A 56,100-nucleotide genomic window follows, 5' to 3' on the forward strand; every position below is an offset into this window, starting at 1 on the left:
CGGCCTTTGCTGGCTCGGCATGCTGGGACTCGCCGACCCGATCCGCGAGGGAGCGAAGGAGCTGATCGCCCTCTTCGAAAGAGCCGGCATCAAGACCGTCATCATCACCGGCGACCAGAGCGTCACGGCGCAGGCGATCGGCAAGACGCTCGGCATCGGAACCAACGGCGGCGCGATCGTCGTTGACTCGACGCAGATCAACGGCATCGACGAAGCCGCCTTCGCCGAGCTTGCCGCGGACGCCGACATTTTCGCGCGTGCGAGCGCCGCGCAAAAGCTCAGTATCGTGCGCAGGCTGCAACGCCAGAACCAGGTCATTGCAATGGTCGGTGACGGGGTCAACGATGGTCCCGCGCTCAAAGCCGCGGACATCAGCGTGGCGATGGGGCGTCACAGCACGGATCTGGCACGCGAAGTGGCGGACGTCGTCCTGGAAGACGACGATCTCCAAACGCTGACGATCGCGATGAGTCAGGGTCGCACCATTTACAACAACATCCGCAAATCGGTGCACTTTCTCGTCTCGACGAACATGAGCGAAATCATCGTGACGCTGTCGGCTTTCGGCCTCGGTATCGGCCAGCCGCTCACGCCGATGCAGCTGCTCTGGATCAATCTTCTGAGCGACGTCTTCCCTGCCCTCGCGCTCGCCGTGGAGCCTCCCGAACCCGACGTGCTGCAAAGACCGCCGCGCGATCCCGGTGAAGCGATCGTGCAGCGCGCGGACATGCTCCGGTACGGCAAGGAAGCGCTCGCGATCAGCGGCGGGGCGCTCGCGAGTCATGCCTTCGCGGCGATGCGTCACGGTGTGGGCGCGGCGGCTGGGACCGTTTCGTTCATGACGCTCACGCTCGCTCAGCTCTTGCATGCGTATAGCTGCCGTTCGTCGACGCGCGGCGCGCTCAGCATCGTCAAGCGGCCACGCAACCGGCAACTCGATCTCGCGATCGGCGGCTCGGTGGCGCTGCAACTGCTTGCCAGTGTGACTCCGGGGTTGAATGGAATGCTCGGACTGTCGCGCATCGATGTGCTCGATGCGCTGGCCATCGCCGCCGGTGCGACGGCGCCCTATCTGCTGAACGAATCGACGAAGCCGGCGCTGGCCGTGCGCAACGGGCCGCGCGAGCCGCGTTGAGCGTTTCTTTTTGGATTACGTTAGATCAATGCCGCGACGAGCGCGATCGCGCAGCGCTCGACCAGCGCTTCGATCGTCTTGTCGACGAGCGCATCCGCGAGCGACCGGGAAGGCATTGCCCGTGCAATACCGCCCATCTGCGGCATCGTCGCCGCCGGGGCAGTCACATAGGGAATCGCTCGCGCTTCGAGCAAGCCGCACGCCTTGAGTTCGGCGAAGATCCGCTCGGCGCTGACGAACTGGGGGTCGAAACGCACGACGAGGCTGCCGGTAAGCGAGTTACCGATCGCGCTGCGCACTCCATCGAGCACGCACAGCTGCTGCGCGGCAAGGCGCGCGCGCGCGTCGTTCCGTTTGATCGCCGAAAGCTTCAGTCGAAGCCGGCCGGGCACGTGATGAACGTGATCCGCGAAATACTCTGACTCTGCCATCCTTGCAAGCGCCCCGTTACACATCCATGCCGATAGCTCGGCGTCATGCGTTATTGCAACGCGTCGATGTGACGGCTTGATTAAAGCGCGCTGATTTTCGCGGAAGGCATGCGATTTTTTCGCCCCGGGCGACGCAAGCTTTATCGCCGATTGGGATCCGCGTCGTCGCCCGCTGCTGGCGGTACGGGTACGGGCGGCAGGGGCGCAGGAGAATCAGTACGCGCGCGAGGACGAGCACGCCACGCGTCATAGGCGTACCAGAACAGCGTGACGGCGGGGGCCATGATCTGCCCCCTGACCGTTTGCAGCGTACCGAGGCCGGCAAGCGTGGCACTGAGTCTGCGCGCCTGCGCTCGCTCGCGCTCCTCGTGAGACTCGCCGGGTTTGCGGCGGGCGATCGCCGGCTCGCGGCGCATCACCGCATGGGCGCGCGCAGGCGCGCTTTCCTCCGACGAGACGCGCGGGGGCCGAAGCGAGAACAACCCATGCCGATCCGCATAGGTCGCAATCGCGTCGACTGTCGTCGTATGCCGGATCAGTATGCTGCCCGTCAGCGGACTCGCATGCACATCCGTCACGCCGTCGCATTGCGCGAGACGCCGCGACAGGTCAGAAAAGTACGCGGCGTCGCGACGCCGCGAGCGCAGTTTGATGCGCAGCCTCCCCGCAATCCGATGCGTGAGCTGCGCTTCGTCAAGAGGCACCGGGATGATCCTGTGAAGAAGAAGATGTGGCCGCTTCGCCGCCGTTCGCCCCGTGCGCCGCACCCGCCGCGGACATTCCTTCGACGATTGCGCCTTCGCGCGGATGCTCGAGTTCGGCGCGCGCCTCGGCCACGAGGTCTTCGAACACCTCGGCCATTTCCGCGGCGGCCTCTCTGCCTTTGTCGAAAAGAATGACGCCTGTCTTGATCACCGATTTCGCAAGCGGCTTCGAGACGGCGGCAACGACGGGCAATACGACCGGTGCAAGCACTACTGCACCGACGCCAACCGCGAGCCCCGCCAAGAGGTTGCCCCTGAAGAAGTCGTCCAGTCCGGCCATGACGCGCCCTCCGCAAAGAAATCCATTATAGACGTGCGGTTTCGCGCTGCCGGTGGGTGATCCACCGATTGCGAAATCACATTCAGCGACGGCTAGCGAAATCGGGCGCGGGATGAGGCGCCGGCCCGCGTTCGGGATGCAGCTTCACGAAAGTATCGAATGCGAGCCACAGAAAGACCCAGCCGGGCACGGTTTCGATCATGAGCCCGCGCCTCGCGATGGACCACGCGCCGGCGGCCACGAGCGCGAGCGGCAGCACGAGCCGCAAATTCATTGGCATGCCGATCGCGCGGCGCACATAGGCATCGAGATCGTCGATCGCTTCTGTGAAGCCCGGATGGCGGCCAGACTCCAGTCCGGCCTCGTCGACGGCCGGCGGATGCAGCGTGGACTCGACTACGACGTCGAGGTCCTCTAAGAACTGAAAGATCCCCTTCCCGTCGACTTTCGCATGATCGTAGGGAATCGTCATGCTGCCGGTCGCCGCATTGACGACGACATCGCCGATGCCGTGCTTCGACTCGAGGTATTGCTCGATGCGCTCGAGCTGCGCCTTGCTGCGCGATCGATGGTCGAACTTGACGCGCAGGCGGCCGCGCACCTGGCTGGCCACCCGCGCGTGGGAATGCGGCTTCTCGCTCGAAGGTTTCATTTGGCTGTCTGACTCGCCCGAAGGAAGAAGAACAACCGAACGCCGCGAGAAGCGTGCCAGCCTGGGGCTATCTACAGCAACTGCCAGCCCCTAATACTGCGCGACAATCGTCACGCGTCGGTTCGCGGCGCGCGCCACGGCATCGTCGCCAAGCGCGAGCGGATCGTTGTCGGCCCGCCCGATTGCGGCAAGGCGGCCCGGCTCGATCCCCCGCTCGACGAGGAAGCGCACGACGGCCCCCGCTCGCGCAGCCGAAAGCTCCCAGTTCGAGGCATATTGAGCCGTCGCGATCGGCGCGCTGTCGGTATGGCCTTCGACGAGGATGCTCCTCGGCGAGCCTTTCTTCAATACCTCAGCGACGCGCGTGAGATCGTCGAGGCCGTCGGGCAACAGTCGCGCCTCGCCGGAATTGAAAAGAACCCTCGCATTGATCGCGATTTCGATCCCCTGCGGCGTCTCCTTCACGGTCACTTCGCGCCGGTCGACGAGCGGCGCGAGCAGCGCGACGAGCCGAGCCCTGCGTGCAAGATCGGGCTGCGCGACGGATGGCGCCACGGCCACGGGCACCGCCTGAGCGGCCGCGGCTTTCATTTCGGACTCCTTCGTTTTCGCGAGCTGCAGAATGTACATTGCGAGGAAGAAGACCATCAAGGTCGTGACGAGATCGGCATAGGAAAGAAGCCAGCGCTCGGAGCGGGCTTCGTCCTCATGCTCCTGATCGCGCGGCGAAGTGCCGGGCGGCTTGCTGATCGATGAAAATTCCATGTCCTCGGACGCTCCGTTCGACTGCCGAATCGAAAGGGACCGGCAGACGCTGCACCTGTAAGTCAGCCGAGCAATTCAGCCGATCGTTCGCGGATATCTCCGGCGAGACGGGTTTCGATCGTTTGCGGCGATTCCTTGCGCGATATGGCGAGCAAGCCGTCGAAATAGAGCCTTCGGAAGCGCAGCTCCGAATCGACCTGCGCCTTGATCTTGCCGTAGAGCGGCAAGAAGATGAGATTAGCGAGACCGAGACCATAGAGCGTCGCCGTAAACGCCGCGGCAATGCCGCGTCCGAGCGAAGCGGGCTCGAGGATATGACCCGTCACGTGAATGAGGCCGAGGACGGCGCCGAGGATACCGAACGTCGGCGCGTAGCCGCCGGCCTGCTGCCAGATCTTCGCCGCGGCCATGCGATTGCGCTCGTAAGCGTCGAGCTCCCTGCGCAATGCATCTTCGAGCACCGGCGTCGGCACGCCGTTCGCCAGCAAGTCGAGGCCGCGTTTGGCGAAAGCGTCGATGCCGTTCGAATCGATCGATTCGAACGCGAGCAGACCGTTGACCTTGGCCTGATCGCCCCATTCGAGCAGCAACGCAAGATTCGCGCGATCGACCTGCTTCGGCTTCGAGAACGCGAGCGCGAGTTGCTTCACGCCATCAAAAAAACGCGCCCAGGTGTTCTGTATCATCACCGCGCCAAGTGTGCCGCCGAGCACGACGACGAGCGCCTCGGCCTGCAGCAGCGACGTGAAGTCGCCGCCTTCGAGCCAGAAGCCGGTGGCGATTGCGGCGGTACCGAAAATGGCACCGAATAACGTAAGCAGATCCATAGCCGATCTATTCCAGTTTGGTGAGGCTGTCGTGCAATCAGGCCGCGCCGGCCGTCGGGGCCGATTTGAGCGCCTTCACCGTTTCGAGGAAGCGCACCTCGATGTCGCCCACCTCGACGGGGTCGATCTTGATGTCGCGACGCATGACCCACGCAATTTCGTTCCTGCGCGTTTCCGTCATCACGGCCAACAGGCGGTCCACGACCGATTGGTCCGTCATCGAGGCGAAGAGCTTCGCGAGATCGTAGGTATCGGTCTGGCTGATGGCTTCGAAGAGCGTGCGCTGATCGACGTACGCCAGGTCCTCGAGCGACTTCACCTCGGTCACCCTGCGCGGATTGCGGCGCGAGAAGTAGGCGACGCCCTTCTCCTCGACGTAGTTGAGCACCTTGGTCTTGCGGAACGCGAACACGTCCTCCGCGATCTCGGCGTGCGAGAGCTTGTTGAGGATCACGGATTTGTCGACGCCGATCAGCGCCTCGAGATCCGTCAGATCGATCAGCTCGAGCTCGCTGTTGATCGCGATATCGAGATCCTCGTCGGCCACCTGTTGCGCACGCTCCGTGATCCGCGCCGGGTCGAATGTGACGAGCTGGCGTGCCGCGGCGCCGTCGTTCGCCGCATAGCGCGCGGCGTTGCTGCTGAAGTGCTCCGTGGTGCCCGACTGCAGCGTGATGAGATTGAGCTTTTCCATCCGCTTCAACATCGTCATGACGTGTGGGCGCGAATGCCCCGCGATGGCCCGGCATTTCTTGATGACGTCGACGAGCGGCACCGAGACTTCGTCGGACTGGCCGCGACGCGCCCAGCCATCTCCCGAGTCGGCGTTTTCCGATCCTGCCATCAACGAAAGGACATGCGCGTACGAGAGCACGCCCGGCAGGAAATCGGCATGCGTATAGGTCGCGAGCAGATCGTCGCGCTTTCGCAGTCGGCGGATCGTCGAGCGCACGATATGCCGCAACAGCGGCGAGGCGCGCTCGAGCTCCTGCTCGACCATTCCCGCCTGGATGACCGTCAGTTGGCAGAACGTCAACGCCTTCGCCGTATGCGCTTTCGGTTCGGGCGGCAGCAACGCGGCTTCGCCGAAAAACTCGCCCTTGCCGAGGGTGGCGAGCACGACCTTCTTGTCGTCGCAATTGGTCGAGATCTCGACCTTGCCGTCCGCGATCACATAGATGACCGGCTCTCCGGCGTAACCTTCGGAATAGATGACCTCACCCGGCGCGGCCGCCCGCGACCACGAAGTGCGTTGTTGGCTCACTGTCGATCCCCTGTCAAGCTTGGATGTTGTGCTTTCCCCGTATGGACCGGATAACGGCAGCTTGTCAGGAAATCTTTATCGATGTTTTCCCGTAACGAACCTCATGCCTCGGTAACAATGACCTATCTCTCGACGACCGGCGGAAGCTCGACGGCTCGTCGCGACTCGCTAAGGGGTCTTCCACAACCGGGTCAACGGACCGCCCGCACCCGTCAACGGGTCGCTTTCCGGAAAGTCGACGGCAAGCATCGCCTCGTGCTCTGCCTCGCTCAACGCCTCGCGACTGATGGCGGTGTCCTGATTGGGTGGATAGGCGCCGACCACGAGAAAATCGGAGCTCGCCTCGATCCTGCAGTGCGCTGTGCCCGCGGGCAGAACGACGACGTCGCCCGCCTCGACTTCGACTTCGCGCCCGACCGGCGGCGGGCCACCGAGAATGACACGCGCCCTGCCACGCGCGAAACCGAGCACTTCGTGCGTCGACGGGTGGAAATGATGGAAATCGTAGACACCGTCTCGCCAGTGCGGCGGCCAACCGTTCTGACTGAAGAGCTGCTCGAAGCGCGCAGCGGGATCCGAGCCGATGATGGGCACCGCGCGTCGATACACGAGCACGGGCAAACGCGGGTTGTTCGGAATCCAATCGTTCGAGGGCAACTGAAAGGCGTCAGGCTGCGGAAGCGCGGCGGTCGAATCGGTCGCCCCGAGCGTGGCGAATGCCGATAGCAATCCGCGAAGTCCGGGCCCTACGTTGAAGCATCGTTGTTCCTGCTTAGTCATCGAGGTTCTCCTTGAGCGACATCATCGATCAAGCAAACCTCGTGCGAGCGCCAGCCGTTCTTGACCGGCGCCCTCCTCACCGAGACGAACGCCTTACTGACCTCCCCCATAAAGCGCGTTCAAGCGATCCAACGTCCCGTCTTTTTGCGCGCGGAGCAGCTCTTGATACACCTCGGCCCGCGTCTTGCCCATGGGAGCACCGCTCTCCATGCCAGCAGCCGGTTGCGCGCCCACGGCGTTCTGCGTCATCACCGTGGCGTCGTTCGATGTCGTGCTTGGCGTGTCTTCGTTTCCTGCCGCCATTGCCTGCGTGGTACAAACCGCGAATGCGGCAATTGAAATTACCGTCAGCGTCTTCATGGACTTTCTCCAGCGAGATACGGGCGAGGCCCGGCACGGATCGCTCAATGCGGTGCGCGCCGGTTGCGAGTGACGCTCGTGCTCGATGCAGGAACGCCACGCCGGAGGTACCGGGAGACACGACGGTTTATTCCTGGTTTTTCGTTGATGCGGGAGCGCTAGCATCCAGACGCTGCGCCAGATGCTTTAACGCATCGGATACCGCAACGGGATACGGATCGGCAGGCTCCAGGCTTTGCAACGCAAGTGGCAGCGCCATCAATTGGCGGCGCGCGTGGTCGCGGCTGGCCGCGAGGTTCGGCTGGCCTTTGCGGCGCGCACCCGCCACCATGACCGGCTCCAGCAGCGCAATGCCGTCTCGCCTTTCGTCCGCGAGCGCGAGGCAATCGCGAGTCATCACACCGTGCCGGTCCACCTGCCGAAAGACGGCCTTGCGCGCCGGCCAGGTCGCCTTGCCCTCGGAACGCTTGCGCCGCGGCTGGTGCGCATATTCGACGAGCTTGTAGGCAAAATCCAGGTAAGGAGCATCGGCGGAGGTATTCATGCGCGTGCCCACGCCGAAGCCGTCGATCGGAGCATGGGCCGCGACGAGATCGCGCACACGGTATTCGTCCAGATTGCCGCTCGCGAAAATCGTGACGTACGGCAATCCGCCCTCGTCGAGGATGCGCCGCACGCGGCGCGCATGCTCGCCCAGATCGCCGCTATCGATCCGGACCGCCTTGATCGCGATGCCGTATCGCGCGACGCGGCGAGCGAGGTCGACTATCTTGCGCGCGGCCGCTTCGGTATCGTACGTATCGATCAGCAACGTGGTATTGGCCGGCTGAGAATGAGCGAAGTCCTCGAAGGCCTGAGTTTCGTTCGCGTGCGCCTGCACATACGAGTGCGCCATCGTGCCGTGGACCGATATTCCGAAGCGCACGCCGGCGGCAAGCGTCGCCGTTCCCGTGAAGCCCGCGAGATAGCTTGCACGCGCGGAAAGCAGCGCGGCCTCCGAGCCGTGCGCACGGCGCAGCCCAAAGTCGATGAGCTGCGCATCGGGCGCCGCGAGTACGATACGCGCGGCTTTGCTCGCCACGACCGTCTGATAGTGGATCAGGTTCATCACGCGGCTTTCGACGAGCTGGGCCTCGCGCATGGGGGCCGTGATCCGCAAAACGGGCTCGTCCGGAAAGAAGACGGTGCCTTCGCGGATCGCATCGACGTCTCCGGTGAAGTGCAGCGTCCCGAGCGAACGGAGGAACCCCGGCTTGAACCGGCCGGTTCGAGCAAGGAGCGCGAGGTCGTCTTCCGTGAACCGCAGTTTCTCGAGGTAGTCGAGCACCTGCTCGAGCCCCGCCGCCATGAGGAAGTTGCGCTGAGGCGGCAACGATCTGACGAATAACTCGAAGCTCGCCGAGTCGTTCATGCCGCCGTCGAAGTACGCCTGCAGCATCGTCAATTCGTACAGATCGGTAAGAAGCGGGCTATCGAGCGATACCTTCATGGTGGCGTCCCCCCAACGGCGTCCGTGCCGGCGGCAGGCGCAACGCGTCGAGATCCCTGTGGAAGGTGCTCGCACTTTTTGCGCCAGCCGCGCGCGGTCAGCCCGTCGACAGGTCCAAGCCATCCGCCGAAAAGCGTCAACGGGGCATACGTCAGGCCGCTACATGGCCGCTTTCCTGGGGGCGCTTCTTCCCGCTGGCGGCACGTGCGCCGCTCGGCGAGCCGCCGCGCCAGTCATCGCCGCCTTCGAGCGCCGGCGTCGACTCGAAAAGCTCGGCCACCCATTCGGCGAACACCCGGACTTTCGCGGACAGATGACGGTTGTGCGGATAGACGATCGAAATGGGCTTCGGCTTCGGATTGAAATCCGGCAAAACCTCTTGCAGCGATCCGTCGAGCAGATGCGGCAACACCATGAAGAGCGTCGGCTGAATCAACCCGAAGCCCTCCACGCCGCAAGTGACGTAGGCGTCGGAATCATTGACCATGAGGGCGCCCTTCACCCTGACTTCGACAGGCTTCCGGTCGATCATGAATACCCACGGATGGGGACGGCCGTCATGGCTCATCCGAAAATTCACGGCGCGATGGCCCTCGAGGTCGGCAATCGTCCTCGGCTCGCCGTATCGCTTCAGATACTCGGGCGATGCGCAGGTAACGCGCTTCAACGTGCCGATCCGGCGGGCGACCAGCGACGAGTCCTCGAGCGGCCCGACCCGAATCATGCAGTCGACCCCTTCCTCGATCGGATCGACGGGCCGATCCGACAGCCCCAGATCGAGCGTGATATCCGGATAGCGCTGATGAAAGATCGAGAGCGCCGGAATTACGAGCCGGCGCCCGATGGCGCCCGGCATGTGCACCCTCAGCGAACCGCTCGGCTTGCGGTTGCCCTGCTGGAAGCTGGCGTCGGCTTCCGCGATCTCCGAGAGAATCTTCATGCAGTGCTCGTAGTACGCGGCGCCGTCGGGCGTCAGCGAGAGCCGCCGCGTCGTCCGGTGCATCAGTCGCACGCCCAGCAACGCCTCGAGGTTCTGGATCGTCGTCGTCACCGTCGCGCGCGGCATGCTGAGCGTCTCAGCGGCCCGCGTAAAGCTGTTCGCGTCCACCACGCGGGTAAAAACCTCCATTGCCTGAATGCGGTCCATATGCCAGCCCTCCGGTCGCCAACGCGTCAGGATAGGACAGCCGACATGGCCGGCACAAGCCGATTCCTATTTGATTCTTGACTATTCGTATTGGCTGAACAGTGAGACTTCTTGGGGGCTGGTGAGCCGATCGACGCTCGAGAAGCGGCAATTCGATCAGCGTTATTGATAAGACGAATAATTTACGCTGATGACGCCCCTCCCTGCATAAAGTTATCCCCCTTGCACGCCGTAGATGATCGGTGATTGCAACCATCCTGGCGCGCATGCGCACGCCGCCGTATCGACAGATGACAAAACTATCGCTGAGTCAGCGCCTCTGGATCGTGACCATCGCCGTCTGGCTGGGCCTGTTGTCGCTTGGTGTATTCGACGCCTTCAAAGCCCGCTCACTGATGATCGCTGAGCGGGAAGCCTCGCTGAAGGGCGTGATCGACATCGCCACCAACGTCGCCAATGCCTACTATCAGCAAGCCCAGAACGGAACGCTGCCGCTCGAGCAGGCCAAGCGCGAAGCGTTGGCACGCATCAAGGAGATGAGATACGGCAGCAACGGCTACGTCCTCGTCGACAACTCCGAGGGGATCGTGCTCATGCATCCGGCCGTGCCCTCACAGATCGGCAAACTGACGCTCGACGCGCGGGACGGCACGGGCAAGCTCTACATCCGCGAGATCATCGATGTCGCATCGAAGGGCGAAGGCTTCGTCAACTACGTCTACGTGAAGCCCGAAACGGGAAAGCCGACGCCGAAACTGAGCTACGTTCGCCGGTTCGAACCGTGGGACTGGAACCTGATCACCGGCGTCTATAGCGACGATATCGACGCGATGTTTCGCGGCATCCTGCTGCGCGCGCTCGTGCTCATGCTCACCATCGGCGGGGCCGTCACGCTGGTGACCACCCGCATCACGCGCGGCATCCGGCGTCAGTTGGGCGGCGAGCCCGACTACGCCGCTCAGATCGCGAGCCGTGTCGCCGATGGGGACTTGACGGCTTCCGTTGCCGCGCGCACGGCGGACGATCGCAGCCTGCTCGCCGCCATGGCTCGCATGCAGCGCAATCTGTCGTCGATCGTCGGCCGCATACGCGGCAGCGCGGAAAATCTCACGACCGCCGCGCAGCAGATCGCCGCGGGCAATACCGATCTTTCGGCGCGCACGGAAGAACAAGCTGCGTCGCTCGAGCAAACGGCGGCATCGATCGAGCAATTGACCGCCACGGTCAAACAGAATGCGGAAAGCGCGGGACATGCGAACGGCCTCGCGACGAACGCGTCCGAGATCGCGGCGCGAGGCGGCGACGTCGTCGGCCGTGTCATCGATACGATGCAAGGGATTTCGTCGAGCTCGACCAAGATCGGCGACATCATCGGCGTCATCGACGGAATCGCGTTTCAGACGAACATCCTTGCATTGAACGCGGCCGTCGAAGCGGCGCGCGCCGGCGAGCAAGGCCGCGGATTCGCTGTCGTGGCCGGCGAAGTGCGCACGCTCGCCCAGCGCAGCGCTGCCGCGGCGAAGGAAATCAAGGAGCTCATCGTTGAATCGACCACGCGCGTTCAGGACGGCTCGGCACTCGTGGAGCAAGCGGGCAGTGCGATGCGCGAGATCGTCGAAGCGATCGAGCGCGTCAGAAGGATCATCGGCGAGATCGCCGCGGCCTCGACGGAGCAGAGCACAGGGATCGAGCAGGTCAATCGCGCGATCGCGCAGATCGACGAGGTGACGCAGCAGAATGCGGCGCTCGTGGAGCAGGCATCGGCCGCCGCCAGCCTCATGGCCGATCAGACGCAACAGCTGATCGCCGCCGTCGCCGTGTTTCAGACGGCCGAGCACGAAGCCGCAATGTATTAGCGCGTATCCGTGCTCGATACCTGGCGCAGTTCGTCGGCGATGATCGCGATCAGTGCATCCGTCGCCGCACCGGGCGGGCGCCGCGGATGACTGATGCGCACGATGTGGCGCACGATGCGCGGCGCGAGAATCGGATGGGCCCGCATCGTGCCTCGCTGAACCGATCGCTCGACGACGATGCGCGGCAGAATCGTCGCAAAGCGCGTGGTCTCGACGAGCTTCACGATCGCGCTGAGGACGTCGATCTCGAAGCGCGGCGCGAGCAACACATCGGCGGCTTGCGCCGCCGCATCGAGCACGCCGCGCAATCCGTGACGCTTCGTGGGCAGCACGAGATCGAGGTCCTGCAGCTGACCGAACTCGATCACCGAAGGCAGCGTCGGGCCGGCGGCGACGCCGGTTGCGAGCACCATTTCTTCGTCGAGAAGCGGCTCCGAATCGAGCGACAGACGCGCACGTGGTCGGTTGATCAGCGCGGCGTCGAGTTGGCCGCCGGTGACGAGATCGATGAACGTCGCGCTATAGCCGTCCACAACCGTCACTTCGACGTGCGGATACTGCGCGTGAAACCGCGAGAGTGCATCCGCCAACACCGTCTCGGTGACGGATGCGATGAGTCCCAGCGATACATGCCCCGTCACGATCTCGTCGCGCTGCATCAGTTGCATGCGCGCGTGCTGAAGGTCGCGCATGATCGGCAGAAACAGTCGATACATGAGCCGGCCCGCGGCAGTCGGCGTCATGCCATGCGCTCCGCGCTCGAACAAGGTCTGGTGGAGCTCGTCCTCGAGCTTGGCGATCTGCATGCTGAGCGCGGGCTGAACGATGTTGAGCCGCTTCGCGGCGCGCGTGACCGAGCCATCCTCGAAGAGCGCAATGAAGTATTGGATTTGCTTGAGGTCCATGTCGTTTCGCCGTCGGCGGAAATTGCCGCCTTTATCATCATCGTCGCTGATCGATCGATCGCCCGGTCATCAATCGTCCTCGACCGATTCAATGCTCGCGATACATATCCATGTCTGCGACGAGCCAGTGCGCCGACATCAGTGACAACACCGATATCACGCTGACTGATTTGATCGATCAGAAAACAATATTAGCCGTTATAGGTCCGACTCGCTATGCTGCGTCAAATGCCGATTGACTTGCCGCGCGACGGCCGTTCACGACGATCGGCGGCCATGGCCAGAGAGGAACCCCCTTCAATGAATTCACGAGAGTTGACGGCGCCCGCAACCGCCGGAGTCCGCGAAAGCGGCGCGGCGCCCGCACGTACGCTGCGCGACTGGCTCGCGCATCTGGACCGGACAGGTCGGCTCGCCACCATCGAGCGCACAGTCGATCTGAAGCATGAGCTCGCCGCTATCGCGAAGCGTCTCGACGGGCGGCAGGCCGCCTGTTTCATGCGCCCCGGCTCCCATTCGATCGCCGTGGTCAGCGGCTTCATGTCACGCCGGGCGTGGATCGCGGAGGCGATGGGAGTCAGTGAAGACGCCCTGCTGCGGCGCTTTTCCGATGCGGCGGCGCATCCGTTGCCATGGCGTGAAGTCGACGCGGACGAAGCCGCGTGCCAACAGATCGTGCACACCGCGGGCATCGATCTCTACGCGCTGCTGCCGATACCGACGCACAGCGAGCATGACAACGGTCCGTACATTACGGCGGGCCTCGTCATCGCGCGCAACCCGCGCACCGGTATCCAGAACGTCTCGATCAATCGCATCCAGGTCCACGGCCCCGACCGAATGGGGATCCTGATGCTGCCGCGGCATCTCCACGAGTTCTACAGCGCGGCCGAAGCCAATGGCGAACCGCTGGACGTCGCCATCGCGATCGGCGTCGATCCGCTCACGCTGCTTGCCTCGCAAGCCATCACGCCGATCGATCATGACGAGCTCGAAATCGCTGGCGCGCTGCACGGCGAGCCCCTGCCCGTCGTCAAATGCAAGACGAACGAAGTGCGTGTGCCGGCCAATGCGGAGATCGTCATCGAGGGGCGCATCCTGCCGGGCGCGCGTGAAATGGAGGGACCGTTCGGCGAGTTTCCGAAGTACTACAGCGCGCGCGAGGCGCGTGAAGTCATTGAAGTCCGCGCGCTCACGCATCGTCGCCATCCGATCTATCACACGATCGTGCCCGCCGAGATGGAGCATTTGCTGCTCGGCGCGATCCCGCGCGAAGCGACGTTGCTCGGTCATCTCCAACGCAGCCACCCGAACGTGAAGGACGTGGAGTTGTCCGTCGGCGGCGTCTGCCGCTATCACCTCTGGGTCCAGCTCGACAAGAAGCGCGAAGGGGAAGCCAAGAACGTGATCCTCTGCGCATTCGGCGCGCACTATGACATCAAGCAGGTCGTCGTCGTCGATACCGATGTCGACGTCCATGATCCGGCCGAAGTCGAATGGGCGATCGCCACGCGCTTCCAGGCCGATCGCGATCTCGTCGTCATCGAGGGCGCGCAAGGGTCCGTGCTCGATCCTTCGACGACGGTCGGCCTGCCCGACGATGCGCCGCCGCACATGCAGGGCATCAGCGCGAAGATGGGCCTCGACGCGACGCGCCCGTTGGTTTATTCCGGACACGTCTTCACGCGCGTGCGCATTCCAGGCTTCGAGACCGCGGACCTCGCGGCGCTCGTCGCGCCCGACAACGCCGCGTTCGGCACGTACATGAGCCGTGCCAATGGCTAGGCCGCGCCTCGTCGTCGGCATCACCGGCGCCAGCGGTGCGATGATCGGCGTGCGCTTGCTCGCGGCGCTGCGGCGCCTGGGCACGCACGAGACGCATCTCGTGGTTTCGCCGTCGGGCGCCGTGACGGCCGCCCAGGAACTCGGCGTCGGCCGCGCCGATCTCGACCGTCTTGCCGATGTCGTACACAACGTGCGCGACATCGGCGCGTCGATCGCGAGCGGATCGTTCGTCACCGCCGGCATGGTGATCGCTCCCTGCTCGATGAAGACGCTCGCCGCGGTCGCGCATGGCTTCGCCGACAATCTGCTCACGCGCGCGGCCGACGTGACGCTCAAGGAGCGGCGGCGCCTCGTGCTCGTCGTCCGCGAAACGCCGCTCAATCTCGCACATCTTCGCAACCTGACGCTCGCAACCGAAATGGGTGCCATCGCTATGCCGCCGGTACCCGCCTTCTACGCGCATCCGAAGACGATCGAGGACGTCGTCGACCACACGGTCGGGCGCATCCTCGATCTCTTCGGCGTCGAGCATGGCGAGATCCCGCAGCGATGGAGCGGCCTTGCCGACTCGTTCAGGAACGGCGGATCGGACGAGCCCGAGTGTTGAGTGTGTGCAAGCGGCCCGCGCCAACCGTCGCCCGCACGCGAGCAGGGCTGCCGGCGCCGCCTAATCGCGGGAGACGATCGCCTTGCCTTCCCCGTATGAAAAAAGCGTTGGAGACCCTTCACGGAGCACAAGGAAATGAATACGACCGTTGGCGGCGTTAGCAGCACCACGACACAGAGCAATCGCAGCATCGTCATTGCCGCGGCCTCTTCCTGTTTCGGCTGGGCATTGGATCTCTTCGATCTCTTCGTGCTCCTCTATGTGGCGCCCGTAGTCGGCAAGCTCTTTTTTCCTTCGGAACATCCAACGCTCTCGCTGGCCGGCGTCTATGCATCGTTCGCCGTGACGCTGCTGATGCGCCCGCTCGGTTCGGCTCTGTTCGGGTCTTATGCGGACCGCCACGGCCGCAAGCGTGCGATGAAGATCGCCGTGCTCGGCGTGGGCGTCACCACCGCGGTGTTCGGCACGTTGCCGACGGTGCACCAGGTAGGCATCGCCGCGCCGGTCATCTTCGTGCTGCTGCGACTCGTGCAGGGCGTGTTCGTCGGCGGCGTGGTGGCGTCTTCCCACACGATCGGCACCGAGTCGGTGCCGCGGCATTGGCGCGGCGCGGTCTCGGGCTTGATCGGCGGCGGCGGCGCGGGTATCGGCGGGCTCATCGCCTCGTTCGTTTTCTATGTCGCGTCCGACCTGTTTCCCGGCCCGCAGTTCGAGGTCTGGGGCTGGCGCACGATGTTTTTCGCCGGACTGCTGACCTCGCTGATCGGCGCGCTGCTATTCACGAAGCTGGAAGAGTCTCCGTTCTGGAAAGCCCAACAGGCGCACCGCGCCGCGCGACGGGCGGCAGGCGTGGCGCAGAAGTCGCCGCTGCGCGTCCTGTTTTCCCCGCCGCATCGCCGCGTGATGCTCGTCAACGTGATTCTGACCGGCACGAGCGGCGCGGGCTACTACCTCTGTTCCGGCTATATGCCGACGTTTTTCAAAGTCATCAAGCACTTGCCGAACAGCGCAACGTCGACCATCCTGATGACGACCGGACTCCTTTCGATGATCGCCGCCGTCGCGATCGGCGCACTCTCCGAGCGTTTGGGCCGCAAGACCGTCTTCATCGGCGCGGGGGTGCTGCGCCTCGCCCTGCTGCCGGTGCTCTATCTGCTGATGACGCGAACGACGAGTGTGCCCGTGCTCGCCGCCTATGCGCTGCTGCTCGCGATTCTCGGCGGCGCGACCTACGCTCCGCTACTGATCTTCCTGAACGAGCGCTTTCCCACGGCGATTCGCGCGAGCGGCACCGGTCTCTCCTGGAATATCGGCTTCGCCATCGGCGGCATGATGCCGACGGTCGTCTCGCTGTTCGCGCGCGACATGCAGCGGTTGCCCGCGACTCTGTCATGGTTCCTATTCGGCATTTCGGCGCTGTTTCTGCTCGGCGCCTTGATCGTGCCCGAAACGCGGGGCAATCTCGACATCGAAAGAGAAGCGGAAGACCAACGATGACCCTTGAAACCGAATTTCTCACAGGCGCGCGTCTGCTCGTCGATTCGTTGCGTACACAACTAACTGATACGATCTTCACGGTGCCGGGCGAGAGCTTTCTCGCGGTACTCGATGTGCTCTACGACGTGCGCGATGAAATTCGCCTCATCGTCTGCCGGCATGAGAGCGGCGCGGCCAATATGGCCGAAGCGCACGGCAAGCTCACGAATCGGCCGGGCATCTGCTTCGTCACGCGCGGCCCCGGCGCATCGAACGCGTGCATCGGCGTACACACGGCAAGGCAGGACTCGACGCCGATGATCGTTTTCGTCGGTCAAGTGTCGCGCGATGCGCTCGAGCGCGAAGCGTGGCAGGAGATCGATTACCGCCAGATGTACGGCCACGTCGCGAAGTGGGTCACGCAGATCGAGTCCGCCGCGCGAATTCCCGAGATCGTGAGCCGCGCATTCCATGTGGCGACGTCGGGACGACCTGGCCCGGTCGTCATCGCGCTGCCCGAGGATATGCTCGTCGAGCTCGTTCCCGCGGAGAATGTGCCGCCGCTACTGCCCTCTCAGTCGATCGCCATGGAGCCGGCCAGGGCGCAGATCGACGAACTGCGAACGCTGCTCGACGAGGCGCAGCGGCCGGTCGTCCTGCTCGGTGGCGGCGCATGGACTCCCGCCGCGTGCGCCGACTTGCAGGCGTTCGTCACGCGCTTCCATTTGCCCGTGGTTTGCGCGTTCCGTCGGCAGGACCTGTTCGACAATCGCGATCCGCACTATGCGGGCGAAGCCGGGCTCGGTATGGATCCGGCCCTCGCCGAACGACTGCGCGCAGCCGATCTCGTTGTTGCGATCGGACCGCGGCTCGGCGAGACGAGCACACACGGCTATGAACTGTTTTCCGTTCCGGTGCCCGCGACAAAGCTCGTCCATGTCCATCGCGACGCCGCTGAACTCGGGCGGGTCTACCGTCCGCATCTCGCGATCAATGCCGGCATGGCCGAGTTCGCGCAAGCGCTGTCACGATTGCCCGCGCCCGCCCACTCCAGGTGGAGCGATTGGACTCGCGCCGCGCACGCCGACTACGAAGCTCGGCGAACGCCGCCCGCAAGCAAAGGGGCAATCGATCTTGCGGCGATTGTGGCGCACGTCGACGAGACCCTGCCTGAGAACGCGATCGTCAGCAATGGCGCCGGCAACTATACGTTGTGGGTGCAACGCTTCTTTCGTTATCGCGGCTGGCGCACGCAGCTTGCCCCGACGAGCGGGGCGATGGGCTACGGATTGCCCGCCGCGATCGCGGCAGCATTGCACGAACCGACGCGGCCGGCGGTCTGCTTCGCGGGCGACGGTTGCTTCCTGATGACGGGTCAAGAACTCGCGACGGCGGTGCAATACGGCGCTCGCGTCATCGTGATCGTCGTGGACAACGGCATGTACGGCAGCATCCGCATGCATCAACACCGCCACTACCCGGGGCGTGTCATCGGCACCGAGCTCAAAAGCCCCGACTTCGTCGGGCTCGCGCGCGCGTATGGCGCCTATGCCGAGCAAGTCGAGCGCACTGAAGATTTTCCTTCGGCCTTCGAGCGCGCACGCGCTGCGCGGACAGCGTCTGTGCTCGTCTTGCCCACCGAACCCCACGTCCTTACGCCAAATTTAGTCATCGATGCCGGAGCGGAGGCGAACGCTCGATGAAACTCGCGCGTCATTTGTCCATCGGCGACCTCGAGCGCAGTGCGCGCCGCAGGTTGCCGGCCAGCATCTATGGTTACGTTAGCGGCGCGGCCGAAGACCAATGCGCGCTCGCGGGCAATCGTGCCGCATTCGCTCGTTGGGCACTCGTCCCGCGAATGTTGACCGGCGTTGCCGAGCGCTCGCAGGAGGTCGAACTGCTCGGCGTGCGCTATGCATCACCGATCGGCATTGCGCCAATGGGGCTTGCCGGACTGTGCGCGCATGACGGCGACCTCCAACTCGCCCGTGTCGCGCATAGCGAGCGCGTGCCCTTCGTTCTGAGCGCGGCGTCGACGGTGCCGCTCGAAGCGATCTCGAACGCCGCGCCCGGCAGCTGGTATCAGGCCTACTTGAGCGCCGATCGCGCCGCGATCGCCGCTCTACTCGCGCGCGTCGAAGCCGCGGGCTTCCCCGTACTGGTGGTGACTGTCGATGTCCCGCTCGCTTCCCTACGAGAAAACGAGCTGCGCAACGGCTTCAGCGTGCCGCTGCGCTTGAGCACTCGGCTCGTGCTCGGCGGGCTCGCCAGGCCGCGCTGGATGTGGTCCACGTTCGCGCGGACACTGGCCACGCGGGGCATCCCGCACTTCGAGAATTTCACCGCAACGCGCGGCGGACCTATCGTCACTGGGGCCACCGGCGATCACCGCAGCGGACGTGCGGCGCTCAACTGGGGCGATATCGACTGGATAAGGAAGCAGTGGAACGGCAAGCTGCTGATCAAAGGCATCCTTCATCCGGGTGATGCACGGCGCGCGAAAGAGGCCGGCGCCGATGGGGTGATCGTGTCGAACCATGGCGGCCGGCAACTCGACGGTGCGCTCGCCACGCTTGATGCGCTGCCCGAGATCGCCGCGGTTGCGGGCGACATGGCCGTCATTCTCGATGGCGGGGTGCGCCGCGGCACCGACGTGCTGAAGGCGCTCGCACTGGGTGCGCGGTTCGTTCTCGTGGGCCGGCCCGCGATGTATGGACTCGCGGTGGGCGGCGAGGCTGGCGTCCGGCATGCGCTGCGACTGCTGCGGCGGGAAATCGACGTGGATCTCGCGTTGATCGGATGCGCGCGGATCGCCAATATCGATCGGGAGTTCGTGGCGCGGATCCATCAGATGGGCTGGCCCCGCGATGAAGCATAAAGCGCTTCCGGCTACTGATCACCGCCGCCCAATTGGCCATCCAAGCGCAGACGACCTTCCTCGACCCACCCTTGGAAATCCTCGCCGGACTTATTCACATACATCACTTGGTACCACGTCTTGTATGGCTTATAGACCGTCACGACGTCGCCGGGAACAATAAAGGTACGCTTGGTCAGGCATTGAGGAGCGGGAGCCGAATAGAAATAGGCACGCCCCGATCCCGTGACTGTCGCGGAAGCCGGCGGTCTGAAATTGTCGTCCGGGCCGCTCGTCGCCGCGTTGAGTTTTTGACAGTCCAATGAACCTTCAGCATGCGCATAGGTTGTGGGGAAGCTCGCGCAGAAGACGAGAATCGCTCCTCCCCACATACTCGCCGACATCGCGATCTTTGCCACGATACGTTTCGGAGACATAGATGTCGGTTGTCTATGGCTTTGTTGTAGGACCCGAACGGGCACCTCGAGCGTTCCGAGCGTCTCAGCCGCGGCTTTCCAATGCGCGCTCGATTTTCTTGTCCGTCTTGTACTGGCTCAACGCATAAACGGACCAGATAGCGGCGGGCACCCATCCGATAACCGTGAGTTGGAGAAGAAGACAGATGATTCCAGCGAACGGACGGCCGATCGTGAAAAACTGGAACCACGGCAAAACCAAAGCGAGCAAAAGACGCATTGCGATCCCCATCTAGTGAGCGTCGTTATCGATACCGGCTAACGGCCGGGCGGCGCGCTTGCGCGCCGGTCATTGTCTCATTGTTCCCCCTTTCCTCGGGCAGCGCAAAAAAAAACGCCCGCGCGCGAATCCGCGTGCGGGCAGCATGACGCTTCCGTGATCGGGCGTCGACGCGCCTTTATTGCCGTTGACGCTGCTGCAGGTACTGCCTGACATCGCTCATCGTGACGCGCCCGCTGTGCGTCGTGTCGATCTGATCGAAGTGCTTGGCGATATAGCCGAGCCCATTCGCTTGGGCTTGCGTCTTGGTGATCGCGGCGCCGTTGCTGAGCACCGTGTTAGCGCCAAGGCGTGCGTCGAGCCGCTGCTGCGCCTGTTGGGCCAGGTCGTTGCCCGTAGTCGGCATCGTCGCCGTCGCCCGCGTTCGCGGGAAGTACGGTCCATCGACCCCGCCGCCGCGATGCGGCAGTTGGACAGGCGCAACCGATTGAAGCGTGGCCGCAGCGACACCACCGGCCAGCACGCTCAATAGCATCAAGAGAGAAAGTCTTCGCAGCATATCGATTGGTGACATGATCCGCTCTCTATAAGGGGTAGCTGAAGAAACCGGCAATCGCCGGTTACTGCGTCGAGGACTGTGCCGCCAGCGTCGGCGTGCCCGCCGGGCTTTCGTCTCTCCACGGCGGCGGCAGCATCCAAAGTCCAAGCGCACCGGGCGCTGGCTGTGCTGCATAAAAATCACGCAGGTCCGATTTCATCTTCGGGCGCGCATTGTCGTCGAGATAGATCATGTGGCCGCCGGGATAGAGCGTCACCTGCAGGTTCGGATTCAACCCTTGCACTGTCTGCAAGCGTGCGAGCTGTTTCTCAGTGTTGAAGAACGGCGTGGCGAGATCGTGGTAACCGTTCAACGCAAGCACCTGCAACTGCGGGTTGAGCTCGATCGCCGCCAGCAGATCGGGAATCGTATCGGGCAGCGGCTGGCCGTCGTGCGAAAAGTCCCAGACGTTGATGATGTTGTCGTTCAACGGCATGTAGGTCGCGTTCGGCGCCGTATAGCCGAGATACGTCGGCATCTGCGTCGCGAGAGCCGTCGTGAACGGCTGCGAAATCAGGATATCCGAAGGATCGCCATCGGCTTGCAGACGCGGATCGCTATCCGGCAGTGACACGCGTCCGTCGTAGCGGCCGATCGTCGTGCCCGGCAGCAGTTCGTTGTTGAATGGATTGATGTTGAAATAACCATTCAGCGCCTGGAACGACAAGCCCGACGACCACGTCCACGAAGCCAGCGTAGGCGCGCTCGGGAAAACCGGCGTGCCCAGGAACGTCGGTACGCCGAGTTGGCTCAGTACCCACGACTGCGCATACTTCCTGAAGTCGCGATAGTGGGTTGTCGCGAACAGCTCCGACTGGAACGCAAACAGCGCCGGGTCGACCTGAACCGGCAGCGACAGTTGGTTGAAGTAGGCCGCCACCGCCGCGTATCCGGGGTAATAGCCGCTCAACGTGTCGGTGTCGAGCTTGAGCGCATTCATGTCGATCGTGTTGCCGCTGAGGATCGCGACCGCTTCGATCGCATCGGCGAAGTAATTCAGGATTGACGACTGCAGCATGATCCCCGTCAGATGAACGCCGGCGGATTCGAGCGCGAGCGCCAGCATGTCCGTGCGCGGCGTGCCATACGATTCGCCATAGAGATACAGCGGCGAATTGCTCCGGTTGTTCGCCGCGATATAGCGACGAATGAAGTCGCGCATCACATTGACATCGGGATCGCTGCCCCAGAACTTCTGGTTCGTGTTTGGCGCAATGGCCTCCGAGAGCCCCGTGCCCGGCGGGTCGATGAAGACCATGTCGGTCGTATCGATAAGACTCTGCGCATTGTCCACGAGCGGGAAATTCGGCCAATTCGTCATCAGTGGATCAGGCGTGGCCACGCGCGTAGGGGCGAACGAGCCAAGCCGCAGCCAAATCGATGAGGAGCCGGGGCCACCGTTGTAGAAGAACGTGACCGGGCGAGCCGTCCCGTCCTTGCTCGGCGCCGTATAGGCGACGTACGACATCGTCGCTTCCGGCTTGCCGCCAAGATCGAAGGCCGTCAGATGGCCCGTTGTCGTCGTGTAGTGAATCGTCGTATTGCCCGACGTCCAAACGTGATGCATGACGGCCGCCTTCTCCGTCACTTGCGTCGGATCGAGACTGTCGCCCGCGTTCGTCGAATAGGCTATCTGATCCACGAAAGGCGCATCGGCCATCGCCTGCTGCTCAACGGCTGACTGCGCTGCCGTGGGTTGCTGCGCATTCGCGCTTGCCGCCACCGGCGAGCCGCCGTCGCCACCGCCGCACCCGGCAAGCGCAAGCGCCGCCGCCGCAATCGCACCGAGCCAGAGCCCGCCGCCATGACGACGCTCGAGGCTGGGTGCACCACTCCTATCTCGCTTCTTCATTATTCGTCCTTGGAGGTTGAGTTGCCTTGTCTCGATGACCGCCACCTTCTATACGCGTCGTTTCTTCGCGGCGCGCAATAGCAGACGACGGTCGACCTTCAGCCCTCTTCTCGACACAACCAAGAGCCTGACTATCGAACCGCATAAATGAATACTGCGTGATGCGAAACGTCTGTTAAGCGATTTTGATAAAGAATTTCGGAGGGTAATACATAGATACCGATAAGATCGGCGTTATGAAATTAGGCGGGAACGTGCGGCTTGTCAAGGCGTGGCGGCGTCGGTTCCTCGAGCGTACGCACTAGTTGTGGCGCGCTCGAGCACCCCGGGACGAAAACCTTTTCTATTGCCGGAGTTCTACGTGCTCAATCGCCCGCCCCTTGAAATAGTAAGGTATTTGTCAATAAAAAGTATAAAGGACGTTCTTTCTTTATTTAACGTAGCGAAGCAATCTATCGATAACTCGTTGAATTGTGAAAAGGATCGAGCGCGCGTCCCGCTTTGTGATGCAATCGCGGCATGAAGATTGCAAACCGGTTCGTTGCGGGTTTTATCGACGCCTCTTGCGAAGAACGCCGGACTAGTGAATGAGCTTGACGAGTCCGACGACCAGGGCAGTCATGGCGAACATCGTGCCGATGTACCACTTGATCAGTTCGGCTTTTGTCTCGGCCAGCCTTGCCGAGACACTGGCATCAAGCGCGGCCAGGTCTTGCTTCGTCGCAATCTGATCATCGATGATTTCGCGCAATGCGTGCGCCTGGCCCTTGGCCTGCTCGTGCGTAAAGCCAGCGGCCTCGAGCTTTTCAGCGTAAGCAAGCGTGTCAAAAACGATAGCCGTCATCGCGCGTCGAGGAAGGTCGTTGAAGGGATCCATGGTAGCGCGCCCAGGCTTCAAATGCAATCCCTACGTTGCATTGCGCTGCACGGTCAGCACCAGGCCTCGATACGCGTCGGCCTCCTTTGGCGGAACTGTCTGCCCCGTCTTTTCGTAGCGACCGATTTGCTGTCGCGTGAGGCCCCAACGCTCCGCGAGCTGCGTCTGCGTCAGCCCGACCTTCTTGCGCAGCGCCTGCGCGTCCTCGCCGTAAAGCACGTCGGTATCCTTCATGGGCGGCTCTTCAAATGGAACTTGCATGTTCCATTATGATACCGCACCCACGGTTCTTATCTCGAAATACGCCCGCCTCCGACAGTACTCCTCGTGACGCTGAAAAAGCAATTAGCCGCGATGTTTCACCCCTGCAAGCCGGCATGCATGATCAGGCCCAGTCCCACCACGACGACAACGGCACCAATGGCCCGTGCGATACGCTCGCCGTCCGGCGCGAGCCGTTCGCCGGTAATGGCAACCGTCACGACAGTCATCATGCGCAAGTCGATGATTCCAACGGCGAGCAAAACCGCCGTCAAGCCGAGCGAGCAATAGCGCATCCGCATCCAGGTCATCGACATCGACCAGCCGCCCGCCATCGGCATTCCGTCCATCGACGACATCGATGCGGACCAGACGACCGTGATCGCCGCGCCGATGACGAAAAGCAGCGCCGACGTGCCGAACAGGGCTCGCTGGGAGGCGAATTCCGAGGCCATGGGCCGCGGAATCGCCCGCTCCGCGGGATGGTCTTCCATCATGCTCATTTTGAACGCTGCCTCAACGCGTTTCGTACTCGTCATGGCGAACCCACCAGAGGCCGTCCGCTTCGTTGCGTCCTTTCGGCGCGCGATCGAGCCACTGGTACATGCCCCAGAGGCCGTCCAATCCTCGTGCATAAGTCGAGTAGGTGTGATAGACGACACCATCCTCGAGGATGAATGCGCTCATGCCGGGCCGGTCGCGCGTGTAGGTCGCCGCGTCGGTGCCGCATGCAGCCGCGAATTGACCGACGGGCTCGGGCGGCTGCTTCATGTCCATGACATGACCGTCGCGCGCGTAGTTGTATTCAATGCCGCCTTTGCACTGCTGCTCCTCAGTGATCGACACGTTGAAGTCGAAGTTGAATTCGCTGCCGAGCGACGACGCCCAAGGAAACGTCCAGCCCATCCGCCGCTTGTACGCCTGCAGCTTTGCGAGCGGCGCCCGCGACACCGCCATCAGCATGACGTCGTGGTTCGCGAGGTGAACGGCGAATCCGTTGAACCCATCCGCGATCGCCGAGCACGATGGGCACCCCGCTTTGTAATCGGGCCCAAACATGAAGTGGTAGACGAGTAGCTGCGATCGCCCTTTAAACAGGTCCGGCAGCGAAACATTGCCTTCCTCAGTGTCGAACCGATAGTCCTTCTCGACGCGGACCCACGGCATTGCCTGCCGCTGCCTCGCCAGTTCGTCGCTGCGTCGCGTCAGCTCCTTCTCGGCCTCGAGGAGCTTGATCCGCGCCGCGAGCCACTCGTCACGTGTGCCGGTTGCATGTGTCGTCGCCATTCGTTCCTCCTGAAGGGGTTTCGTCGTTCGGTCGGTCCCCGATTCGACATGCTCGTTGGTGAGCGTGGTGATAGATTAGGGCCGGGCGTCTGACGAGGGGGAGTGACAACTGTGGCGCGATTCGGATGGACTCGCTGATCGAGGCCGCGGCGCGCGCGCTCGCGGCCGGGGATGCGCTCGGTGCGCTGAATCGCGTCGCGCTGCGCTCAGACGCGCCCGCGCTCGCGCTTCGAGGCGTTGCCATGGCTCAGCTCGGAGATCTGGCGCGAGCAAAAGCGCTGATGCGCAGCGCGGCGCGCGCCTTCGGTCCTAAAGAAGCGTTGGCCCGCGCAAGGTGTGTCGTCGCCGAGGCCGAGATCGCGCTCGCCTCGCGCGAGCTCAACTGGCCGGCGAAGATGCTGCACGCGGCACGCGCGACGCTCGAAGCGCATGGCGATCGGCTGAACGCGGCCCACGCGCGGTACCTCGAAGTCCGGCGCCTCTTGCTGATCGGCCGCCTCGAGGATGCCGAGCGCTTGCTCGTCGGACTCGACCCCGCACCGTTCCCGCCCGCGTTGAAGGCAGCGCACGAGCTGATCGTCGCGGGCATGGCGATGCGGCGGCTCGAGGCAAAGGCCGCGCGCGCCGCGCTCACCCGCGCCCGACAGGCCGCGGCCCATTCGGGCATTCCTGCGCTGAAAGCGGAAGTCGAGAGCGCGGCTCTCCTGCTGTCGACGCCGGCGGCGCGGCTGATCGCGCACGGGCAGGCGCATCCGCTACTTCTCGAAGAAGTCGAAGCGCTGATGATGTCGGGCGCGCTCGTCGTTGACGCTTGCCGGCATATCGTCGCCTGCAACGCAGCCCCCGCGATCCATCTTGCACGGCGACCGGTGTTGTTCGCGATCGCCCGCGCCCTCGCCGAGGCGTGGCCCGAAGACGTGCCCCGAAACGCATTGATCGCCGATGCATTCCGGACGCAGCTCCCCGATGAATCGCATCGTGCGCGGCTGCGGGTGGAGATGGCACGGCTGCGCGCCACAATTCGGCCGCTAGCAGAGGTGATCGCGACAAAAAGGGGATTTGCACTGGTCCCGCAGCATGCTCGCGAGATCGTCGTGTTGGCACGGCCCGTCGACGAGAAGCACGCGGCCGTGCTCGCTTTGTTGGCGGACGGCGAATCGTGGTCGAGTTCCGCCGTGGCGCTCGCGCTCGGCGCCAGTCAGCGGACGGTGCAGCGGGCACTCGATTCGCTCGCGGAGAGCGGCAAGGTGCAATCGGTCGGCCGCGGGCGGGCCCGCCGTTGGATGACACAGCCCATGCCGGCTTTGGCGACCACGTTGTTGCTCCCCGCTCGGCTAGTCTAGTGAATGGAAAATACGTCAGGAGACATGCATGAAACGATCGGCAGCCGAAATCATCCGCGAGTACGGCCCGTTTCCCGGCGCCGACGGTGTGCACGGCGTCAGCTACGACGGCCACCATGTCTGGTTCGCGACCGGCGACAAGCTGCAGGCGTTGGACCCGTCGAGCGGGGAAACGCTACGCTCGATCGACGTCGCGTCGCGTGCGGGAACGGCGTTCGACGGGGAGCATCTCTTTCAAATCGCCGACGACCGCATCCAGAAGATCGATCGCAAGACGGGGCGTGTGATCGCCACGATTCCCGCGCCGGGCGGAGGCGGCAACTCGGGGCTCGCATGGGCGGAAGGAACGCTTTGGGTCGGGCGCTATCGCGAGCGCAAGATTCACCAGGTCGACCCCGAAACAGGCGCCGTTCTTCGCACCATCGAGTCCAACCGCTTCGTCACGGGCGTGACATGGGTCGACGGCGAGCTCTGGCACGGAACTTGGGAAGACGACGCAAGTGAGTTGCGACGAATCGACCCGCAAACGGGCGAAGTGTTCGAATCCATCGAAATGCCGGAAGGCGTCAATGTCTCGGGGCTCGAGTCCGATGGCGGCGAGCAATTCTTCTGCGGGGGCGGTGGCAGCGGCAAGTTGCGGGCGGTGCGCCGACCGAAGCGTGACGACACGGCCGGTAGCGGCGAGGACCAACCTGGCGACGCCATGCGCACCTGACCGAATCGAATGGAGTGAAGCCGCTAAAATACTCGGACGTTTTCTACCGATCGTCCCGTCGTCTTCCCGAGCAGCCCCATCGTCCCACACCCCATGCGCGACATCACGACCGAGACCGCGATCGAGCCAGACAAAGCGCACGAGCGCAAATTGACGATCACGCTATGGCTCGTCGCCACGGGGTTCTTCATGCAGACGCTCGATACCACGATCGTCAACACGGCCCTGCCCGCAATGGCGCGCAGTCTCGGCGAGTTGCCGTTGCGTATGCAATCGGTCGTCGTCGCCTACTCGCTGACGATGGCGCTGATGATCCCCGTCTCGGGCTTTCTCGCCGATCGCCTTGGCATGCGGCGCGTGTTCTTCGCCGCGATCCTCGTTTTCACCGTGGGGTCGCTCTTTTGCGCGAGCTCGCGCGCGCTTTGGCAGTTGGTCGCGTCGCGCGTGTTGCAAGGCGTCGGCGGCGCAATGCTGCTGCCTGTCGGGCGCCTCGCGATTCTGCGCACGTTTCCGCGCGAGCGATACCTGGCGGCGCTCAGCTTCGTTGCCATCCCGGGTCTCGTCGGCCCGCTGATCGGCCCGACGCTCGGCGGCTGGCTGACCGACGTCGCTTCGTGGCATTGGGTCTTTCTGATCAATGTGCCGGTCGGCGTCGTCGGCTGCGCGGCCACGGCGCTCTTCATGCTCGGCGAGCCATTGCCTTCGGCCGGCGGCTTCGACATCAAAGGCTATGCGATGCTCGCGCTGGCGATGCTTGCGCTCACGGTCGCGCTCGATGGTCTCGCGGAGCTCGGGCTCCAGCATGCCATCGTCCTGGTGCTGCTTATCTTTGCGTTCGCTTGCCTGACGGGGTACGCATTGCACGCCGCGCGCAGCGAGGAGCCGCTGTTCTCGCTCGACCTGTTTCAGATCCCGACTTTTCGGGTCGGCCTCCTCGGAAACCTCTTCGCGCGCATCGGCAGCGGGGCGATGCCGTACCTGCTGCCGCTTCTGCTCCAGGTGAGCCTCGGCTATTCGCCGTTTCACGCGGGCCTGATGATGTTGCCGGCCGCCGCTGCCGGCATGGCGTCGAAGCGCATCGTCGTCGAACTCATTACCCGGTATGGATACCGCTCCGTGCTGCTCGTCAACACGGTGATCGTCGGCCTGACGATGGCGAGCTTCGCGCTCGTCGCGCCAAACCAGCCCATTTGGGTGCATATCGTGCAGTTTGCGATCTTCGGCGGTTTCAATTCGATGCAGTTCACCGCCATGAACACGCTCACGCTGAAGGACCTCGGCACCGGCGGGGCCAGCAGCGGCAACAGCTTATTTTCGCTGGCGCAGATGCTCTCGATGAGCCTCGGCGTCACCGTGGCCGGCGCGCTGCTCGGCACCTTTACGTCGTTGTTCGGCCATCAATCGTCCAATCAAACGCTCGTGGCGTTTCATGCGACGTACGCATGCGTCGGCGTCATCACCGCGTCTTCGGCCTGGATCTTCGCGCAGCTCGCACCCGATACGCGCGGGGTCAGCGGCCACGGCGAAGCGCATATCGGAGAGGATTGAGCCGCGCGGTACGCACGTTGCTGCACAGTCCCGACATCACGAATCGACGCCTGAAGGCGTTGAGCGAACCTGAGCAAGAGGATCACCCACCTATGCGCATCGAGACATCGTTTCTTTTCGACCTCGACGGTACGCTCGTCGACAGCGTCTATCAGCATGTGCTCGCCTGGAAGGAGGCGCTCGACTCGGAGGGCATCGATCTTTCCGTCTGGCGCATTCACCGCAAGATCGGCATGAGCGGAGGTCTCTTCGTCAACCAGCTCCTGCGCGAAACGCACGATCAATTCAACGAGGATCGAGTCGAGCGTCTGCGCGTCGCCCACACTGCGGCCTATCAACGCCTCCGTAGCGACGTGAAGCCGCTGCCGGGCGCGATCTCGCTGCTCGACGCGCTGACGCGGGCAAACATTCGATGGGCGATCGCGACGAGCGGGCGGATGGAAACGGCGAAGTTCAACCTCGAAGCGCTCGGCGTCGACCCGCAAACCGCCGTCGTCGTCACGCGCGATCAAGTCAAGCACGCGAAGCCCGACCCCGATCTCTTTCTCGCGGCTGCCGATCGGTTAGGTGTGCCGATCGAGCATACGGTCGTGGTCGGTGACAGCGTCTGGGACATGCTGGCGGCGCGTCGATGCCGGGCGCTCGGCGTGGGACTGCTCTCGGGAGGCTATGGAACCGACGAGCTCGAGAAGGCGGGGGCCCTGCGCGTCTATGAAGACCCCGCCGACCTCCTCTCTCATCTCGACGAAGTCGCGGCTAGGCCATAGCGGATTGCGCTCCGCTTTCGCGAGCGAAGCACGACGTCAGCCGCCGATCAGTTTCAAGCCGGCGGGCAGCGTCTCGCCGAAAACGCGCACCGAGTCGGCGTCGTCGAGTTCGACGACCTCGCTGACCATCCGCACCCATCGCGGCGGCGCATTCGCCGCCTGCAACCGGCGTGCGACGGTCTCTCGGACTTCGAGCGGCAGGTCTCGGGCCCGGTCGCCCGTCACGCGAGCGATCTGAAGCGCGGCAAAGACGGCCGATTCGACCTTCTTCCAATCGAGCGCCAAAATCGCGTCCAGCCATCGCGTCGCGACTGCCGGCGGCACGACGCCATGCGCACTGCCATAGAACGGTCGACGCGTGCCGATCCGTCCGATCGCCCACCACTGCTGCTGATTCTCCGAGGGCTTTCGAAGTCGGTCGAGCAGCCGCTCCGCCATGTCGATCTTGCGCTCGACCGGTATTCGCTCGAGCGATGCGGAAACGAGGACCATGTCGGCATGGCCGACCTTCGCGGGATCGAACGGCAGCTTGCGTCGCTTCATGTTGGCCGGATCGAGATAAGCCATCGCATCGAGCAACTGCAGTTGCGCCTCTTCGCCGAGGCCGCCCGCCGCGCGGCGCCAAAGCGTCCACCATTCGGACCAGACGCGGCCGTCGTTGACGTATTGAATGCCGTCGTCGAAGAGCGACCAGAGTTGATCGACGCGCCAATCGTCGAGCGGATAACCGAAACCGGGGCGAATGCAGTACCCGGCCAGATTGAGCCATATCCGCTCATGGTCCGCGGAGCGCCGCCGCCGGCGCGCGCGCTCCCAAAGCGCACCGAACATCTCGCGAAGCAACGCGCTGTCCCAACTTTCGCGCGGCCCGAGCAGTTCCTCGAGCCGCGAGCGCAACCGCTTCGTTTCCTTTGGATCGACGCCGGCCGCGCGCGCGCCGAACGCTCGATCGATAGGCGCGATCGCCGCTTCCAGCGACGAATGCGCCGCCGTTTCAGACGCGGACGCGGCCTCCGCACCGAGTTCGCCCTGCCGTAATTGAAACTCGAGGAGCCATCGTTGCCCGGGGTCGTCGGCGCCGACGCAATGCATCTCGAGGGTGCCCACCTCGGTGAGCGAGGTCGCGAGCTTGACCGGCGTTTCGCGCGCCCCGCCCGTCCCCTTCGGCTGCACGACGGTCGCGATCGGCGGCAAGCGCACGAAGTCCCCCGTCGAGAGATCGACGAGCTCGCCATGCCGATAGGCCGTATCGGCCGCGGTCGAAACCAGATGGAAACGCACGGGGTGCCCGAGCCGCAGCGCAAAGAGCCGATCCTCGAGACGCACCTCGTGCCCCTCCTCGGTCCCCCTTGGCAAAAGACAGACACCGCGCTTCACGTCGCCGTCCTCGTCGAGCACGAGCATGTAGCTGCGCGGCGACCCACCGCCGATCCTTGGCGCAAATCCTTTGCGTGCGAGGCTATAGGCAACGGCGCCGCGCGCGACGGCCACATCGGGATGATCGTTGCGCAGGACGTGCAACGGCCGTTGGCGCCATGCGCCGATGGTGTCGGCGAGACGGTCCGCCAGCAGCCGGCTCCGAAAGACGCCGCCATTGAGCAACAACGTATCCGGCATGGCCGCGGCCGCGCCCGCGTGCTCCGGCACATTCAACGCTTCGCGCGAAGGTCCGTCGAAGCGACTCAAGAACGCAGCGATGTGTCGCGTGATGGCCGGGTCAGCGGCATAAGGCAACCCGAACTCGACGATCGCGCCTCGCGCGCGACGAGGCGTTTCGCCTGGCTCGACGACGGGGAAAAATCCGTCGACGACGACGCGCTCCGCTTCCTCTCGGTCAAGCTCGGCCGTTCGTGCTCCGCCGACGAGTCTCGCTCCGGCGGAAAGCAGCGTGATGGCGACCGAGTCGCGCGCGTCGTCCGACAGGAGCTGCTCCTTTGCCGCTCGACACCGCTCGACGAGCTGCGAGAGGCTCGCCGCCGACAAGCGCGTATCGCCCGAGGCAATGCGCGTTTCGACGAGGCGCGCGAGCGCGAGATCCATGTTGTCGCCGCCGAGCATCAGATGGTTGCCCACGCCGATGCGCGTCAATTGCGGCTCGCCGTTGTCGAACTGCACTTTAATGAGCGTGAGATCGGTCGTGCCGCCGCCGACATCGCAAATGAGCACCAGTCGCGTCCCGGCAAGCTCCTCTTTCAGCGTCGCGCGATGACGGAACAGCCAGTCGTAGAACGCGGCCTGAGGCTCTTCGAGCAGGCGCAGATCAGGCAGCTTCGCGATCCGCGCCGCTTCGAGCGTAAGCGCGCGTGCGCCGTCGTCAAACGACGCGGGCACCGTGAGCACGACATCCTGCTGCTCGAGCGGAGCGTGCGCAAAGCGGTGATTCCAGGCGCGGCGCAGATGAGCCAGGTAGCTGGCGCTCGCCGTGACGGGCGATACCTTGCCAACTTCGTCGCCGGCGCCCCAAGGCAGAATCGGCGCGAGACGATCGACTGAAGCATGCGAGAGCCAGCTTTTCGCGCTCGCGACGATGCGGCCCGGCACCTGCGCGCCGAGCGCCCGGGCGAGCTGGCCGATGACGGCCGGCGGCTCGGCGCCGATCCCGTCGTCTTGCCCGGCGCGCGTCCATGGCAATTGCAGGTCGCCCTCATGGAGCTCGCCGGGGGCCGGGTGATATCGCACCGACGGCAGGAGCGGCCGCGCGCCGACTTCACCGAGACTTACGAGCTGGTCGACGTCGAAGACACGAATGTTTTCCGATCCCGCCTCGACATAGGCGAGGACCGTGTTGCTCGTGCCGAGGTCGATGCCGACCGTGTATTGCTTCATCGAATTCAGCCGACGGCCCCTCCGCGCACATCGAACTCGACCTTCCACCGCTCGTCGGTCCCGCGCGGGATCGCTTCGAGCTCGAGCGTCCCCGATTCGGTGACGCGCGCATGAAGCTTGACCGGGATGACTTCGCCGGCCGTGCGCCCTTGCGCCGGCAGTGTCGCCTCGATCGCGTCGAGCTCCTGCAACTCGTCCGCCGACCACGCTTCGAGCATGGAGCCGACCTGATCCTGGCGGCGCACCGACGAGCCGAAAAACCGGAAATGAACAGGCTCCCCGACGACGAGACCGAACTCTTGCGCCGGCAAGTCCGCGTCCGTGCCTTCCTCCATGCCGAACGGCGCAACGCAAAGCGCTTGGATCGGCGGCTCGATGCCAGGAACGGCCGGCATCGCCGATTCGACGCCGACATAGTACGAACGCGCGGTGCCGCCGCGGATCCGCACGCCTTTGCCGCGCTTCACATAGCCGTAATAAGCCGCGCCGCGCGCGACGGCAAGGTCGAAATCCGCACCTGAGAGAAGACGCGCAGGCGCGGAGCCTTCGGCGGCGAGCCAACCGTTCAGCGCCTGCATGATCCGCTCGACCAACAGCGGCGACTTGAAGACGCCGCCATTGAAGAGAACGGCGGTCGGATGCAGAAAGCTCACCCCTTCTATGCGCGCCTCGTTCGAGCCGTCGAGTTCGGCGAGCGCGCCGACCTGCCGGCCAAGAAAGGCGGCGAGATGCCTCGTGATGCCCGCGTCCTGCGCATAAGGCAGGCCGAGCCGTGTCAAGCCCGCCCTCGGCCGATTGATCGGTCTCGCCGAAACGTCGACTTGCGGAAAAAAGCCTTCGAGAATCGTTTGCGTCAGTTCGTCGCGCGTGAGCTCGGTCCGGATCGAGCCGCCGATCAGCTTCGAGCCGCGGCTCGGCACCACGAGCGGCGCGACGTCCGTATCGGTCGACGTCAGCAGCGTCTCCTTCGCCGAGCGGCAGGCGTAGGTGAGTGCGCGCAATTGCCACGCGTCGGCCTGCGTGCCTTGCGCGGCCAGCTTGCGTGCTACGACGTGCGCGAGCGCAAGGTCCATGTTGTCGCCGCCGAGCAGAATATGGTCGCCGACCGCGACGCGATGCAGCTCGAGATTGCCCTCGCGCTCGACGACGGCGATCAGCGACAAATCCGTTGTGCCGCCGCCGACATCGACGACGAGGATGATGTCGCCTACTCGCACCTCTTTACGCCACGCCCCCGCGCTTTTTTGGATCCAGCTATAGAGCGCCGCTTGCGGTTCTTCCAGCAGCGTCGCTCGGCTATAACCGGCGGCCTCGGCGGCCTCCGCCGTCAACTCCCTCGCGGCCGGGTCGAACGATGCCGGAATCGTCACGGTGATGGCCTGCTCGGCGAATGGCGCGTCGGGGTGCGCATAGTCCCAAGCCTCGCGCAGATGCGTGAGATAGCGGACGGAACTCTCGAGCGGCGACGTGCGCGCGACCTCGGGCGGCGCGTCGCTCGGCAAAATGGCGGCGCGGCGGTCCACGCCGGGATGGCACAACCAGCTCTTCGCGCTGGAAACGAGCCGAATCGGCGTGCCGGCTCCCCGGCTGCGTGCCATTTCGCCGACGATGAAATCCCGCGCCGAAGTCCACGGCAGTGCGAGATCGCCCGGCGTCAATTCGCTTTCATGCGGGAGATAGAGGAAGGACGGCAGCAAATCGAGGGCTTCGAGCGCCCCCGGGCCGACCAGTTGCATGACGGGCATGACGTCCTGGCTCGTCTTCTCGCCGTCGCTCGCGGAGAGATCGACGTAGGAAAGCGCGCAATGCGTCGTGCCGAGATCGATGCCGATCGAATAGCGCGGCTCGCTCATAGCTCGATCTCCGCGGGCGCGATCACGGTCGCGTCGTGACTACCCGTCAGCTTCGGCAGCCGGACGTCCTCGACCCGCCACCCACGATGGCTGATGCTGCCGCTGAACGGCGGCTTGCCGACAACGTTGCCCGTGAGCCGGATTGCCTTGGCATCGAAGTTCTCGGCCAACGTCACGCGACTGCCCTCGGCCTCTTCGCGCACTGGGCGAATCGTGAAATGCTCGCGCAGCGCCTTGCGGCAGCCTTCATGCACGAGCCTCGCCGCTGCGCCAATGTCCGCATCCCCGTAGCTGCCGATGTCCTCCTCGACGAAATCGATCAAGCGCGCCTCGCGCTGGAGAAGTCCCAATAGCTGAAGCGCCGCGTCCGGGCCCGTATCCTTGATCACGGGCGCGGCAGCGGTCGGGGCTTGGGGCGCCGCGGCGACGGGCGCGGCGCCTTCCCGCAGGCGGAGCACGCCGGCCGCGAACTCACGATCGGCGAGGATGGTAAAAAACGTGCCGATCGCGAGAGACAATCGACTGAAAAACGAAACGTTCGTTTCGGGCATGAGCAGTGGCTCCTTTGAGCTCGCTTGAACGACGAATTGACTTTCCCCTCCTCGGCATCGATGGCCGGCAAAGGGAACAAAAAGGGTCGGATGGCCGATACGTGATCGGCGCTCAGCCAACCTGCGCAGACGACATTTTGCTTCAGGTGAGCCTTCGGAGCCCAGTTGCGCTCATTCGCGAGGCATACTCGATACAGTGATGACGATGGATTGGCGCTAGACGCCGGCCTTGGCCAGAATGACGATCGAAATGCCCAGCGCCGCCTGCTCCGCATCCTCGTTGCGATAGGAGTGCGCGACATGGCCGGGGAACGCGAGCACGTCCCCGGCGACGAGCGAGTGCCGTTCACCCGCGACGAACACAGTCACCGTGCCCGACAAGCAGGTGAAATATTCGCGCGTGCCAGGCAGATGTGGCGTACCGCGCATTGAGGCACCAGGCGCGAACGCCATCGTATCGAGTATGCCGTCCGGCACGGGCTCGGGCACGAGGGGCCGGACCGTCAGGCCGGTACGGCGATTCGATGCCGGCACTTCGCTGGCCGCCCATTTCCGTACCTTCGCGCGAGGCGATGCCAGTAACTCGTCTATGGGCGCCGCAAGCGCCCCCGCGACCTTCATCAGTACGGCGAGCGATGGATTGCCCTCGCCCGACTCCAGGTTCGCTATCGTCGATCGAGGCAACCCTGAGACTTTCGCGAGAGCGTCCTGCGTCAGCGAACGCGCATGTCGCAAGGCCACGAGATTGCGGGCGAGATGGTGAGCAGCCTGTTCTACTTCGTCCATCGTATCGAGTATCCGACAAGGTTTTGGACATCACGCTGGAGCGTGTACGGCCGTGTGGCCATTATCGGTCATACGGAAACCGCCGGTTGTGCACCGGCAGAACCTGGACGAGGAGAACATCATGGATCAACCGTTCAGCCTTGAAGGCATACGCGCCGCGATCACCGGGGGCACGTCCGGACTCGGCCTTGCCCTCGTCGATGAGCTTTCAGCGCGCGGAGCGCGAGTGGCCTTCGTCGCGAGGGACGCCGGGCGCGTCGCATCTGTGGCTGGCGAACGCCCGTACGCGACGGGCTTCGCGGCCGACGTCTCACGCAAAGACGACATCTATCCGCTCGCGATGCAAATCACCGGCGTGCTTGGCGGCGTCGATGTGCTCGTGAACAATGCATCGTCGCTCGGTCCCGTGCCGCTCGCGTTGCTTGGCGATACCGATTGCGAGGACCTCGAAGTGGCCATTGCCACAAACCTGCTTGGACCATTCCGTCTGACGAAGGCGCTTTTAGGCGCGCTCGCCGCCGCAGCGCGCGAGCGAGGCGGCGCAATAGTGCTGAATGTATCGAGCGACGCGGCCGTCGAGCCGTACCCGACTTGGGGCGCCTATGGCGCGACGAAGGCCGCGCTTCGCCACATGAGCCGCATCTGGGACGAGGAACTGCGTGCCGACCGCATTCGCGTGCTTTCGCTCGATCCCGGCGATATGAATACGCCGTTCCACGCACTTGCGGTGCCTGACGCGGACATCGCGACGCTAAAGCGCCCAGCCGACGCGGCACGCGAATTTGCCGACGCGATCGCATCGACGCTCGAGGAAATGCGTCACCTGCCCGTCAAAGGAGAAATGTGAGCATGGAAGCGGCAACGACACCGGTCCAGCGACCGAAGAATGCACGACTACTTGTCGTCGATCGCTGGGGGAAGATCGAGCATCGGGCTCGGAGTGCGATCGTGGGTCTGCTGCGCCGCGGCGATTGTCTGATCGCCAATGATGCCGCAACGCTGCCAGCGAGCCTGTCCGGCGTCCTCGAACGCACGGGTGCGCGCGTCGAATTGCGGCTAGCCGGCCGCTCTTCGCTCGAACCCGACGACGTTCGAGACTTTCGTTGCGTCGTTTTCGGCGACGGCGATTTTCGCACGCCGACCGAAGCTCGCCTGGCGCCGCCTCCGCTGAAACTCGGCGAGCGTATCGTGCTCGGAGCGCTAAGCGCTACCATCGTCCGACTCCTCGACCATCCGCGTTTGATCGAGATCCGATTCGAAGGCGAGCCCGTACGGATCTGGCACGAACTCGCGGTGCATGGCAAGCCAATTCAGTACTCCTACATGGTCGAGCCGCTTGCGATGTGGGATGTCTGGACGCCCATCGCCGCGCATCCCGTCGCGTTCGAACCTCCATCGGCGGGTTTTGCCCTTGACTGGCATTTGTTGCGCGCATTGCGTGAGAAGGGGGTGGCATTCGCCACGTTGACGCATGCGGCGGGATTGTCAACGACAGGCGATTCGGCGCTCGATGCGCAGTTGCCGTTCGACGAGTGCTACAGGATCCCCGCGGCGACTGCCGCGTTGGTCGAAGCCACACGCAAGCGCGGTGGACGCATCGTCGCCATCGGGACTACTGTCGTGCGCGCGCTGGAGGCCGCGGCAAGTGTCGATGGCACGGTGCAAGCGGGCGACGGTGTCGCGCGTCAACACATTGGTCCGCGAACGAAGCTCAAAGTCGTCGATGCAATCGTGACAGGCACACACGAACCCGATTCCAGCCACTACGCGCTGCTCGGAGCGTTCACCGATGAGTTGACGCTACAACGCGCGGAGGCCGCACTCGAGGCGTCGCAGTATCGGACGCATGAGTTCGGCGATTCAATGTGGGTCGAGCGCCACTGCTCACGCCGATCCACGCCTTGCATCGCTTCGCGCCTCGATGGCACGCACGACCGCCGCCATATCCTCGTTGCCATGTCCTAGCGACACGGTCTCCGAATACAGCTGGAAGCAGACATCCAGCAGCGGCGACGCAAGGTTTGCGTTGCGCGCCGCCTCAGTCGCCAGCCGATTGTTCTTCAGCACGTCGACGATCGATGCCTGGACCTCGAAATTTTCGTTCACGAGCTTGTCGACCTTCACGCGCGATATGCTGCTCGCCATTTGACCCGCGTCGAGCACGGCCTGGAACTGCTTCATGTCGAGCCCGAAACGTCGCGCGAGATGCGCGGCCTCGGCAAGCGAAGTCACCATCGGAATCAGAAAGCTATTGACCGACAGCTTCATCAAGAGCGCGGACGGCACGGCTCCGCAAACGACCGTTTCATGACACATCGGCTTCAGCAGCGGCCGAACTTCCTCGAGAGCCGCCGGGTCGCCCGCCATCATCGCCACGAGCTGCCCCGCCTCGGCCGGCTTGCGCGAGCCGGAGACCGGTGCTTCGACATAGCGGCCGCCCGCCGCGCGAACATCGGCCTCGAGCCCGCGCGAATAGTCGGCCGACGTCGTGCCCATGTGCACGATCGTGTGTCCCGCGACGTTCGCGGCGAATGCATCGGTGCCGCGGCCGAGTACCGCGTCCAATGCGGCATCGGTTGCCATCATCGCGATCACGATGCGAGCCTCCCGGTAAACTTCCGCGACGCTCTCGGCAACCTGCGCGCCCGCTTTGCGCAATGCGTCGCCACGCTCCGGCGTGCGATTCCAGACGATGAGCTCAGTACCGGCGCGCGCGAGGTTGAGCGCCATTGGCTGGCCCATGACACCGAGGCCGATGAACCCGATCTTCATAAGCGTCTCCTGTGTGTCTCACACCTTACCGCGACTTGCGACCGGGGCGGCCGAAATCGCGCTATAGACCGCCATTCACATGCGCAGGCGGCTCGACCCCTACAACGGCAAGCGCCGCGTGGAGCGTTTCGAAAATGTTCGATGTGCCCACGATCGTGGTTACGCCGTGCCGGTCCATATCCGAACGCAAGTAACTGTTGACTCGCCCGAAAATCACGCGGATGTTGCGCGCGCGCAGATCTTGTATGAAGTCGATCAATGTACGCGCCGCGGAGTAGTCGAGGTCGGTAATGGCGCCGGCATCGACGACGAAACAGTGCAACTCCTCGTTCGCCGCTTCGATGAGCCCGGCGACTTCCGAGCAAAAAAAGTGATCGTTAGCATAGAACAGATCCGCGCCGAACCGGTAGACGATGAGGCCCGGCGCGGTGACGACGCCAGGCCTTGCGGGCACGGGAACCCACCGTCCGCTCGGCGCGGCGGGCGCCAGCACCATCGTGTGCGGATGATAGCTGTGCCGCACATGCCGCATCATCGATAAGGCAACGGCGAGCAGAATGCCGTGCTCGACGCCCACCAGGACGACGGCGGCGGCCGTCGCCAAAGCCAGCGCGAATTCGCCGGGGCTTTCCCCTCGAATCGCTTTCAGCGCCCGAACGTTGATGAGCCCCAGCGCGATCGTGAAGACGATGCCCGCCAGCACGCAACGCGGCAGATATTGGAGAAACGCGCTAAGAAAAAGCAGCACGATGACGACGACAACCGCGAACGCGAGTTGCCCAATCTGACTGCGCGTGCCCGCGCGCTCGGCCATGGCCGTTTGCGTCGGACTGCCGTTGACGACGAAAGTCCCACTGAGCGCGGCCGCCGCATTGGCCGCGGCGAGCCCGAGGATGTCAGCGTTCGCGTCGACCTCCTCATGGTGCGCCTGCGCGAACACCCGGGCCGCCGCGGCGCTCTGCGCGATGATCATCACGAAGCACGACGCGGCGACCGGCACGAGATCGAGAAACTGCTGCCATGTCACGACGGGAAAACGCAGCGGCGGCAGCCCGCCCGCAACGGGACCGAGTACCGACATGCCGTGACCGGCGAAATCGAAAAACTTGCTGGCCGCGATGCTGCCCACCACGGCGATGAGCGACATGGGCACACGCGGCAAAAAGCGCTTGCCGCCGAGGATGGCGACGACGACGAGCGCCGTGAGCGCAACGGTCGGCGGATTGACCTGCATAAGATGGCCGGCGACATAGACGAGTTGCGCAAAGCTTCGCGATGAAGGGATCGGCACGGTCATGCCGAACATATCGCCGAACATGGCGATCGATACTTGCACGCCCACGCCGGCGAGAAAGCCGATGAGCACGGTGCGGGAAAGAAAATCGGCAAGAAAGCCGAGCTTGAAAATGCGGGCAAGGAGCAACAGCGCCGCCGTCAGCAGCGCGACCGCGCTCGCGAGCGTGATGTACTCGGCAGTCCCCATCGGCGCCATCGACGAAACGCGGCTCGCGAGGATCGTGGCGGTCGCCGAGTCGGCCGCCACCACGAGATGGCGCGACGCGCCGAAGAAGGCGAATGCGACGAGCGGAAGAAAGACCGTGTAGAGCCCCGTCACCGCAGGCATGCCGGCAATGCGGGCATAGCCGAGAACCTGTGGAATATCCATTGACGCGAGTGATATTCCGGCGAGCGCGTCGCGTAACGCCGCGGCGCGGTTGATCGGGAAAACGCCTTTTAGAAGACTGAAACCCGCGGATGAATTTCCGTTCGATTTGGGCATGCGCGAACCGTGAGTTGAGGAAACGATCCGCGCATCGTGCCCCGAATAGGTCAGCTATGACAAGGCCCCGCCTGGCGCCTCGATCAGCCGGCCCACCCAACGTCGGTCTTCTGCGGGAAAACGACCATCACGGTGTTCAAGGACGGCTCGAATTTCCGGATCCGCACGCAAAAGTGGAACGTTACAGCGCCGGTCCTTTCGATACCCCTCTCATGCGCGCTCGGCCGGCACCGAGGAAACCGGCGCTGATTCCGATGTGGATGCCGTGTCGGGGCTGCTCGGCTCACGTGCGACGCCGGTGCTTTCACGCAAGCGAAGCTCCGCGCGCATGCGCAGATGCACGATTTCGGAAGTCTCGCCGTCCAACTGCTTATGCAGCAGATTCCAGATCGCTCGGCCGACCGCCTCCACCGGTTGATGGATGGAGCTGATGCCCGGGCGCAGCACCGACATCCAAGGCGCGTCGTCGAACGAGAGCAGCGAAACGTCGTCGGGCAGGCGCAGCTCGGCATCGCGGATCGCGCGCAGGGCGCCCAGCGTTGCGACGCTCGCACCCGTGAACAGGGCTGTCGGCCGCTCGCGCTCGGATAAAAGGCTTAGTGTCGCGGCGTAGCTCTCCGCGTCGGTCATGCCGCAAACGACCACGCGTGCGAACCGCTCGAGGCCGGCCCGCCGCATCGCATCGAGGTATCCGTCGACGCGCTCACGGCTGTTGACGATATCGAGCGCATTGACGATGAACGCGATGCGTCTGTGGCCGAGCGCAATGAGGTGCCGAGTGCCGTCGACCGCTGCCCGCCGGCTGTCCGTCGTCACTGTATTGGCGGGAAAAGTGTTGTCGACGCGGTCCGCCATGACGAGCGGGACGTCGCATTCGCGCAGTTCGTCGATGGCGTGCTGGTATCCATGGCATGGAATCAGAATCATGCCGGCGACCTGGCGCGACAACACGAAGCGGATTCGCTCCACTTCGCGCTCCGGGTCTTCCTGCGCGTGCGCGAGGAGGAGCCGGTAGCCGGCCTTCTCAGCATGGTCTTCGAGCGCGCAGACCAGCTCGATGAAAAACGAGTTCGTGAGATCGGGCACGACGAGGCCGATGGATGTCGGCCGGTTGCTGCGCAATTCTGCCGCAAGCGCGTTGCGCCGATAGCCGAGCCGCCGCGCAGCTTCCCATACGAGCCTGCGACGCGCCTCGCTGACGTTGGCGGCGCCGGCAAGCACCTTCGAAGCCGTGCCGAGCGAGACGCCCGCGGCATTCGCCACGTCCTTCAACGTGCTGGTCGTCTTTTTGCGTTCGTCCACGTCGCGCTTGGCCGAATATTTAAGGGGCGGAAATGAAACGTTTCACAGCTTAAGTATCCGGATTTCGCGGTTCAAGTGAGGATTTGTACGGAGACGTTGACATGGACCGCCACAGCACATCTCGCTGGCTTTGACCTGGGCCGCCGGACAACTCGATAAGGCTCTGTCCGGCGGTGTCGGTCATTACTGGCCTGTCGCTGATCTGGCTACCCATCGCGCACTCAGAAGGCGGTTGGGGGATCGAGACGGAATTGTGTAAAGCCCGCACGCGCGGGCCGACGATCCCGAACATTCAAGCGAGGTTCGCTTTGTCCAGGCCGTACGCCTTGTCGGACGAACCCGGCACGACTCTGAACGCGATGCTCGCGCGGTTCCATCCGTTGATCATCATTACCGCGAATGTCAGGTCGGACAGCTCTTTTTCCGAGAACTGCGTCCGCACGTGCTCGTAGACGTCGTCGGGCACGCCATGCTCGGGAAGCTTCGTCAGCACTTCCGTCCACGTGAGCGCGGCGCGTTCGCGTGCCGAGAAGAGGGTCGATTCGCGCCAGATCGCGACATGGTGCAGACGCAACTCACGTTCACCGTGAATACGCGCTTCTTTGACGTGCATGTCGACGCAAAAGGCGCAGCCATTCATCTGCGATGCGCGCAGCGAGACGAGGTCGAGGATCGATTCTTCGACTGCGCTTTCCCTCAACTGATTGTTGACCTCCAGAAACTTCCTGAAGAGTTCCGGCGATTGCTTAACGTAGTTGATACGCTGCGTCATGATTTCTCCTGGCGACGATGAGCAGACATCCGCCACGTTGGCGGACTCACTTGGCGGCAGTGCGCCGCCTGCATGAACTCATCATAGGAGGACGCGGCGACGTGCGGTAGACATGCGAACGGACTCACGGTGTTGCACTTCGGGCACCAATCGGTGACTTGAGTCGCGCAAGCACCGGAAAAGCGCTTGTGTAGGCCGCTCGGCTTACGCTCCATCGCCTTGACGGTCGCTATTGCCGCGAATCATCTCGTAGAGCGCCTCCGCCGCGGGCGACAGATGCGCGGCCTTACGCTTCACGAGCACGAGCGTTCGCGAGATGATCGGATGCGTAAGCTCCACGACGCGGACCGTAGGATAGGCGCCCTTCTGAATCGCGAGCCGGGGCACGATGGCCGCCCCTACGCCTTCGGCGACGAGCCCGACCGCCGTCGAGCTGCGCTGCACCTCATAGAACGACCGCAACGCTACCTGGCTTGCCTCGAGCGCTACGTCGAGCAACGCGCGGTTGCCGCTTACTTCGCCCGCGAAGATCAACGGATACGCTTGTAATTGCCGCCAACCGATGCGTCGACGCTCGGCCAGAGGATGGTCTTCCCGACAAATCAACACGAACCGATCAACCGTCAATGGAACACTTGTAAGCTCGGGGTAATGTTCGCCGCCAATGTTGATGCCGAACTCGACTTCGCGCCGCAACACCGCTTGGGCGACGGCCGACGAAGCATGGTCGAGAATCCGGATGCGATTGTGCGGATGACGCGCCGAGTACGCTTGCAGGATGCGTGGCAAATATTGGACGCCCACCGTCGGCACGCATGCGATTGAGACGTCGCCGCGCCGCGCGACACCCGTCTCACGGATTTCGGCGAGCGCGTCCGAAAGCTCGGCGAGTAAGCGCCGCGCTTGGGGCAGAAAATTGCGGCCGATTTCCGTGAGCGCCAGCGAGCGGGTCGTACGCTCGATCAGCGTGACCCCGAGAAAATCCTCGAGCTTGCGCAAGCGCTGAGTGATCGCTGTCTGTGTGACATGGAGCACGTCCGCCGCGCCCTGAAAGCTGCCTTCATCGGCAATGGCGACGAACGCCTGCACGCCAAGAGTGTCGATCTTCATAGGCTTCCGCTCATCAAAAAAATGAATTAATCCGAGTTATAAATTCATTTTACTCGGCGCGCTCGCCCCTACAGAATCGGTCCATCGTCGAAGCAGCCAAATATCGCGGCGATACAGGTAGCGCGCCCTCGCGGGGCGCTCAATTCGGATAAACGAAGGAGGCACGAAGCGTGGAAACCAAGACCGATTGGAATGCAAGGCAATACATGCTGTTCGAGAAGGAGCGTACGCGGCCGGTGAGGGACCTGGTGGCCTCGGTACCGATGGAGCAGGTTCGCGTCGCGATCGATATCGGCTGCGGGCCCGGCAACTCGACGGAAGTGCTGCGCGAGCTCGCGCCGGCTGCGACGATCAGCGGAATCGACAGCTCACCCGATATGATCGATGCGGCTCGCAAGCGCCTGCCGGACCTGAGCTTCGCTGTTGCCGATATTGCGACGTGGGAGGACACCGGGCCATACGACCTGATCCTTGCGAATGCCGTGCTGCAGTGGGTGCCTAGCCACGAAACCCTGCTTCCGAAACTGCTCGGCAAGCTCGCCGCGGGCGGCACATTGGCCTTCCAGGTGCCCGACAATCTTGACGAGCCGACGCACCGCCTGATGCGGGAAGTCGCAGCGTCGGGTCCGTGGGCGTCGAAGCTCGAAGACGTGCGACTCGGCATTCGGCATACGGCGCAGTGGTATTACGCGTTGTTGAAGCCGCTTGGTGTCCGCGTCGATGCATGGCGAACCATTTACTATCATCCGCTCGCGGGGGGAGCCGACGCCGTAGTCGAATGGCTCAAGGGCACAGGACTACGTCCTTTTCTGTCGCCACTCGATCAGACCGAGCAGGCTGGGTTCCTTGCGCGCTATCGCGACGCGATCGCCGAGGCGTATCCCGCCTTCAACGACGGCAGCGTTTTACTGCCGTTTCCACGGTTATTCATCGTTGCAACGCGCGTATGAGGCCCGCGATTATCGAATAGCCATTCCGGTTGATGGCGCGATCTAGCTTGCTATCTCGTCGTAGCCGGCTCCGAGGAACTGGATGAAGCAAAAGCCATGACCGAACGGGTCGGCCATTAAAGCCAGCCTGCCCCACTTTTGCGTAGAGATCGCGTTCTCGATCCGGGCACCCGCTTCAACAGCGCGCTTGACGGCCGACTCGATGTCATCGACGACCCAGTCCAAATGGACGGGTGTCCAATGGCGGTCATATCTGCGAGTGTCGAACGCCATACTCGAGGATGGCGTCCCGGCTTCTTTGACGAGCAGGTAGATCGGCGCGGAACTGCCGATCAGTTCGACGCCGCCGTCACCGAAACGACGGCCGACTTCGAGACTGAATGCTGTGCTGTAAAAGCGAATCGCTTTACTCAGGTCGTCCACGTCGATATTGATTAAGACGTTCATCGTTTCACCCCGTCTGGCGGTGACCGGCCCCGCCCCGGCGGAACGTAGATTGCTTCGTCCGACGGTACGCGAACCCAAGGAGAAGCCTATGCTTCAGGCTTTGCGACGGCAAGCGACGTTCGAACAACGCCCATCGCTCATCGTAAGCGCCGCCGTGCTCGGCGTGCTTTATGCAGGCAGCCCGCTGGTCACGCCACTGTATCCCCAGTATCAGCGTAGTTTCGGCCTATCCGAGCTGACCATCACGCTCGTCTATGCCTCTTACGTGATCGGCAACCTTAGCGCGCTGTTCCTTTTCGGCCGGGTGTCCGATGGGGCTGGCCGGCGGCCCGTCAGTCTCGCCGTGCTCGCCGTGGCGATCGTCAGCACGCTGCTGTTCCTGCTCGCCACGCACCCCGCATGGCTTTTTGTCGCCCGCGCGGCGAGTGGCCTCGCAATCGGAGTGGGCGCCGCCACGGCAACGGCATGGATCGCGGAACTCCACCCCTCGGCCGACAAAGCGGCCGCAAGCCGCCTGGCCGCGGCGGTCAATCTCGTCGGCCTAGCTGGCGGTGCAGTGATCGCGGGCTTGCTTGCGCAATTCGTTCCGTGGCCGCTGCGCACGGTGTTCGTCGTCTATCTAGCGGTGCTCATCGCCACCGCGGTGCTGACTGCGTTGTCGCGCGAAACCGTCGAGCAACGAGTTCATTCGGCCGCCGAACTTTCGATCGAGCCGCGCATCGGCGTTCCGCCGGAGCTGCGCACGGCGTTCATCGCCCCAGCCGTAACGGCATTCGCGACTTTCGCGTTGCTCGGGTTCTACGCCGCTCTTTTGCCGAATCTGCTCGGAGACAGCATGCATATGCATAGCCCCGTACTCAGTGGGGCGATCGTCGCCGAGCTTTTCGCCGCGAGCGCGATCACGGTCATCGTGACACCGATGCTCGCGGCGCATGTCGCCATGTTCGCGGGCTTGTGGCTGCTTCCCCCAAGCCTCGCGCTCTTGCTATGGGCACAGATCGCCGGCTCGGTTGCGCTGCTGGTCGTCGCAACCGTGCTCTGCGGGGTTTCGACCGCGCTCGGCTTTCGCGGAAGCCTGCAGGAAGCCAACCGAATGGCGCCCGCCGAGCGACGTGCCGAGTTGTTGTCGGCGTACCTGCTGTGTTGCTATACCGGCAATTCGCTGCCGGCTGTCGGCGTCGCCTTGCTCTCGCGCAGCGTCGGGCATCTTTGGGCCAACGTTACGTTCGCCGCCGTGTCGGTAGCGCTCGCGTTCATTGCTCTGGCAGTCGGTGCCCGCCACGTCCACCGGACGATGTGACGGGTCCTGAACGCGGGCCGGCCCGCGCGCGGCAATCCGGCTAGTCGCGAGACCGCACAACAGGACATCGCCCTCCCCACGCCGGCTTCCTCGCACCCGCGATTCATCCCGCGATGCGACGTTCCGCGGCAACTCAACGCCCCGCAGTTGCGATCGACGCCATTTCCCCGTCACGTAAACCCGTACCCCATTCCGCTTGCCACCACCGTTTTGAAGGCATATATTGGAATACACCATTTAACTATTTCTATGCAATAACTCATGAGCGACGACATCCTGCTGTCGAATCACGGCCGCGTTGCGGTGATCACATTGAACCGTCCCGACCGCCTCAATGCGTGGACCACGCCTATGCGTGAACGGATCATCGAAGCGCTTCACCGTTTCGATGGCGATGAAGAGGTCCGGGCAATCGTCATGACGGGCGCCGGCGATCGCGCGTTCTCGGCCGGCCAGGACCTGGCCGAAGCGCATGACTTCGATGGCGAGCGTGCGGTGGCCTGGGTACGCGAGTGGGAGCGCTATTACGATGCATTGCGCAGCCTGAGCAAGCCGCTCGTGATGGCACTGAACGGCACGGCGGCGGGATCCGCGTTCCAGGTCGCGCTCTTGGGCGACATTCGAGTGGGCCACCCGGGCGTGCGCATGGGACAGCCCGAGATCAACGCGGGCATCGCGAGCACGACAGGCCCGTGGATCATGAACGCCATGCTCGGCATGTCGCGCACGATCGAGTTGACACTAACGGGTCGACTGATGGACGCGTCCGAATGTGAGCGCATCGGCCTGATCCATCACCTGGTACCCGCCGATCAGGTGTTCACCAAGGCGCTCGAAATCGCCAACGAGCTGGCTGCGAAGCCGCCAGTGGCGATGCGACTCGACAAGCAGCGCTTCCGAGAAATGACCGAAGCTGGCTTTCGCGATTGCATCGCAGCCGGTCAGCGCATTCAGAGGGAAGCCTATGACTCCGGTGAGCCGGCACGCATGATGGAAGAGTTTTTTCGTCGCCGTGCCAAATAGGTGCAGGCGCAACGAACGCTTGCATTCCTTTCGATAAATCAGGCGGGAGACCGAAGATGACGCATGAATTCAATCCGATACGCCGCCGCGTCTTGCAGCGGGCGGGAGCATTGGCCGCCGCGGCCGCATTGCCCCGCTGGGCTGGCGCGGAATCGAAGCAGATCGTCGTATCGGATCCCGGAGGCCCCTATACGACCGCGTATAGAGCGGCTTTCTACGATCCTTTCGAGAAGGCCACCGGCATCAAGGTCGTCAGCGTGGCGCGCGAATCGCAACCCGTCGCGCAGTTCGCCGCGATGGTGCAGACGAAGAACTTCATCTGGGACGTGACGACATTGACGTTGTCGCAAGACATCCCCTATCTCGAGTCGAAAGGATTCCTGGAGCCGATCGGGCTCAAGGCGTCCGATTTTCCCGCGCTGATGCCCGAGGCAGTCACGCCGGATTGGCTCGGCGTCGATGTTTATTCGACGGTGCTCGCGTACCGGACCGACAAATTCGCTCAGAGCGGTCCGCAATCGTGGGCAGACTTCTGGGACGTCAAGCGCTTCCCTGGGCGCCGCTCTTTGCGACGCAACCCCATCGATACACTCGAGCAGGCGCTGCTCGCGGACGGTGTGTCGCTCGACAAGCTCTATCCGCTCGACGTAGATCGCGCGTTCAAAAGCCTGGACCGAATCAAACCTCACGTGAACCTATGGTGGACATCGGGCGCGCAGGCGATGCAGGCGATCCAGAGCGGCGAAGTCGACATGATGTCGACGTGGAACGGCCGCGCGCAAGCCGCGATCGATGCCGGAGCACCGGTCAAGATTGTCTGGAATCAGGGGCTTTATTCAATCGAGGGATGGGCCATTCCGAAAGGAACGCCGCACGCTGAATACGCCAAGCAGTTCGTGCGCTTTTGCGCCAACGCGAAAGATCAGGCGACGCTTACGCAAACGCTCGCTTACGGACCAACAAACCGTGATTCGTTCGCCAGCATACCGCCGGCACGGGCGGCGATGCTGCCGACCGCACCGGCCAACGTGCGCGATATGCGCCTGCCGAGCCCGCAATGGTGGGCCGACAACCGCGCGCGCGTGACGGAGCGCTTCAACAGCTGGATCATCGGCTGAAGGCGCGAAGGAGTCGAGGATGATTGCGAAGGTCCAGACGATCGGTATCGCAAAGCGCTACGGCGGCACGACCGCGTTGGAGCCGACGGAGCTCAGCGTTCAGGCCGGCGAGTTTCTCACGCTGCTGGGCCCGTCCGGCTCGGGCAAGACCACGATGCTGCAAATGATCAGCGGGCTGATCGAACCGACCGAAGGGCGCATGGAGATCGACGGCCGCGACGTCACGGACGTCGCGCCGGGCAAGCGAGACATCGGTCTGGTGTTTCAGAGCTATGCGCTCTTTCCGCACATGACGGTCTGGGACAACGTCGCTTATGGGCTCAGAATGCGCCGTATGGCGCGACGCGAGCTGCGCGTCGCTGTCGACGCGGCCCTGACGATGGTTCGCATGAACGAGTATGCGAGGCGTTATCCGCGAGAACTGTCGGGCGGTCAGCAACAGCGCGTCGCGCTCGCGCGTTGCTTCGCCTATCGCCCGTCCGTCATCTTGCTCGACGAGCCGCTCGGAGCGCTCGACAAAAAACTGCGGGAGCATATGCAAGGCGAGATACGGCGGCTGCACCTGGAACTGGGGGCGACGTTCATCTACGTCACGCACGATCAGGACGAAGCGCTCACGTTGTCGGACAGGATCTGCCTCATGAACCAGGCGCGCGTCGAGCAGATCGGAACGCCGGCCGATCTGTACGATCGACCCGCGACGCGTTTCGTTGCCGGTTTCATCGGTCACTCGAACCTGCTCGATGGCACGTTCGAGGCCGAGGCCGACACCGGCACTGCCGCACCGTCCGCCGCCTTGCGGCTTGCCGCCGGCGGCCGTGCGCCGCTGCCGCACGATGCGTGCGCGGCGACGACCGGCACGCGCGGCTGTCTGCTCGTGCGGCCGGAGACAATACGGCTCGTCGACCCCGATGCCGGGTTTTCGGCCGGTGTCATCTCCGACATCGTCTTCTTCGGCAGCGATACGCGCGTCCAATTGACGATGAGCGACGGCTCGCTCTTCAACGTTCGCTGCGCGCGCACCGAGAAGCCGCGCATCGGCGAGCGCGTCGGGTTACTGTGGGATCCGCAGCGTACGACGCTGCTCGATGCGTAGGGGCGAGAAATGACAACGCTCTCCTACGCATCCCGCGTGAGCGGGAAGGAACGTCCCCGCCGTTCGTTGATTGCGCGCGCGCTGCGCTTCTGGCCCATCGTCCCGGCACTGGTGTTCCTCGCGGTCTTTTTTCTCGTGCCGGTAGGCGAGATTCTGCAGGGCGGACTTTTCGATGCGAATGGACGGTTCGGACTCGCCCAATTCGGGCGGATCGCGGAAACGCCGGTCTATGCGAAGGTCCTCTGGACGACATTCTCGATCGCGCTGACGACGGCGGCACTATCGGTGATCCTCGGCTACCCGGTCGCTTATCTGCTGAGCCGGATGCCTGGACGCTCGCGCGAACGATGGTTGCTCTGGATCGTGCTTCCGTTCTGGACCAGCTATCTCGTGAAGACTTACGCATGGATGCTCCTGCTCTCGCGGACGGGCGTCCTCGCCACCCTCGGCAACTCGCTCGGGCTCGGCTCGCATCCTGGCGTCGCGGTTCCTTCGCTGACGGGCGTATTGATCGGCATGGTCCATGCGATGCTGCCGCTCGCGGTCATGACGATGCTGCCCGTCATGCGCGGCATCGATACGCGTTACGCACAGGCGGCCGAGACGCTCGGCGCCGACCGCGGCGTGAGCTTCCTGACGGTGTTCGTGCCGTTGTCGGCTCCCGGCGTCGCGGCCGCGGGATTACTCGTGTTCATCACCAGCCTCGGCTTCTTTATCGTGCCCGCGTTGCTGGGCACCCCGGCGCAGACGATGATTGCACAGCTCGTGATCTCGTCCGTGCTCGAGACGTTCGACATGCGATTCGCCGGAGCGCTCTCGACTGTACTGCTCCTTTGCTCGATCGTGATTTTCTTCGCGTATGACCGCATCGTCGGTCTTTCGTCCTTGACAGGCGAAATCGCCGAGCGCGCTCGCGGCTCGCTCCTGCGCAGCTGGGCATTCGGTGCGCTCTTCATGATTGGGCGGCTGATTCCGCAGCGAAAGCGAGGTAAGGCATCCGGCATGCGAGCGCCGCGCTTCGGCGCGCTGCACGCCTACACGCTCGTGGTGCTCGCGGCTCTCGTCGCCCCCGTGCTATCTGTCATCCCCTATGCGTTCACGCGGGCGGACTACATCGCCTTTCCGCCGCGGCTTTTCAGCTTGCGCTGGTTTTCGACATTTGCGGCGTCCCCCGTCTGGCGCAGCGCGGTCTTGCGTTCGTTCGAGGTCGGAATCGGCACCGCCGTGCTGTCCCTCGCGCTAGGCTTCGGTGCGACGCTGGCGCTGACCAGAATGCGGCAGCGCGCGAGCAAGCCGCTCTTCGCATTGCTCGTCGCGCCGCTGATCGTGCCGCGCATCGTGATCGCGATCGGACTCCTCTACCTGCTTGCGCGTCTCGGACTGACGGGCACAAACGCGGGGCTGATCGTGGGACACACAGTGCTTGCCATTCCCTACGTCGTGGTCACGCTGGCAGCCGGCCTCCGGCAGTTCGACTGGCGCCTCGACGATGCCGCACGCATCATGGGAGCATCGGCGCCAAAGCGAGTCGCGACCATTCTCATCCCGCTCATTGCACCGAGCGTGACCGCCGCCCTGTTGTTTGCATTCCTGGTTTCTTTCGACGATCTGACCATCGCGATTTTCGTGAGCGGCGGCATCAACACGACATTGCCCAAGCAGATGTGGGACGACATCCAGCTCGCCGTCACGCCGACGCTCGCCGCCGTCTCGACGACGCTCGTCGCGCTCATTGCGCTGATCGTCTGGGTTTCGTCATTCCTGAAGCGCGAGCCGCACTGAACGACATCGACATCGACTAGCAGTAACAAATCCTCATGCACGCCTACCCCGACTGTTTCCCACAACGTCATCCCGAAGACAAGCTCGACTGTGCGCCGCTGATCGTGAGAAGCCTCGTCAATGCGCAAGCTGGCCCGCGTCTTTTCATCGAAGGCGTGCCCGTCAGCGGCGGCGAGACCGCGCAGCGCATTGCGCAGCTTCGCCGCTGGCTTTACGACATGGGCCTGCAAGCGGGCGACCATGTTGCAGTGATGTGCGGCAATCACGTCGATCATATCCATCTCATCTATGCATTGATCGTCAGCGGGATCGTCTGGGTGCCGGTCAACACACGACTCCGCGGTGCGGGACTCGCGTATCTGATCGAACATTCGAGGCCGGCGTTACTCGTCGTGGACGAGGAATTCGCCGGCGCCGTCGATGCGGCAGGCCTACGCGGCATACGCCGCGAACGGCCGCCTTCATTCCTGGCGTCGGACGAAAACATTACGCTCGATGCGCCCAACCTCGAACCCGATCACACGCTATGCATCATCTATACATCGGGAACGACCGGTGCACCGAAGGGCGTCGTATTCACACACAGGATGATGCGCATTGCCGGCGAGGCCGTGCTACAGGTCGCCGACGTGCGCGGCGGTGACCGCCTGCTGCTGTGGGAGCCGTTGTGTCACATCGGCGGCGCACAGATATTGTTGCTGCCTTTTCTGGAAAACATCGAGCTTCACGTGGTGCCACGCTTTTCGGCGTCGCGGTTCTGGGACGACGTCGCGCGTGCGCGCGCAACGCACTTGCATTACCTGGGCGGCGTGCTTGATATTCTAATGCAGCTGCCCGAGGAGGCGCAGCCGCGCAATCCTACGCTGCGTGTTGCGTGGGGCGCAGGCGTTGGGGCAACGAACTGGCGCGCCATCGAAGAGCGGCTGCACGTGCGACTGCGCGAGTGCTATGGAATGACGGAATGCTCGAGCTTCGCGACGCTCAACCGCACGGATAAGCCCGGTTCGATCGGCCGACCTTTGCCGTGGCTCGATGTTGACCTGCTCGACGACCACGGCAACCCCGTAGCGCCGGGTGAGCCGGGCGAAATCGTGTTGACGAGCCGCGTCGAAGGTGCGTTGCTGCCCTGCTATCTCGACAACGAGGAAGCCACGCGCTCCGCTTTGCGAGAAGGTCGGCTGCATACAGGAGATTGGGCGCGGCGCGATGGCGAAGGCGATCTGTTTTTCGTTGGGCGCCGTACCGATAGCATGCGGGTGCGCGGCGAAAACGTGTCTGCTTGGGAAATCGAACGCATCTTCGCGTCGCACCCGGCAATCCGCGCAAGCGCCGCGATCGGCGTGCCGTCACCGATCGGAGAACAGGACATTCTGCTCAACGTCCAGTTCAAGGACGAACCGGTCGACTGGCCGTCTCTCCATGCATGGGCGCGCAAGCAGCTCGCGAGCTATCAGCTGCCGCGCTATTACCGCGCCATCGCGCAGTTCGATATGACACCGAGCGAGCGAGTGAGGAAACACATGCTGTCGCGCGATCTGCGCGACGTCTGGGATTCGGGAACGCTCAAATAGCGCTGGTGGCTGAGCTTTTGCCGCTGAAGGAAGGACCGCCTCAGGGTCGCAACACGCATCGTATACATCGATCGTTTGATTGATTGCGATAATGTGCGTATTTCAAGCTTTTCAGGACGAACGTGGCTACCGCTTCCAACAAAGACCCATCAAGAAGGAAGGCAGCGAAGGGACAGCCGGCGCAGGTTGCCGCTGATGCCAACTCATCGCCGCTCTTCGTGCAGTCCGTCGAGAAGGCGATGTCCGTTTTGACCGCATTCGACGGCAGCAAGCGGCAACTCTCGTTGTCCGAAATCGCCGCGCTGACTGGCTTCGATATGAGCGCCACACAGCGCTTCACGTACACGCTCGCCGTGCTGGGCTACCTGCGCAAGGACCCCGATAGCCGCAAGTACGAGCTCTCGCCCAAGTTGCTCGATTTCACCTACCACTACCTGACGTCGAACGAGCTCGTCAGCCGTGCGACGCCGTACCTGCAGCAACTCGGCTCGGAAACGGAGGAAGCCACCAATCTAACGGTGCTCGACGATACGGATATCGTCTTTGTCCTGCGCATCGTGAGCCGCAACGTGTTCAATGCGCATGTGATCACGGGCTCCCGGTTGCCAGCGTACTGCACGGCACCGGGCCTCGCCATGCTCGCAACGTTCAATGACGGCGAAATAGATGACATCCTTTCCCGCTCGCATCTCGTCCCCTATACCTCGTCGACGGTATACGAACCGCAGCGGATCAAAAAGCGGATCGTGCAGATTCGCAAACAAGGCTACGCGCATGCGGAGGACGAGTACTTCCTCAGCGACATCTCGACCGCTGCAGCGATCGTCAATGCCCACGGCCGCGCGATTGGGGCGGTCAACATCGCCGTCGCTCGGCCGAGGTGGGATGCGACGCGGGACGAGAAGCGCTTTGCAGATCTCGTGATTTCGACGGCCTCGGCAATCTCGTCGAGGCGGGTGTCTGCACAGATGGTGCCGTCAGGTTCGATATAAGGACGTTTCGTACCCGAGCGGGTATGAGCACATGACCGAGCCCCAACTGCGGGATCACTCGGCTTCGAGCAATTCCTTAAGCCTCTTCAAGTCGCGCATGACCCATTCCGCGTCGGCCGCAAATTTTTCGTCGATCATCCCTGGGACGCGGAAAAGCGTGAATTGCACTTCCGTGCCCGTGCCATTCGAAATCACGCGCATTGGTACATAGATCTCGGTGCCGTCGGGCAGTTCGACGTAGTGATCGAGCACACCGTATGCACTGAGTTCGGTGAAGCGAATCTTCACGGGGCCGCTCTCTGCTTCGAATCGCCACACGGGTCCATCGTTGCCGATAGGTTTGCCGAGGCCCGAGGCCCATTGTGCGAAGGAGGCAGGCCGCGACGTAAAGTCGTACACGTCTTGCTGGCTTCGTTGGATCGATACACTGATTGTTTTCGATTCAGCCATTGGCATCGTAGTGCGGCTCCCAGGTCGGATATCGAGCGACGTGCTTGCTGTTGCCGACCGCAGATTGTCGACGATTCAGGGCTGGACGCGGAATGGCTCATTTATGTGGCCGAGTGCCGCCCACATAAGAAAGCCGTGCACAATACCGCTATGCAAATCCCCGACCTTGAACGCCTTGTCACTCTCAGTATGCCCTTCGGCAAATATAAAGGCCGAATCATCGCTGACCTACCCGGGTATTACCTCAATTGGCTTGCCCGCGAAGGGTTCCCGCGGGGCGAGTTGGGCCGGCTGCTCGCGCTGATGCACGAAATGGATCATAACGGCCTGAGGGGCTTGCTGGAGCCGCTGCGCAAACGCGGATAGCGCCGATCACGTGGCATTGACACCGTTGGCGTGCACGCAAGATCGGATCTCCGAGACGCTGTCACGGAAATTGGCACCGAATAACGCGGCGAGTTGGAGGCGCGATCCCTGGCGCGGCCCAGCGATGCGCCGTCCGACTTTGGGAATCGAAGGAAGCCTTCTGGGAACCGAGCTGTGGCGCAAGTGAAGCGCCCGACGAGCTCTACATCCGTTTAGCCTAGGACATCACCGACTAGCTGTTACCGACCACCACGCCGTGGGTCTAGCTAGCACCGGAAACGCATGCGCGAGTTCCGCCGGCAGATGGGTTTGGATAATCGTGAAAGCAGAGGCCCGCAAACATGAGGTGTGCGGGCTTTTTTCTTTGACCAACGGCATCCCGTCACGGGTGCTGGAACCAGACAAAACCGTGACAGGTGCCGGCTGAGTCGCAGTAGTTGCCGGCGACCGTTCCCGCATCGTTGATGGCGAACGGCAAGGTAACAAACGCGCCGGGAGCATCGAACGTGATGAACGTGCCCTGGACCGTCCGTAGATAGCCGTGCTCCGCGGAAAAGTCTGAGGGAATGTATGGTCCGGCAATCTCACCCGCAGCGTCAATCGCCGTGGCACCGGTCAAAGCATTGTCGCCGGGGGCGTCAAACGTGGTCATCGCCCCACCGGGCGCGCGCACAAATGCGTGAACCAGATCACAACTGTGATCACTGCAGAAAGCTCCAGTGACGGTTCCCATTGCATTCAGCGCGACTGGCGGGACAGCGAGGACGGCACCGTCAGGGACGTTGAACGTGACGATATTGCCATCGCTGGACCGGAGGAAAGCTTTAGGCCAGCCCGGAATTGACTCATAGTAGAAGCCGGCGATTGCCCCGGGCGAGTTGTTTTCGGTCGGCACAGTGTAGGTCGAACCAGGAGGGTCAAAGGTGGTGTAGATCCCGTTGGCTTGCCGCAGGAATCCATGAAACAGCTCACCAGTCCCGATATAGGTGCCAGTGACGGCTCCGGCCGCGTTGATTGAGTTTGGGTTGGTATAGTTGTTGGACCCGGGGACGTCGAGTGTCTGGAACTTACCATCCGGGGTGCGCAAGTAGCCGTGCCCGACTCCACTTGCGTCAAAGAATCCCCCAGTCACAACGCCCTCTTCGCTGATTCCTGTTGCCGTACTGCAAATGGATCCGGGAGAACACGCTGCCGCGGGCGGGTCAAACTCGGTTAAGGTGCCGTCAGGAGCGCGCAGGAAGCTGTGCTCCTCAATGGCTGAGTCGATGACATACCCGACCACCTCACCTGAATTATTGATCGCCGCCGGAGTCGGCCCATACGAGGGCGATTCGCCGGGCACATCGAATATTGCGAAGCGTCCGCCAGCAGCAACTGCGGCCGAGACGTTTGCCTGCGCGGCAGGGGCCCTTGTCTGTGCATTCGCCTGCGAACGGCAGGCCTGCAGGATCGCGACAAGCGAGTTAGCCACTGGTGGTGCAATTAGGTTGCCAGCTTTCGAGGACGCATAGACGTTAGCGAGCGCCGGGCAGGCCGGGGCCGCCCACGCCGCACCGCCAAGTTGTAGAGCCGCCACTGTCGCCACAGTAACGCAGAACTTTTTATTATTCATTCTCTTACCTCACAATAATCGGCAGCGCTAATTGAACACACGCTGCTATGATGGTGGCACAGGACGCGTTTACTTTTACCCCCACTACTGGGGGTATGGTGGCGCCACACGGCACTTTTCGCGGTCAACCGTTTTGTTGTCCGCCCGTCTCAACACCAGCTGGTAATTGGGGTTTGGATCAACGACCCAGTCGCGAAATGAAATACTCTTCGCGCAGCCGACGCGCGAGGACGTCAACACTGTGCACGTCGAGTCGCCTGTATATCTGGCGAACGCAGTCGACGACTGTGCTTTCCTTGACAGAAATTTCTGAAGCG

General features: G+C 63.4%; 55 protein-coding genes (2 of these 55 cut by a window edge). 22 read left to right on the forward strand and 33 right to left on the reverse strand.

What is annotated here, in order from left to right; genetic code table 11:
- A protein-coding gene (locus tag B0G57_RS05845) for a cation-translocating P-type ATPase (protein ID WP_018439210.1) crosses the window boundary here: on the forward strand, positions 1–1,135 show its final stretch. It extends 1,991 nt beyond the left edge of the window; 1,135 of the gene's 3,126 nt are visible here — the last part of the coding sequence; its start codon lies beyond the left edge, outside the window; it ends in the stop codon at positions 1,133–1,135.
- 20 nt (positions 1,136–1,155) lie between these two features.
- On the opposite strand, the gene B0G57_RS05850 is transcribed toward B0G57_RS05845, so the two are convergent.
- The 11 genes from B0G57_RS05850 to B0G57_RS05900 all read right to left on the reverse strand — a co-directional run bounded on the left by B0G57_RS05850 (position 1,156) and on the right by B0G57_RS05900 (position 9,894).
- Entirely contained in the window at positions 1,156–1,566 is a 411-nt protein-coding gene (locus B0G57_RS05850; protein ID WP_018439209.1) for an HMA2 domain-containing protein, read from the reverse strand.
- Positions 1,567–1,706: 140 nt separating this feature from the next.
- A complete protein-coding gene (locus tag B0G57_RS05855; protein WP_018439208.1) occupies positions 1,707–2,270 on the reverse strand; it encodes a hypothetical protein in 564 nt (187 codons plus the stop codon).
- Complete coding sequence (locus tag B0G57_RS05860) at positions 2,260–2,610, reverse strand: DUF5132 domain-containing protein (protein WP_018439207.1); 351 nt, start codon at positions 2,608–2,610, stop codon at positions 2,260–2,262. The genes B0G57_RS05855 and B0G57_RS05860 overlap by 11 nt, the downstream gene beginning before the upstream one ends.
- An 82-nt stretch (positions 2,611–2,692) precedes the next feature.
- The gene (locus tag B0G57_RS05865; protein ID WP_102606726.1) at positions 2,693–3,262 is read right to left on the reverse strand and encodes an HMA2 domain-containing protein; all 570 of its coding nucleotides are present in this window, start codon (positions 3,260–3,262) and stop codon (positions 2,693–2,695) included.
- A gap of 90 nt (positions 3,263–3,352) precedes the next feature.
- Positions 3,353–4,027: an OmpA/MotB family protein gene (locus tag B0G57_RS05870; RefSeq protein ID WP_018439205.1), complete on the reverse strand. Its 675-nt coding sequence runs from the start codon at positions 4,025–4,027 to the stop codon at positions 3,353–3,355.
- Positions 4,028–4,089: 62 nt separating this feature from the next.
- Complete coding sequence (locus B0G57_RS05875; protein WP_018439204.1) at positions 4,090–4,854, reverse strand: flagellar motor protein; 765 nt, start codon at positions 4,852–4,854, stop codon at positions 4,090–4,092.
- 37 nt (positions 4,855–4,891) lie between these two features.
- Positions 4,892–6,118, reverse strand: a complete 1,227-nt coding sequence (locus B0G57_RS05880) for a Crp/Fnr family transcriptional regulator (RefSeq protein ID WP_018439203.1) — start codon at positions 6,116–6,118, stop codon at positions 4,892–4,894.
- Positions 6,119–6,286: 168 nt separating this feature from the next.
- Entirely contained in the window at positions 6,287–6,898 is a 612-nt protein-coding gene (locus tag B0G57_RS05885) for a cupin domain-containing protein (RefSeq protein ID WP_026229394.1), read from the reverse strand.
- 93 nt (positions 6,899–6,991) lie between these two features.
- Entirely contained in the window at positions 6,992–7,258 is a 267-nt protein-coding gene (locus B0G57_RS05890; RefSeq protein ID WP_026229393.1) for a DUF4148 domain-containing protein, read from the reverse strand.
- Positions 7,259–7,385: 127 nt separating this feature from the next.
- Positions 7,386–8,747 (reverse strand): nicotinate phosphoribosyltransferase, encoded by a 1,362-nt coding sequence (locus B0G57_RS05895; protein WP_018439199.1) that lies wholly within the window; start codon positions 8,745–8,747, stop codon positions 7,386–7,388.
- A gap of 151 nt (positions 8,748–8,898) precedes the next feature.
- Positions 8,899–9,894: a LysR family transcriptional regulator gene (locus B0G57_RS05900; RefSeq protein ID WP_051089971.1), complete on the reverse strand. Its 996-nt coding sequence runs from the start codon at positions 9,892–9,894 to the stop codon at positions 8,899–8,901.
- 290 nt (positions 9,895–10,184) lie between these two features.
- On the opposite strand from B0G57_RS05900, the gene B0G57_RS05905 reads away from it, so the two are divergent.
- Entirely contained in the window at positions 10,185–11,750 is a 1,566-nt protein-coding gene (locus B0G57_RS05905) for a methyl-accepting chemotaxis protein (RefSeq protein ID WP_018439197.1), read from the forward strand.
- Here the strand turns inward: B0G57_RS05905 and B0G57_RS05910 are convergent.
- The gene (locus B0G57_RS05910) at positions 11,747–12,655 is read right to left on the reverse strand and encodes a LysR family transcriptional regulator (RefSeq protein ID WP_018439196.1); all 909 of its coding nucleotides are present in this window, start codon (positions 12,653–12,655) and stop codon (positions 11,747–11,749) included. The two genes, B0G57_RS05905 and B0G57_RS05910, sit on opposite strands and share 4 nt — an antisense overlap.
- Positions 12,656–12,955: 300 nt before the next feature.
- Between B0G57_RS05910 and B0G57_RS05915 the strand changes: the two genes are divergently transcribed.
- The 5 genes from B0G57_RS05915 (at position 12,956) to B0G57_RS05935 (ending at position 19,401) form a co-directional block, all read left to right on the forward strand.
- Entirely contained in the window at positions 12,956–14,440 is a 1,485-nt protein-coding gene (locus B0G57_RS05915; RefSeq protein ID WP_020566016.1) for a UbiD family decarboxylase, read from the forward strand.
- Positions 14,433–15,047: a UbiX family flavin prenyltransferase gene (locus B0G57_RS05920; RefSeq protein ID WP_018439194.1), complete on the forward strand. Its 615-nt coding sequence runs from the start codon at positions 14,433–14,435 to the stop codon at positions 15,045–15,047. The genes B0G57_RS05915 and B0G57_RS05920 overlap by 8 nt, the downstream gene beginning before the upstream one ends.
- A gap of 135 nt (positions 15,048–15,182) precedes the next feature.
- Positions 15,183–16,544, forward strand: coding sequence for an MFS transporter (locus B0G57_RS05925; RefSeq protein ID WP_018439193.1), 1,362 nt, complete (start codon positions 15,183–15,185; stop codon positions 16,542–16,544).
- Positions 16,541–18,226: a thiamine pyrophosphate-binding protein gene (locus B0G57_RS05930; protein WP_018439192.1), complete on the forward strand. Its 1,686-nt coding sequence runs from the start codon at positions 16,541–16,543 to the stop codon at positions 18,224–18,226. The genes B0G57_RS05925 and B0G57_RS05930 overlap by 4 nt, the downstream gene beginning before the upstream one ends.
- On the forward strand, positions 18,223–19,401 hold the full coding sequence (locus tag B0G57_RS05935; RefSeq protein ID WP_018439191.1) for an alpha-hydroxy acid oxidase: 1,179 nt from the start codon (positions 18,223–18,225) through the stop codon (positions 19,399–19,401). Before B0G57_RS05930 ends, B0G57_RS05935 begins: the two co-directional genes overlap by 4 nt.
- 11 nt (positions 19,402–19,412) lie before the next feature.
- Here B0G57_RS05935 and B0G57_RS05940 read toward each other — a convergent pair whose 3' ends face one another.
- The 8 genes from B0G57_RS05940 to B0G57_RS05975 form a co-directional block, all read right to left on the reverse strand.
- Positions 19,413–19,817: a hypothetical protein gene (locus tag B0G57_RS05940; protein WP_018439190.1), complete on the reverse strand. Its 405-nt coding sequence runs from the start codon at positions 19,815–19,817 to the stop codon at positions 19,413–19,415.
- A gap of 64 nt (positions 19,818–19,881) precedes the next feature.
- Positions 19,882–20,076 carry a YqaE/Pmp3 family membrane protein gene (locus B0G57_RS05945; protein WP_026229392.1) on the reverse strand — a complete coding sequence of 65 codons (195 nt, stop codon included), beginning with the start codon at positions 20,074–20,076 and terminating at the stop codon, positions 19,882–19,884.
- A 178-nt stretch (positions 20,077–20,254) separates the two neighbouring features.
- The gene (locus tag B0G57_RS05950; RefSeq protein WP_035468241.1) at positions 20,255–20,650 is read right to left on the reverse strand and encodes a hypothetical protein; all 396 of its coding nucleotides are present in this window, start codon (positions 20,648–20,650) and stop codon (positions 20,255–20,257) included.
- A 46-nt stretch (positions 20,651–20,696) separates the two neighbouring features.
- On the reverse strand, positions 20,697–22,526 hold the full coding sequence (locus B0G57_RS05955; RefSeq protein ID WP_018439187.1) for a S10 family serine carboxypeptidase-like protein: 1,830 nt from the start codon (positions 22,524–22,526) through the stop codon (positions 20,697–20,699).
- Between the two features lie 580 nt (positions 22,527–23,106).
- Complete coding sequence (locus tag B0G57_RS05960; RefSeq protein ID WP_018439186.1) at positions 23,107–23,403, reverse strand: CCDC90 family protein; 297 nt, start codon at positions 23,401–23,403, stop codon at positions 23,107–23,109.
- Between the two features lie 30 nt (positions 23,404–23,433).
- Complete coding sequence (locus tag B0G57_RS05965) at positions 23,434–23,637, reverse strand: helix-turn-helix domain-containing protein (protein ID WP_018439185.1); 204 nt, start codon at positions 23,635–23,637, stop codon at positions 23,434–23,436.
- A gap of 125 nt (positions 23,638–23,762) precedes the next feature.
- On the reverse strand, positions 23,763–24,203 hold the full coding sequence (locus tag B0G57_RS05970; protein ID WP_018439184.1) for a copper chaperone: 441 nt from the start codon (positions 24,201–24,203) through the stop codon (positions 23,763–23,765).
- Positions 24,181–24,951 (reverse strand): DUF899 domain-containing protein, encoded by a 771-nt coding sequence (locus B0G57_RS05975; protein ID WP_018439183.1) that lies wholly within the window; start codon positions 24,949–24,951, stop codon positions 24,181–24,183. Before B0G57_RS05975 ends, B0G57_RS05970 begins: the two co-directional genes overlap by 23 nt.
- A gap of 125 nt (positions 24,952–25,076) precedes the next feature.
- On the opposite strand from B0G57_RS05975, the gene B0G57_RS05980 reads away from it, so the two are divergent.
- From B0G57_RS05980 to B0G57_RS05995, 4 genes are all read left to right on the forward strand, one after another.
- Positions 25,077–26,294 carry a hypothetical protein gene (locus B0G57_RS05980; RefSeq protein ID WP_018439182.1) on the forward strand — a complete coding sequence of 406 codons (1,218 nt, stop codon included), beginning with the start codon at positions 25,077–25,079 and terminating at the stop codon, positions 26,292–26,294.
- A gap of 28 nt (positions 26,295–26,322) precedes the next feature.
- Positions 26,323–27,009 (forward strand): Vgb family protein, encoded by a 687-nt coding sequence (locus B0G57_RS05985; protein WP_018439181.1) that lies wholly within the window; start codon positions 26,323–26,325, stop codon positions 27,007–27,009.
- Between the two features lie 93 nt (positions 27,010–27,102).
- Positions 27,103–28,557 (forward strand): multidrug transporter subunit MdtD, encoded by a 1,455-nt coding sequence (mdtD, locus tag B0G57_RS05990; RefSeq protein WP_018439180.1) that lies wholly within the window; start codon positions 27,103–27,105, stop codon positions 28,555–28,557.
- 92 nt (positions 28,558–28,649) lie between these two features.
- On the forward strand, positions 28,650–29,324 hold the full coding sequence (locus tag B0G57_RS05995) for an HAD family hydrolase (protein ID WP_018439179.1): 675 nt from the start codon (positions 28,650–28,652) through the stop codon (positions 29,322–29,324).
- Between the two features lie 36 nt (positions 29,325–29,360).
- Here the strand turns inward: B0G57_RS05995 and B0G57_RS06000 are convergent, their stop codons facing one another.
- The 4 genes from B0G57_RS06000 to B0G57_RS06015 all read right to left on the reverse strand — a co-directional run bounded on the left by B0G57_RS06000 (position 29,361) and on the right by B0G57_RS06015 (position 35,340).
- Positions 29,361–32,150 carry an Hsp70 family protein gene (locus B0G57_RS06000; protein ID WP_018439178.1) on the reverse strand — a complete coding sequence of 930 codons (2,790 nt, stop codon included), beginning with the start codon at positions 32,148–32,150 and terminating at the stop codon, positions 29,361–29,363.
- A 5-nt stretch (positions 32,151–32,155) separates the two neighbouring features.
- Positions 32,156–34,003: an Hsp70 family protein gene (locus B0G57_RS06005; RefSeq protein ID WP_018439177.1), complete on the reverse strand. Its 1,848-nt coding sequence runs from the start codon at positions 34,001–34,003 to the stop codon at positions 32,156–32,158.
- Complete coding sequence (locus B0G57_RS06010) at positions 34,000–34,554, reverse strand: DUF2760 domain-containing protein (protein WP_018439176.1); 555 nt, start codon at positions 34,552–34,554, stop codon at positions 34,000–34,002. Before B0G57_RS06010 ends, B0G57_RS06005 begins: the two co-directional genes overlap by 4 nt.
- A 216-nt stretch (positions 34,555–34,770) precedes the next feature.
- A complete protein-coding gene (locus tag B0G57_RS06015; RefSeq protein WP_018439175.1) occupies positions 34,771–35,340 on the reverse strand; it encodes a helix-turn-helix domain-containing protein in 570 nt (189 codons plus the stop codon).
- 121 nt (positions 35,341–35,461) lie between these two features.
- On the opposite strand from B0G57_RS06015, the gene B0G57_RS06020 reads away from it, so the two are divergent.
- Together B0G57_RS06020 and B0G57_RS06025 are read left to right on the forward strand one after the other, a co-directional pair.
- Complete coding sequence (locus B0G57_RS06020; protein ID WP_020566015.1) at positions 35,462–36,187, forward strand: SDR family NAD(P)-dependent oxidoreductase; 726 nt, start codon at positions 35,462–35,464, stop codon at positions 36,185–36,187.
- A 2-nt stretch (positions 36,188–36,189) separates the two neighbouring features.
- Positions 36,190–37,305 (forward strand): S-adenosylmethionine:tRNA ribosyltransferase-isomerase, encoded by a 1,116-nt coding sequence (locus B0G57_RS06025; RefSeq protein WP_018439173.1) that lies wholly within the window; start codon positions 36,190–36,192, stop codon positions 37,303–37,305.
- Here the strand turns inward: B0G57_RS06025 and B0G57_RS06030 are convergent.
- The 5 genes from B0G57_RS06030 to B0G57_RS06050 all read right to left on the reverse strand — a co-directional run bounded on the left by B0G57_RS06030 (position 37,225) and on the right by B0G57_RS06050 (position 43,076).
- The gene (locus tag B0G57_RS06030) at positions 37,225–38,112 is read right to left on the reverse strand and encodes an NAD(P)-dependent oxidoreductase (RefSeq protein ID WP_018439172.1); all 888 of its coding nucleotides are present in this window, start codon (positions 38,110–38,112) and stop codon (positions 37,225–37,227) included. The genes B0G57_RS06025 and B0G57_RS06030 overlap by 81 nt on opposite strands.
- A gap of 61 nt (positions 38,113–38,173) precedes the next feature.
- On the reverse strand, positions 38,174–39,892 hold the full coding sequence (locus B0G57_RS06035; RefSeq protein WP_018439171.1) for a SulP family inorganic anion transporter: 1,719 nt from the start codon (positions 39,890–39,892) through the stop codon (positions 38,174–38,176).
- Positions 39,893–40,102: 210 nt separating this feature from the next.
- The gene (locus B0G57_RS06040) at positions 40,103–41,194 is read right to left on the reverse strand and encodes a LacI family DNA-binding transcriptional regulator (protein WP_018439170.1); all 1,092 of its coding nucleotides are present in this window, start codon (positions 41,192–41,194) and stop codon (positions 40,103–40,105) included.
- A gap of 292 nt (positions 41,195–41,486) precedes the next feature.
- Positions 41,487–41,966: a carboxymuconolactone decarboxylase family protein gene (locus B0G57_RS06045; protein ID WP_018439169.1), complete on the reverse strand. Its 480-nt coding sequence runs from the start codon at positions 41,964–41,966 to the stop codon at positions 41,487–41,489.
- A 204-nt stretch (positions 41,967–42,170) separates the two neighbouring features.
- Positions 42,171–43,076 carry a LysR family transcriptional regulator gene (locus B0G57_RS06050; RefSeq protein ID WP_018439168.1) on the reverse strand — a complete coding sequence of 302 codons (906 nt, stop codon included), beginning with the start codon at positions 43,074–43,076 and terminating at the stop codon, positions 42,171–42,173.
- A gap of 170 nt (positions 43,077–43,246) precedes the next feature.
- On the opposite strand from B0G57_RS06050, the gene tam reads away from it, so the two are divergent.
- Entirely contained in the window at positions 43,247–44,026 is a 780-nt protein-coding gene (gene tam, locus B0G57_RS06055; RefSeq protein ID WP_018439167.1) for a trans-aconitate 2-methyltransferase, read from the forward strand.
- A 42-nt stretch (positions 44,027–44,068) separates the two neighbouring features.
- On the opposite strand, the gene B0G57_RS06060 is transcribed toward tam, so the two are convergent.
- On the reverse strand, positions 44,069–44,551 hold the full coding sequence (locus tag B0G57_RS06060; protein WP_223258552.1) for a VOC family protein: 483 nt from the start codon (positions 44,549–44,551) through the stop codon (positions 44,069–44,071).
- A 10-nt stretch (positions 44,552–44,561) separates the two neighbouring features.
- Here B0G57_RS06060 and B0G57_RS06065 point away from each other — a divergent pair, with 10 nt between their 5' ends.
- The 7 genes from B0G57_RS06065 (at position 44,562) to B0G57_RS06095 (ending at position 53,355) form a co-directional block, all read left to right on the forward strand.
- Positions 44,562–45,773, forward strand: a complete 1,212-nt coding sequence (locus tag B0G57_RS06065; protein WP_018439165.1) for an MFS transporter — start codon at positions 44,562–44,564, stop codon at positions 45,771–45,773.
- Between the two features lie 261 nt (positions 45,774–46,034).
- Complete coding sequence (locus B0G57_RS06070) at positions 46,035–46,796, forward strand: enoyl-CoA hydratase/isomerase family protein (protein WP_018439164.1); 762 nt, start codon at positions 46,035–46,037, stop codon at positions 46,794–46,796.
- A gap of 56 nt (positions 46,797–46,852) precedes the next feature.
- Complete coding sequence (locus B0G57_RS06075; RefSeq protein WP_018439163.1) at positions 46,853–47,914, forward strand: ABC transporter substrate-binding protein; 1,062 nt, start codon at positions 46,853–46,855, stop codon at positions 47,912–47,914.
- Positions 47,915–47,933: 19 nt separating this feature from the next.
- Complete coding sequence (locus B0G57_RS06080) at positions 47,934–49,010, forward strand: ABC transporter ATP-binding protein (protein WP_018439162.1); 1,077 nt, start codon at positions 47,934–47,936, stop codon at positions 49,008–49,010.
- 9 nt (positions 49,011–49,019) lie between these two features.
- On the forward strand, positions 49,020–50,792 hold the full coding sequence (locus B0G57_RS06085) for an ABC transporter permease subunit (RefSeq protein ID WP_018439161.1): 1,773 nt from the start codon (positions 49,020–49,022) through the stop codon (positions 50,790–50,792).
- A 35-nt stretch (positions 50,793–50,827) separates the two neighbouring features.
- Positions 50,828–52,363 carry an AMP-binding protein gene (locus B0G57_RS06090; RefSeq protein WP_018439160.1) on the forward strand — a complete coding sequence of 512 codons (1,536 nt, stop codon included), beginning with the start codon at positions 50,828–50,830 and terminating at the stop codon, positions 52,361–52,363.
- A gap of 122 nt (positions 52,364–52,485) precedes the next feature.
- Positions 52,486–53,355: an IclR family transcriptional regulator gene (locus B0G57_RS06095; protein ID WP_051089969.1), complete on the forward strand. Its 870-nt coding sequence runs from the start codon at positions 52,486–52,488 to the stop codon at positions 53,353–53,355.
- 54 nt (positions 53,356–53,409) lie between these two features.
- On the opposite strand, the gene B0G57_RS06100 is transcribed toward B0G57_RS06095, so the two are convergent.
- Positions 53,410–53,805 (reverse strand): SRPBCC family protein, encoded by a 396-nt coding sequence (locus B0G57_RS06100; protein ID WP_020566014.1) that lies wholly within the window; start codon positions 53,803–53,805, stop codon positions 53,410–53,412.
- A 150-nt stretch (positions 53,806–53,955) separates the two neighbouring features.
- Here B0G57_RS06100 and B0G57_RS06105 point away from each other — a divergent pair, with 150 nt between their 5' ends.
- Positions 53,956–54,171, forward strand: a complete 216-nt coding sequence (locus B0G57_RS06105; protein ID WP_018439157.1) for a DUF3820 family protein — start codon at positions 53,956–53,958, stop codon at positions 54,169–54,171.
- Positions 54,172–54,553: 382 nt separating this feature from the next.
- Here B0G57_RS06105 and B0G57_RS06110 read toward each other — a convergent pair whose 3' ends face one another.
- Positions 54,554–55,783 carry a hypothetical protein gene (locus tag B0G57_RS06110; protein ID WP_102606727.1) on the reverse strand — a complete coding sequence of 410 codons (1,230 nt, stop codon included), beginning with the start codon at positions 55,781–55,783 and terminating at the stop codon, positions 54,554–54,556.
- A 178-nt stretch (positions 55,784–55,961) separates the two neighbouring features.
- A protein-coding gene (locus B0G57_RS06115) for a helix-turn-helix transcriptional regulator (protein WP_018439155.1) crosses the window boundary here: on the reverse strand, positions 55,962–56,100 show its final stretch. It continues 944 nt past the right edge of the window; 139 of the gene's 1,083 nt are visible here — the last part of the coding sequence; its start codon lies off the right edge, out of view; it ends in the stop codon at positions 55,962–55,964.

It is taken from the genome of Trinickia symbiotica, from assembly GCF_002934455.1.
Classification (GTDB): domain Bacteria; phylum Pseudomonadota; class Gammaproteobacteria; order Burkholderiales; family Burkholderiaceae; genus Trinickia; species Trinickia symbiotica.

What these genes read in the sequence shown, in the direction of transcription:
- B0G57_RS06005 (WP_018439177.1), bottom strand. Translation starts at nt 34,003, where the DNA reads ATGAGCGAGCCGCGCTATTCGATCGGCATCGATCTCGGCACGACGCAT.
- B0G57_RS05900 (WP_051089971.1), bottom strand. Translation starts at nt 9,894, where the DNA reads ATGGACCGCATTCAGGCAATGGAGGTTTTTACCCGCGTGGTGGACGCG.
- B0G57_RS06025 (WP_018439173.1), top strand. Translation starts at nt 36,190, where the DNA reads ATGGAAGCGGCAACGACACCGGTCCAGCGACCGAAGAATGCACGACTA.
- B0G57_RS06070 (WP_018439164.1), top strand. Translation starts at nt 46,035, where the DNA reads ATGAGCGACGACATCCTGCTGTCGAATCACGGCCGCGTTGCGGTGATC.
- B0G57_RS06110 (WP_102606727.1), bottom strand. Translation starts at nt 55,783, where the DNA reads ATGAATAATAAAAAGTTCTGCGTTACTGTGGCGACAGTGGCGGCTCTA.
- B0G57_RS05850 (WP_018439209.1), bottom strand. Translation starts at nt 1,566, where the DNA reads ATGGCAGAGTCAGAGTATTTCGCGGATCACGTTCATCACGTGCCCGGC.
- B0G57_RS06030 (WP_018439172.1), bottom strand. Translation starts at nt 38,112, where the DNA reads ATGAAGATCGGGTTCATCGGCCTCGGTGTCATGGGCCAGCCAATGGCG.
- B0G57_RS05890 (WP_026229393.1), bottom strand. Translation starts at nt 7,258, where the DNA reads ATGAAGACGCTGACGGTAATTTCAATTGCCGCATTCGCGGTTTGTACC.
- B0G57_RS05970 (WP_018439184.1), bottom strand. Translation starts at nt 24,203, where the DNA reads ATGACGAGTACGAAACGCGTTGAGGCAGCGTTCAAAATGAGCATGATG.
- B0G57_RS05940 (WP_018439190.1), bottom strand. Translation starts at nt 19,817, where the DNA reads ATGTCTCCGAAACGTATCGTGGCAAAGATCGCGATGTCGGCGAGTATG.
- B0G57_RS05980 (WP_018439182.1), top strand. Translation starts at nt 25,077, where the DNA reads ATGGACTCGCTGATCGAGGCCGCGGCGCGCGCGCTCGCGGCCGGGGAT.
- B0G57_RS06000 (WP_018439178.1), bottom strand. Translation starts at nt 32,150, where the DNA reads ATGAAGCAATACACGGTCGGCATCGACCTCGGCACGAGCAACACGGTC.
- B0G57_RS05870 (WP_018439205.1), bottom strand. Translation starts at nt 4,027, where the DNA reads ATGGAATTTTCATCGATCAGCAAGCCGCCCGGCACTTCGCCGCGCGAT.
- B0G57_RS05930 (WP_018439192.1), top strand. Translation starts at nt 16,541, where the DNA reads ATGACCCTTGAAACCGAATTTCTCACAGGCGCGCGTCTGCTCGTCGAT.
- mdtD (WP_018439180.1), top strand. Translation starts at nt 27,103, where the DNA reads ATGCGCGACATCACGACCGAGACCGCGATCGAGCCAGACAAAGCGCAC.
- B0G57_RS06050 (WP_018439168.1), bottom strand. Translation starts at nt 43,076, where the DNA reads ATGAAGATCGACACTCTTGGCGTGCAGGCGTTCGTCGCCATTGCCGAT.
- B0G57_RS06010 (WP_018439176.1), bottom strand. Translation starts at nt 34,554, where the DNA reads ATGCCCGAAACGAACGTTTCGTTTTTCAGTCGATTGTCTCTCGCGATC.
- B0G57_RS06080 (WP_018439162.1), top strand. Translation starts at nt 47,934, where the DNA reads ATGATTGCGAAGGTCCAGACGATCGGTATCGCAAAGCGCTACGGCGGC.
- B0G57_RS05915 (WP_020566016.1), top strand. Translation starts at nt 12,956, where the DNA reads ATGAATTCACGAGAGTTGACGGCGCCCGCAACCGCCGGAGTCCGCGAA.
- B0G57_RS05975 (WP_018439183.1), bottom strand. Translation starts at nt 24,951, where the DNA reads ATGGCGACGACACATGCAACCGGCACACGTGACGAGTGGCTCGCGGCG.
- B0G57_RS05965 (WP_018439185.1), bottom strand. Translation starts at nt 23,637, where the DNA reads ATGAAGGATACCGACGTGCTTTACGGCGAGGACGCGCAGGCGCTGCGC.
- B0G57_RS06105 (WP_018439157.1), top strand. Translation starts at nt 53,956, where the DNA reads ATGCAAATCCCCGACCTTGAACGCCTTGTCACTCTCAGTATGCCCTTC.
- B0G57_RS05875 (WP_018439204.1), bottom strand. Translation starts at nt 4,854, where the DNA reads ATGGATCTGCTTACGTTATTCGGTGCCATTTTCGGTACCGCCGCAATC.
- B0G57_RS06035 (WP_018439171.1), bottom strand. Translation starts at nt 39,892, where the DNA reads ATGCCCAAATCGAACGGAAATTCATCCGCGGGTTTCAGTCTTCTAAAA.
- B0G57_RS05945 (WP_026229392.1), bottom strand. Translation starts at nt 20,076, where the DNA reads ATGCGTCTTTTGCTCGCTTTGGTTTTGCCGTGGTTCCAGTTTTTCACG.
- B0G57_RS05865 (WP_102606726.1), bottom strand. Translation starts at nt 3,262, where the DNA reads ATGAAACCTTCGAGCGAGAAGCCGCATTCCCACGCGCGGGTGGCCAGC.
- B0G57_RS05910 (WP_018439196.1), bottom strand. Translation starts at nt 12,655, where the DNA reads ATGGACCTCAAGCAAATCCAATACTTCATTGCGCTCTTCGAGGATGGC.
- B0G57_RS05985 (WP_018439181.1), top strand. Translation starts at nt 26,323, where the DNA reads ATGAAACGATCGGCAGCCGAAATCATCCGCGAGTACGGCCCGTTTCCC.
- B0G57_RS06085 (WP_018439161.1), top strand. Translation starts at nt 49,020, where the DNA reads ATGACAACGCTCTCCTACGCATCCCGCGTGAGCGGGAAGGAACGTCCC.
- B0G57_RS05895 (WP_018439199.1), bottom strand. Translation starts at nt 8,747, where the DNA reads ATGAAGGTATCGCTCGATAGCCCGCTTCTTACCGATCTGTACGAATTG.
- B0G57_RS05885 (WP_026229394.1), bottom strand. Translation starts at nt 6,898, where the DNA reads ATGACTAAGCAGGAACAACGATGCTTCAACGTAGGGCCCGGACTTCGC.
- B0G57_RS05995 (WP_018439179.1), top strand. Translation starts at nt 28,650, where the DNA reads ATGCGCATCGAGACATCGTTTCTTTTCGACCTCGACGGTACGCTCGTC.
- B0G57_RS05935 (WP_018439191.1), top strand. Translation starts at nt 18,223, where the DNA reads ATGAAACTCGCGCGTCATTTGTCCATCGGCGACCTCGAGCGCAGTGCG.
- B0G57_RS05925 (WP_018439193.1), top strand. Translation starts at nt 15,183, where the DNA reads ATGAATACGACCGTTGGCGGCGTTAGCAGCACCACGACACAGAGCAAT.
- B0G57_RS05920 (WP_018439194.1), top strand. Translation starts at nt 14,433, where the DNA reads ATGGCTAGGCCGCGCCTCGTCGTCGGCATCACCGGCGCCAGCGGTGCG.
- B0G57_RS05960 (WP_018439186.1), bottom strand. Translation starts at nt 23,403, where the DNA reads ATGGATCCCTTCAACGACCTTCCTCGACGCGCGATGACGGCTATCGTT.
- B0G57_RS06065 (WP_018439165.1), top strand. Translation starts at nt 44,562, where the DNA reads ATGCTTCAGGCTTTGCGACGGCAAGCGACGTTCGAACAACGCCCATCG.
- B0G57_RS06015 (WP_018439175.1), bottom strand. Translation starts at nt 35,340, where the DNA reads ATGGACGAAGTAGAACAGGCTGCTCACCATCTCGCCCGCAATCTCGTG.
- B0G57_RS06045 (WP_018439169.1), bottom strand. Translation starts at nt 41,966, where the DNA reads ATGACGCAGCGTATCAACTACGTTAAGCAATCGCCGGAACTCTTCAGG.
- B0G57_RS06090 (WP_018439160.1), top strand. Translation starts at nt 50,828, where the DNA reads ATGCACGCCTACCCCGACTGTTTCCCACAACGTCATCCCGAAGACAAG.
- B0G57_RS06020 (WP_020566015.1), top strand. Translation starts at nt 35,462, where the DNA reads ATGGATCAACCGTTCAGCCTTGAAGGCATACGCGCCGCGATCACCGGG.
- B0G57_RS05955 (WP_018439187.1), bottom strand. Translation starts at nt 22,526, where the DNA reads ATGAAGAAGCGAGATAGGAGTGGTGCACCCAGCCTCGAGCGTCGTCAT.
- B0G57_RS06075 (WP_018439163.1), top strand. Translation starts at nt 46,853, where the DNA reads ATGACGCATGAATTCAATCCGATACGCCGCCGCGTCTTGCAGCGGGCG.
- B0G57_RS05950 (WP_035468241.1), bottom strand. Translation starts at nt 20,650, where the DNA reads ATGTCACCAATCGATATGCTGCGAAGACTTTCTCTCTTGATGCTATTG.
- B0G57_RS05905 (WP_018439197.1), top strand. Translation starts at nt 10,185, where the DNA reads ATGACAAAACTATCGCTGAGTCAGCGCCTCTGGATCGTGACCATCGCC.
- B0G57_RS05860 (WP_018439207.1), bottom strand. Translation starts at nt 2,610, where the DNA reads ATGGCCGGACTGGACGACTTCTTCAGGGGCAACCTCTTGGCGGGGCTC.
- B0G57_RS06100 (WP_020566014.1), bottom strand. Translation starts at nt 53,805, where the DNA reads ATGGCTGAATCGAAAACAATCAGTGTATCGATCCAACGAAGCCAGCAA.